General features: G+C 60.7%; 52 protein-coding genes and 1 pseudogene. 15 read left to right on the top strand and 38 right to left on the bottom strand.

Annotated features, from left to right (window positions below; all coding sequences use genetic code 11):
* The 10 genes from AU074_RS34950 to AU074_RS22490 form a co-directional block, all read right to left on the bottom strand.
* Positions 1–176 (bottom strand): transposase (locus tag AU074_RS34950; protein WP_143503556.1); only part of this gene is annotated, 176 nt, incomplete at its 3' end.
* Between the two features lie 837 nt (positions 177–1,013).
* Complete coding sequence (locus AU074_RS22450) at positions 1,014–1,778, bottom strand: ABC transporter ATP-binding protein (protein WP_063032874.1); 765 nt, start codon at positions 1,776–1,778, stop codon at positions 1,014–1,016.
* A gap of 13 nt (positions 1,779–1,791) precedes the next feature.
* Entirely contained in the window at positions 1,792–2,910 is a 1,119-nt protein-coding gene (locus AU074_RS22455; RefSeq protein WP_076016566.1) for a succinylglutamate desuccinylase/aspartoacylase family protein, read from the bottom strand.
* A gap of 9 nt (positions 2,911–2,919) precedes the next feature.
* Positions 2,920–3,630 carry an ABC transporter permease gene (locus AU074_RS22460; protein WP_076016567.1) on the bottom strand — a complete coding sequence of 237 codons (711 nt, stop codon included), beginning with the start codon at positions 3,628–3,630 and terminating at the stop codon, positions 2,920–2,922.
* Positions 3,627–4,355 carry an ABC transporter permease gene (locus tag AU074_RS22465; RefSeq protein ID WP_076016568.1) on the bottom strand — a complete coding sequence of 243 codons (729 nt, stop codon included), beginning with the start codon at positions 4,353–4,355 and terminating at the stop codon, positions 3,627–3,629. Before AU074_RS22465 ends, AU074_RS22460 begins: the two co-directional genes overlap by 4 nt.
* Positions 4,356–4,412: 57 nt before the next feature.
* Positions 4,413–5,192, bottom strand: a complete 780-nt coding sequence (locus AU074_RS22470) for a transporter substrate-binding domain-containing protein (protein ID WP_076016569.1) — start codon at positions 5,190–5,192, stop codon at positions 4,413–4,415.
* A gap of 424 nt (positions 5,193–5,616) precedes the next feature.
* Positions 5,617–7,251, bottom strand: a complete 1,635-nt coding sequence (locus tag AU074_RS22475; protein WP_076016570.1) for an ATP-dependent DNA ligase — start codon at positions 7,249–7,251, stop codon at positions 5,617–5,619.
* Complete coding sequence (locus AU074_RS22480) at positions 7,248–8,252, bottom strand: ligase-associated DNA damage response exonuclease (protein ID WP_076016571.1); 1,005 nt, start codon at positions 8,250–8,252, stop codon at positions 7,248–7,250. The genes AU074_RS22475 and AU074_RS22480 overlap by 4 nt, the downstream gene beginning before the upstream one ends.
* 199 nt (positions 8,253–8,451) lie before the next feature.
* Complete coding sequence (locus AU074_RS22485) at positions 8,452–10,893, bottom strand: penicillin acylase family protein (RefSeq protein ID WP_076016572.1); 2,442 nt, start codon at positions 10,891–10,893, stop codon at positions 8,452–8,454.
* Between the two features lie 234 nt (positions 10,894–11,127).
* Positions 11,128–11,772 carry a glutathione binding-like protein gene (locus AU074_RS22490; protein WP_076016573.1) on the bottom strand — a complete coding sequence of 215 codons (645 nt, stop codon included), beginning with the start codon at positions 11,770–11,772 and terminating at the stop codon, positions 11,128–11,130.
* Between the two features lie 96 nt (positions 11,773–11,868).
* Here AU074_RS22490 and AU074_RS22495 point away from each other — a divergent pair, with 96 nt between their 5' ends.
* Positions 11,869–12,420: a cysteine hydrolase family protein gene (locus AU074_RS22495; RefSeq protein ID WP_076016574.1), complete on the top strand. Its 552-nt coding sequence runs from the start codon at positions 11,869–11,871 to the stop codon at positions 12,418–12,420.
* Positions 12,421–12,576: 156 nt separating this feature from the next.
* On the opposite strand, the gene AU074_RS22500 is transcribed toward AU074_RS22495, so the two are convergent.
* The 5 genes from AU074_RS22500 to AU074_RS22520 all read right to left on the bottom strand — a co-directional run bounded on the left by AU074_RS22500 (position 12,577) and on the right by AU074_RS22520 (position 18,794).
* Positions 12,577–13,365, bottom strand: coding sequence for an ABC transporter ATP-binding protein (locus AU074_RS22500; protein WP_076016575.1), 789 nt, complete (start codon positions 13,363–13,365; stop codon positions 12,577–12,579).
* On the bottom strand, positions 13,362–14,420 hold the full coding sequence (locus AU074_RS22505; RefSeq protein WP_076016576.1) for an iron ABC transporter permease: 1,059 nt from the start codon (positions 14,418–14,420) through the stop codon (positions 13,362–13,364). Before AU074_RS22505 ends, AU074_RS22500 begins: the two co-directional genes overlap by 4 nt.
* Before the next feature lie 164 nt (positions 14,421–14,584).
* A complete protein-coding gene (locus tag AU074_RS22510) occupies positions 14,585–15,700 on the bottom strand; it encodes an ABC transporter substrate-binding protein (protein WP_076016577.1) in 1,116 nt (371 codons plus the stop codon).
* 28 nt (positions 15,701–15,728) lie between these two features.
* Entirely contained in the window at positions 15,729–16,409 is a 681-nt protein-coding gene (locus tag AU074_RS22515; RefSeq protein WP_076016578.1) for a Fe2+-dependent dioxygenase, read from the bottom strand.
* A gap of 3 nt (positions 16,410–16,412) precedes the next feature.
* Positions 16,413–18,794, bottom strand: a complete 2,382-nt coding sequence (locus tag AU074_RS22520) for a TonB-dependent siderophore receptor (protein ID WP_076016579.1) — start codon at positions 18,792–18,794, stop codon at positions 16,413–16,415.
* 196 nt (positions 18,795–18,990) lie between these two features.
* On the opposite strand from AU074_RS22520, the gene AU074_RS22525 reads away from it, so the two are divergent.
* Positions 18,991–19,701: a response regulator gene (locus AU074_RS22525; RefSeq protein WP_017479384.1), complete on the top strand. Its 711-nt coding sequence runs from the start codon at positions 18,991–18,993 to the stop codon at positions 19,699–19,701.
* Positions 19,698–21,089: an ATP-binding protein gene (locus tag AU074_RS22530; protein WP_076016580.1), complete on the top strand. Its 1,392-nt coding sequence runs from the start codon at positions 19,698–19,700 to the stop codon at positions 21,087–21,089. Before AU074_RS22525 ends, AU074_RS22530 begins: the two co-directional genes overlap by 4 nt.
* A gap of 140 nt (positions 21,090–21,229) precedes the next feature.
* On the opposite strand, the gene AU074_RS22535 is transcribed toward AU074_RS22530, so the two are convergent.
* The 4 genes from AU074_RS22535 to AU074_RS22550 form a co-directional block, all read right to left on the bottom strand.
* On the bottom strand, positions 21,230–21,430 hold the full coding sequence (locus tag AU074_RS22535; RefSeq protein WP_003213695.1) for an SEC-C metal-binding domain-containing protein: 201 nt from the start codon (positions 21,428–21,430) through the stop codon (positions 21,230–21,232).
* The gene (locus AU074_RS22540) at positions 21,427–21,927 is read right to left on the bottom strand and encodes an LEA type 2 family protein (protein WP_076016581.1); all 501 of its coding nucleotides are present in this window, start codon (positions 21,925–21,927) and stop codon (positions 21,427–21,429) included. Before AU074_RS22540 ends, AU074_RS22535 begins: the two co-directional genes overlap by 4 nt.
* Positions 21,928–21,988: 61 nt before the next feature.
* Positions 21,989–22,459, bottom strand: a complete 471-nt coding sequence (locus AU074_RS22545) for a YchJ family protein (protein WP_076016582.1) — start codon at positions 22,457–22,459, stop codon at positions 21,989–21,991.
* A 4-nt stretch (positions 22,460–22,463) separates the two neighbouring features.
* The gene (locus AU074_RS22550; protein WP_076016583.1) at positions 22,464–22,961 is read right to left on the bottom strand and encodes a DUF6231 family protein; all 498 of its coding nucleotides are present in this window, start codon (positions 22,959–22,961) and stop codon (positions 22,464–22,466) included.
* Between the two features lie 180 nt (positions 22,962–23,141).
* Here AU074_RS22550 and AU074_RS22555 point away from each other — a divergent pair, with 180 nt between their 5' ends.
* The 3 genes from AU074_RS22555 (at position 23,142) to AU074_RS22565 (ending at position 25,010) form a co-directional block, all read left to right on the top strand.
* Positions 23,142–23,837 carry an OmpA family protein gene (locus tag AU074_RS22555; RefSeq protein ID WP_076016584.1) on the top strand — a complete coding sequence of 232 codons (696 nt, stop codon included), beginning with the start codon at positions 23,142–23,144 and terminating at the stop codon, positions 23,835–23,837.
* Between the two features lie 128 nt (positions 23,838–23,965).
* The gene (locus tag AU074_RS22560) at positions 23,966–24,259 is read left to right on the top strand and encodes a DUF1145 domain-containing protein (RefSeq protein WP_076016585.1); all 294 of its coding nucleotides are present in this window, start codon (positions 23,966–23,968) and stop codon (positions 24,257–24,259) included.
* Positions 24,252–25,010, top strand: a complete 759-nt coding sequence (locus AU074_RS22565; RefSeq protein ID WP_076016586.1) for a collagen-like triple helix repeat-containing protein — start codon at positions 24,252–24,254, stop codon at positions 25,008–25,010. Before AU074_RS22560 ends, AU074_RS22565 begins: the two co-directional genes overlap by 8 nt.
* A 136-nt stretch (positions 25,011–25,146) precedes the next feature.
* On the opposite strand, the gene AU074_RS22570 is transcribed toward AU074_RS22565, so the two are convergent.
* A complete protein-coding gene (locus AU074_RS22570) occupies positions 25,147–25,611 on the bottom strand; it encodes a CopD family protein (RefSeq protein ID WP_076016587.1) in 465 nt (154 codons plus the stop codon).
* 99 nt (positions 25,612–25,710) lie between these two features.
* Here AU074_RS22570 and dinG point away from each other — a divergent pair, with 99 nt between their 5' ends.
* From dinG to AU074_RS22600, 6 genes are all read left to right on the top strand, one after another.
* A complete protein-coding gene (dinG, locus tag AU074_RS22575; protein WP_076016588.1) occupies positions 25,711–27,855 on the top strand; it encodes an ATP-dependent DNA helicase DinG in 2,145 nt (714 codons plus the stop codon).
* 95 nt (positions 27,856–27,950) lie between these two features.
* Positions 27,951–30,278, top strand: coding sequence for a beta-galactosidase (locus tag AU074_RS22580; RefSeq protein ID WP_076016589.1), 2,328 nt, complete (start codon positions 27,951–27,953; stop codon positions 30,276–30,278).
* Between the two features lie 92 nt (positions 30,279–30,370).
* Complete coding sequence (locus tag AU074_RS22585; RefSeq protein ID WP_076016590.1) at positions 30,371–31,516, top strand: serine hydrolase domain-containing protein; 1,146 nt, start codon at positions 30,371–30,373, stop codon at positions 31,514–31,516.
* Positions 31,517–31,658: 142 nt separating this feature from the next.
* A complete protein-coding gene (locus AU074_RS22590) occupies positions 31,659–32,819 on the top strand; it encodes an OmpA family protein (protein WP_076016591.1) in 1,161 nt (386 codons plus the stop codon).
* A 27-nt stretch (positions 32,820–32,846) separates the two neighbouring features.
* Positions 32,847–33,494 carry a pyridoxamine 5'-phosphate oxidase gene (pdxH, locus tag AU074_RS22595; RefSeq protein ID WP_076016592.1) on the top strand — a complete coding sequence of 216 codons (648 nt, stop codon included), beginning with the start codon at positions 32,847–32,849 and terminating at the stop codon, positions 33,492–33,494.
* A gap of 281 nt (positions 33,495–33,775) precedes the next feature.
* Positions 33,776–34,240 (top strand): glycine zipper 2TM domain-containing protein, encoded by a 465-nt coding sequence (locus AU074_RS22600; RefSeq protein ID WP_056857494.1) that lies wholly within the window; start codon positions 33,776–33,778, stop codon positions 34,238–34,240.
* A gap of 77 nt (positions 34,241–34,317) precedes the next feature.
* On the opposite strand, the gene AU074_RS22605 is transcribed toward AU074_RS22600, so the two are convergent.
* From AU074_RS22605 to nhaA, 4 genes are all read right to left on the bottom strand, one after another.
* The gene (locus tag AU074_RS22605) at positions 34,318–34,647 is read right to left on the bottom strand and encodes a hypothetical protein (RefSeq protein WP_076016593.1); all 330 of its coding nucleotides are present in this window, start codon (positions 34,645–34,647) and stop codon (positions 34,318–34,320) included.
* A 21-nt stretch (positions 34,648–34,668) separates the two neighbouring features.
* Positions 34,669–34,914, bottom strand: coding sequence for a pyocin S6 family toxin immunity protein (locus AU074_RS22610; protein WP_076016594.1), 246 nt, complete (start codon positions 34,912–34,914; stop codon positions 34,669–34,671).
* A 12-nt stretch (positions 34,915–34,926) separates the two neighbouring features.
* Entirely contained in the window at positions 34,927–36,132 is a 1,206-nt protein-coding gene (locus tag AU074_RS22615; protein WP_076016595.1) for an S-type pyocin domain-containing protein, read from the bottom strand.
* Between the two features lie 156 nt (positions 36,133–36,288).
* Positions 36,289–37,476 carry a Na+/H+ antiporter NhaA gene (gene nhaA, locus AU074_RS22620; RefSeq protein WP_076016609.1) on the bottom strand — a complete coding sequence of 396 codons (1,188 nt, stop codon included), beginning with the start codon at positions 37,474–37,476 and terminating at the stop codon, positions 36,289–36,291.
* A gap of 213 nt (positions 37,477–37,689) precedes the next feature.
* Between nhaA and AU074_RS22625 the strand changes: the two genes are divergently transcribed.
* On the top strand, positions 37,690–38,787 hold the full coding sequence (locus tag AU074_RS22625; RefSeq protein WP_173860404.1) for a PLP-dependent cysteine synthase family protein: 1,098 nt from the start codon (positions 37,690–37,692) through the stop codon (positions 38,785–38,787).
* Positions 38,788–38,921: 134 nt separating this feature from the next.
* Here the strand turns inward: AU074_RS22625 and AU074_RS22630 are convergent, their stop codons facing one another.
* The 3 genes from AU074_RS22630 to AU074_RS22640 form a co-directional block, all read right to left on the bottom strand.
* Entirely contained in the window at positions 38,922–40,535 is a 1,614-nt protein-coding gene (locus AU074_RS22630; RefSeq protein WP_076016597.1) for an NAD(P)/FAD-dependent oxidoreductase, read from the bottom strand.
* 107 nt (positions 40,536–40,642) lie between these two features.
* Complete coding sequence (locus AU074_RS22635) at positions 40,643–41,314, bottom strand: COG3650 family protein (RefSeq protein WP_076016598.1); 672 nt, start codon at positions 41,312–41,314, stop codon at positions 40,643–40,645.
* Between the two features lie 233 nt (positions 41,315–41,547).
* Positions 41,548–42,147, bottom strand: coding sequence for a short chain dehydrogenase (locus AU074_RS22640; protein ID WP_076016599.1), 600 nt, complete (start codon positions 42,145–42,147; stop codon positions 41,548–41,550).
* A gap of 104 nt (positions 42,148–42,251) precedes the next feature.
* On the opposite strand from AU074_RS22640, the gene AU074_RS22645 reads away from it, so the two are divergent.
* A complete protein-coding gene (locus AU074_RS22645) occupies positions 42,252–43,160 on the top strand; it encodes a LysR family transcriptional regulator (protein WP_017479366.1) in 909 nt (302 codons plus the stop codon).
* Here the strand turns inward: AU074_RS22645 and AU074_RS22650 are convergent.
* From AU074_RS22650 to AU074_RS22690, 10 genes are all read right to left on the bottom strand, one after another.
* The gene (locus AU074_RS22650) at positions 43,157–43,642 is read right to left on the bottom strand and encodes a DoxX family protein (RefSeq protein WP_076016600.1); all 486 of its coding nucleotides are present in this window, start codon (positions 43,640–43,642) and stop codon (positions 43,157–43,159) included. The two genes, AU074_RS22645 and AU074_RS22650, sit on opposite strands and share 4 nt — an antisense overlap.
* Entirely contained in the window at positions 43,639–44,415 is a 777-nt protein-coding gene (locus AU074_RS22655) for a DUF2063 domain-containing protein (protein WP_076016601.1), read from the bottom strand. Before AU074_RS22655 ends, AU074_RS22650 begins: the two co-directional genes overlap by 4 nt.
* The gene (locus tag AU074_RS22660) at positions 44,412–45,287 is read right to left on the bottom strand and encodes a DUF692 domain-containing protein (RefSeq protein WP_076016602.1); all 876 of its coding nucleotides are present in this window, start codon (positions 45,285–45,287) and stop codon (positions 44,412–44,414) included. The genes AU074_RS22655 and AU074_RS22660 overlap by 4 nt, the downstream gene beginning before the upstream one ends.
* A 26-nt stretch (positions 45,288–45,313) precedes the next feature.
* Positions 45,314–45,619, bottom strand: a complete 306-nt coding sequence (locus AU074_RS22665) for a DUF2282 domain-containing protein (protein WP_076016603.1) — start codon at positions 45,617–45,619, stop codon at positions 45,314–45,316.
* Between the two features lie 259 nt (positions 45,620–45,878).
* Positions 45,879–46,580: an ABC transporter ATP-binding protein gene (locus tag AU074_RS22670; RefSeq protein ID WP_017479361.1), complete on the bottom strand. Its 702-nt coding sequence runs from the start codon at positions 46,578–46,580 to the stop codon at positions 45,879–45,881.
* A gap of 1 nt (position 46,581) precedes the next feature.
* Entirely contained in the window at positions 46,582–47,349 is a 768-nt protein-coding gene (gene livG / locus AU074_RS22675; RefSeq protein ID WP_076016604.1) for a high-affinity branched-chain amino acid ABC transporter ATP-binding protein LivG, read from the bottom strand.
* Positions 47,346–48,599, bottom strand: coding sequence for a high-affinity branched-chain amino acid ABC transporter permease LivM (locus AU074_RS22680; RefSeq protein ID WP_076016605.1), 1,254 nt, complete (start codon positions 48,597–48,599; stop codon positions 47,346–47,348). The genes livG and AU074_RS22680 overlap by 4 nt, the downstream gene beginning before the upstream one ends.
* A complete protein-coding gene (gene livH, locus AU074_RS22685) occupies positions 48,596–49,519 on the bottom strand; it encodes a high-affinity branched-chain amino acid ABC transporter permease LivH (RefSeq protein WP_076016606.1) in 924 nt (307 codons plus the stop codon). The genes AU074_RS22680 and livH overlap by 4 nt, the downstream gene beginning before the upstream one ends.
* A complete protein-coding gene (locus AU074_RS33635) occupies positions 49,519–49,701 on the bottom strand; it encodes a hypothetical protein (RefSeq protein WP_143503643.1) in 183 nt (60 codons plus the stop codon). Before AU074_RS33635 ends, livH begins: the two co-directional genes overlap by 1 nt.
* Positions 49,702–49,746: 45 nt before the next feature.
* Entirely contained in the window at positions 49,747–50,874 is a 1,128-nt protein-coding gene (locus tag AU074_RS22690) for a branched-chain amino acid ABC transporter substrate-binding protein (RefSeq protein ID WP_076016607.1), read from the bottom strand.
* A gap of 340 nt (positions 50,875–51,214) precedes the next feature.
* Between AU074_RS22690 and AU074_RS22695 the strand changes: the two genes are divergently transcribed.
* Positions 51,215–51,517: a DUF2288 domain-containing protein gene (locus AU074_RS22695; RefSeq protein WP_076016608.1), complete on the top strand. Its 303-nt coding sequence runs from the start codon at positions 51,215–51,217 to the stop codon at positions 51,515–51,517.
* Positions 51,518–51,832: 315 nt separating this feature from the next.
* Here the strand turns inward: AU074_RS22695 and AU074_RS22700 are convergent.
* Positions 51,833–52,017, bottom strand: a pseudogene (locus AU074_RS22700) (IS256 family transposase); the annotation flags it as partial.

Below are 52,017 nucleotides of genomic sequence, written 5' to 3' on the forward strand. Positions count from 1 at the left end.
GTCTTGTTATTGCCTGGAACGACCAAACCTTTATCTCTAGCCATTTGTCTCCAATCTCGCAGTGACTGTGGGGTGACGCCGATTGCAACGGCGAGTTCTGCCACCGCTCGATTAAGGGGCGGCATCATTTGCAGAACCGCCCAATCCTTGAAGTCATTGTCATAACGTTTCGGCATTGCCAAACACCTTCGCCCCCTTGAATGATTGAGTCAAACATCAGAGGTGACAGATAGGCTGACACGGGGGGAACGCCCCAAAAGTAACCAAAAGGTCTTTGCCCCACCACTCGGTGCCTCGCCCAGGCTCGGCATGCCCGCACTCCGGCCCGATTCCGCGGGCCGCCGCGACGGGCCATCCATGGCCCGGCGCGGCTAAATCGGCTTCCCTGCCGATTTACCCGCTCCACCGTGCCTGCTTGCGGCCATCGTGGTTGACGGGGCCCGCAGGTCAAGATCAAAAGCAGATCAAAAGCAGAGCACAGCGGCCTACCGGCCGGCTTGAGTGTTAAAAGCAAAAGCAGAGCTGCTTTTCTGTAGGAGCGAGCTTGCTCGCGAAAAACCTGAGACCGCCGCGTTCATCCAGAATGCCAGCGTCATCGTTAACGACCTTCGCGAGCAAGCCCGCTCCCACATTTGGACCGTGCCCGCTTTAGCTTTTGATTCTGCTGTTGCTGTTGCTTCACCACACTCAAGCCGGCCGGTAGGCCGCTGTGCTGTTGATCTGCTTTTGATCTTGATCTTAGGCGCCCCGTTAAACCACGCTGGCCGAACGCAGGCTTTGGAGCGTGGGTAACCCGGCAGGACGCCGGGTTAGCCGCGCTGGGCCAAGGATGGCCCATCGCGGCGGCCCACGCTCCAAAGCCGGAGTGAGGGCACACCGAGCCTAAGCGAGGTGCCGAGTGGTGGGGCAAGAGCGTTTTGCTTACTTTTGCGCTGTTCAAAAGTGAGCCGCTGTAAGAGCGGAACCATAGGCGGCCGTTACCTAAATAACGGATATGCCCCCACCCCTACCGGCTACTTCAAATTCCCACTCAAAAACTGCTGCAACCGTTCGCTCTTCGGATTACCCAGCACATCCTCCGGCGCACCCTGTTCCTCCACCAACCCCTTGTGCAAAAACAGCACCTGGCTCGACACCTTGCGGGCAAAGCTCATCTCATGGGTCACCATGATCATCGTCCGGCCTTCCTCGGCCAACCCCTGGATCACCTTCAACACCTCACCCACCAACTCCGGATCCAGCGCCGAAGTCGGCTCGTCAAACAGCATCACCTCCGGCTCCATCGCCAACGCCCGGGCAATCGCCACCCGCTGTTGCTGGCCCCCCGACAAAAACGCCGGATACTGATCCGCCACCCGCGCCGGCAACCCAACCTTGTCCAGATACCGACGAGCACGGTCCTCGGCGTCCTTCTTGCTGCAGCCCAAGACCCGGCGCGGCGCCATGGTGATGTTCTCCAGCACACTCATATGGCTCCACAAGTTGAAATGCTGAAACACCATCGCCAACCGCGTACGCAGGCGCTGCAACTCCGCATCATCCGCCACGCGCATCCCATGGCGGTCACTGACCATACGAATCTGCTGACCATCCAGCGTCATCGCGCCATCATTCGGCTGTTCAAGAAAGTTGATGCAACGCAAAAAGGTGCTTTTGCCCGAGCCGCTGGCGCCGATCAAACTGATCACATCACCGGTCTTGGCCTTGAGCGAGACACCTTTGAGCACCTCATTGTCGCCATAGCTTTTATGCAGGCCTTCAACGGTCAATTTGTACATGGGGCGTGCATCCTCAAGGCGAAAGTAGGTAGCCGCTGCGATAGGCTTCAGTGCCCGCGACATGGGCGATGACCATCCCGGCAGTGGCCATGCGCCGCAGCGAACGGGCGTAAAGCAGGCCGGCATTGCGGCAATGCACCGGCGTTACGCGGTCAGAAATAGGGTCGATGATTTCGGCGATCAGTTGCCCGGCTTCCACGTATTCCCCAGGCAGGGCGCTGAACACCAGCAAACCGCCCACCGGTGTGGCCACCGGCTCGACGCCCGCCAGCGGTGTGGCGGGGTAGGGCAGCGCCGGCAACGCTGCAGGCTCGCCGCTGATCGCGCCGAAGTGAATCAGGTAATCGATGATCGCCTGGCAGTCGAGGCTGGCCAGTCCGTGGTTGACGTCGCCCTGGCCGCGCAACTCGACGGTGACGGAAAAGCTGCCCATCGGGATCGGGAAGCGCTCGCCAAAGCGTTGCTGCAATTGCCACCACACCAGCGTGAAACACTCATCGAACGACTGCCCACCGGAGTCGGTAGCCAACAGGCTGGCTTCGGAGCCGATATAGCGCGCCAACGGCTCCACCCGGGGCCACGCTTCGGGAGTGGTGTACAGGTGCGCCACGGCTTCGAAGTCGCAGTGCAAGTCCAGCACCATGTCGGCATCGCAGGCCAGGCGTTGCAGCACCAGGCGCTGGGATTCCAGTTGCGTGACGGGTGTTTGCGCTGCCAGGGCCATGGTAAGTGCGTCGCGAATCAGTTCGACGTTGTGCTGTGGATCATCCCCCAGCAGTTCTTCAACCTGATTGCCGACGTCGTCGCTCAGGTCGACAAACAGGCGATTGAAGTTCTGCCCGCTTTCCAGCTCGTAGCGGCCCAGGGGGATGTCCATCAAAACCTGTTCCAGGCCGGTCGGGTTGGCGATGGGCACCAGCACGATCTCGCTGCGCAGGCGGTCGGCCGCTGCCAGCTCCGCCAGGCGCACTTTCAAGTGCCAGGCCACCAGCATGCCCGGCAACTCGTCAGCGTGCAGCGACGACTGGATGTAGACCTTGCCTTCAGCCTGCTCCGGCCCGAAGTGGAAGCTGTGGATCTGCCGCGCCGTGCCCGGCACCGGTGCCACGAGTGGATGAATCTGATGACGCATGAAGGCTCCTTAGTGGCTGGGGCCGAGAAAGGCCAGCCAGCGACGCTCCGCCAGACGAAACAGACCGACCAGAGCAAAGGTCACGGTCAGGTAGATCAGCGCAGCGATACCGAATGATTGAAAGGTCATGTAGGTGGCCGAGTTGGCGTCCCGGGCGACTTTCAGGATATCCGGGATCGTCGCGGTGAAGGCCACCGTCGTCGAGTGCAGCATCAGGATCACTTCATTACTGTAGTACGGCAGCGAGCGGCGCAGGGCCGACGGCATGATCACGTAGGCATACAGTTTCCAGCCGCTCAGGCCGTAGGCTTTTGCCGCTTCGACTTCGCCGTGGGCCATGCTGCGGATCGCCCCGGCAAAAATCTCCGTGGTGTAGGCGCAGGTATTGAGGGCGAAGGCGAGGAGGGTGCAGTTCATCGCATCGCGAAAGAACGCATCCAGTACCGGCTGCGCGCGAACCGCCGCGATGCTGTAGATCCCGGTGTAGCAAATCAGCAGCTGGATATACAGCGGTGTGCCGCGAAACAGGTAGGTGTAGAACTGCACGGGCCAGCGTACCCAGCGATTGCGCGACACCCGGGCGATGGACAGCGGGATCGACACCAGGAAGCCGATGAAGATCGAGGCGCTGAGCAGCCACATGGTCATGGCCAGGCCGGTGATGTGCTGGCCGTCGCTATAAAGGAAGGGGCGCCAGTATTGTTGGATAAGTTCGATCATCGCACTGCCTCCCGGGAGCCTGCGGAGTAGCGCCGTTCCAGGTAGCGCAGGACGAAGTTGGACGCGCTGGTGATCAACAGGTAGATAAACGCGGCGATCACCAGGAAATAGAACAGCTGATAGGTGCTCTTGCCGGCATCCTGTGCGGCCTTGACCAGGTCGGCCAAACCGATGATCGACACCAGGGCCGTGGCCTTGAGCATCACGCACCAGTTGTTGTTAATGCCCGGCAGGGCGAAGCGCATCATCTGCGGGAAGGTCACGAAGCGAAACCGCTGGCCACGCGTGAGTCCGTAGGCCGTGGCGGCTTCCAGTTGGCCACGGGGCACGGCGAGGATCGCACCGCGGAAGGTCTCGGTGAAATACGCACCGTAGATAAAGCCCAGGGTGATCACCCCGGCGCTGAATGGGTCGATCTCGATGTAGTCCCATTCCATAAAGTCGGTAAAGCCGGTCAGCCACATTTGCAGGCTGTAGAAAATCAGCAGCATCAGCACCAGGTCGGGCACGCCGCGAATCAAGGTGGTGTAGATCTGTGCGGGAATCCGCACGAACGCCAGGCTGGACAGTTTGGCAGTGGCGCCGAGCAAGCCCAGCAACACGCTGACGGCCAGGGAAAACACCGACAACTTGACGGTCATCCAGGTGCCTTGCAGCAACAGCGGGCCGAAACCCTTCAAGCTAAAGGCACTGAGCCCCAGGGTTTGCAAAAGATCTTCGAACATAAATCAGGACCTATGGCGATAAAAAAGCGCCCCTCCAGAGGAAGGGCGCCCCAGGCATTATTTGCCGCTGTACAGGTTCAGATCGCCAAAGTGTTTCTTCTGGATGGTGGCGTAGGTGCCATCATCGTGTAACGCTTTGATACCTTTATCCAACAAGGCCTTGAGGTCTTTGTTACCTTTTTTGATACCGACCGCAGTTTTGGACGGCAGCAGTGGATCGTCGATGGCCTTGCTGACTTCATAACCAGCGCCGGCTGGCGACTTCAAAAAGCCCAGTTCGGCTTGCAGCATGTCCTGTACGGAAGCGTCCAGGCGGCCGGAAGTCAGGTCGGCGTACACCTGGTCCTGGTTGGCGTAGGCCTTGGTGGTTACACCGGCCTTGTCCAGTACGGCCTTGGCGTAGGCTTCCTGGATGGTGCCTTGCTCGTAGCCAACGCTTTTGCCCTTGAGGGACTCAGGCGTGGAGAAGTTCGCGCCCTTTTTGAACACCAGGGAAGTCGGGCCGGAGAACAGCTCGTTGGAGAAGTCGATTGCCTTTTCACGGGCTGTGGTGACCGTCATCGACGAAATCACGCCATCAAACTTGTTGGCATTGAGGCCTGGAATCATGCCGTCGAAATCACTTTCGACCCACTTGCACTTGACCTTCAGCTCGGCACAGATGGCATTGCCCAAGTCGATATCGAAGCCCACCAGGCTGCCATCAGCGGCTTTTGACTCAAACGGCGCGTAGGACGGATCGACACCAAAACGCAATTCCTTGTATTCCTTGGCCAGCGCGGAACCGGCGGCCATGCACAGAGCCAGTGCAGAAAGGGTCAGCAATGCTTTTTTCATTATGTAATCCCTGGAAACCAAGATAAGCGCTTGTGGCGCGGTTAGGACTGTTACTGAACGGTGTCAGACCTGACTCAAGTAGCAATTTCTGCACCATAGTTCCGAATGGTCGTTTTAAAAGGTGAGATTAAGGAGTTGTGTCGGTAGGAAATGCCCGAAAATGGGCATTGATAATTCCGCGCACTATTTTGAAGCGCATAAGGATTTTAAATCTGGGAGCAACTGTCTTGATGTGCTCGTTCCAACGCTCTGCGTGGGAATGCCGCCCCGGACGCTCTGCGTCCAACGGGCAACGCACGGTTCAAGTCTTGCGCAGTGGTGACGCGGAGCGTCACGGGATGCATTCCCACGTAGAACGTGGGAACGATCGCTCAAGCGGGCTTGCCCGCTCCCACATTGATCGGTGGTGTTCGTGAGAGGCGTGTCAGGTCAGTAAATCCTGCAAGGTCGCCAGGTTGTCGGCGTCCTCTACCGACTTGTCCTGGCGCCAGCGCAACATCCTCGGGAAACGCACGGCAATTCCGCTCTTGTGCCGCTTGGACAGGGCGATGCCCTCAAAGCCCAACTCAAACACCAGGCTGGGCGTCACGCTGCTCACCGGGCCGAATTTCTCCACGGTGGTCTTGCGGATGATTCCGTCGACCTTGCGCATTTCTTCATCGGTCAGCCCCGAATACGCCTTGGCGAATGGCACCAGCGTGCGTTCGCTGCCGGGCGGTCCGTCCCATACGGCGAAGGTGTAGTCGCTGTACAGGCTGGCGCGCCGGCCATGGCCGCGCTGGGCATAGATCAGCACGGCGTCGATACTGAACGGGTCGACTTTCCACTTCCACCACACGCCCATGTCCTTGGTGCGGCCCACGCCGTAGAGGCCATCCCGGGCCTTGAGCATCATGCCTTCCACGCCCAGGCTGCGGGAGGCTTCACGTTGTTCCGCCAAGGCCTGCCAGCTGTCGCCGGTCAGCAAAGGCGACGCCCGCAACGTGGGCTGGTCGCAGTCGCTGATCACCTGTTCCAGTTGTGCCCGACGCTCGGCCTGGGTGTGGTTGCGCCAGTCGTCGCCCTGGTGTTCCAGCAGGTCATAGGCCAGTACCGCGACGGGGGCGTCTTCGAGGATTTTCTTGCTCAGGGTTTTGCGGCCGATGCGCTGTTGCAGCAGGGCGAATGGTTGCACCGAGCCCTTCCATACCATGATTTCGCCGTCGATCACCGTGCCATCCGGCAGGCTGTTTTCCAGCTCATGAAGTTCCGGAAAGCGGTCGGTGACCAGTTCTTCGCCCCGGGACCAGATCCACAAGCGGCCTTCGCGCTTGACCAGCTGTGCGCGGATGCCGTCCCACTTCCATTCCACTTGCCAGTCAGCGGGGGCGCCGAGCAAGGCATCAAATTGCTCCACCGGTTGCGCCAGGCCATGGGCGAGAAAAAACGGATAAGGCTGCCCGCCGCGTTGCGCATGCTCGTCGGACGATTCGGCGGCAATCAGTTTCAAATAGCCTTCGGCGGTCGGACGGTTGGACAGGTCGGTGTAGCCCACCAGGCGCTGAGCCACGCGTTTACTGTCGAGCCCGGCCATGGCGGCCAGGGCGCGGGTGACGAGCAACTTCGATACGCCAACCCGGAAGCTGCCGGTGATCAGCTTGATGCACAGCATCAGGCTCGGTTGATCCAATTGTGCCCACAACGCAGGCAGGCGTTCGGCCAACTCTTCTGGCGGCAGGCCGCGCAAGGGCAGAAGCTTTTCTTCGAGCCACACAGCCAAACCGTCGTTGGAGGTGTGGGGCGATTCCGGTAACAGCAGGGAAATGGTTTCCGCCAGGTCGCCTACCGACTGATAACTCTCTTCGAACAACCACGGTTCAATACCGGCGGCTTCGGTGGCCATGTCCCGCAGCAACCGCGTGGGCACCAGTTGCCGCGGGCGGCCACCGGATAAAAAGTACACCGCCCATGCGGCATCTTCCGCTGGCGCTTGTAGGAAGTAAGCCTGCAAGGCCGCGAGTTTGGCATTGCTGGAAGTGGTTGCGTCGAGGTTGGCGTACAGCTCGGCGAAGGCTTTCATGACCCGGCTTCCTCTTCGTCATCGCCGTATTCGGTGGTGAACCCTTGCGCGTCGAGGCCCTTTTCCCGCAGGTGTCGGACCAATACGCCCACAGAACCGTGGGTGACCATCACGCGCTCAGCGCCGGTTTGCTCGATGGCCCACAACAGCCCGGGCCAATCGGCGTGGTCCGAGAGCACAAAGCCGCGATCCACTCCGCGCCGCCGCCGGGTACCGCGCAGGCGCATCCAGCCGCTGGCGAAAGCGTCGCTGTAGTCGCCGAAACGGCGTATCCAGGTGCTGCCGCCGGCCGAGGGCGGGGCGATGATCAGGGCCTGGCGCAACAAAGGGTCGGTCTTTTTGAAGTCACCGGCGTAGAGGGTTTCGGGGATATAGATGCCCGCTTCGCGGTACACCCGGTTCAGGGGTTCGACCGCGCCATGGCTGAGGATCGGGCCGATGCTGGCGTCGATGCCGTGGAGAATCCGCTGAGCCTTGCCGAAGGAATAACAGAACAGCACGCTGGCCTTGCCGGCCGCGATATTCGCCTGCCACCAGTCGTTGATCCCGGCAAAAATCTGCGCCTGGGGCTGCCAGCGGTAGATCGGCAGGCCGAAGGTCGATTCGGTGATAAAGGTATGGCAGCGCACCGGTTCAAACGGCGCGCAGGTGCCGTCGGGCTCGACTTTATAGTCGCCGGAGGCGACCCAGACTTCACCCTGGTATTCCAGGCGCACTTGGGCAGAGCCGAGCACGTGGCCGGCGGGATGGAAGCTCAAAGTAACGCCGTGATGGCGCAGGGTTTCGCCGTAGGCCAGGGTTTGCAGGTTGATGTCTTGGCCCAGACGCGAGCGCAGGATGCCTTCGCCGGGGGCGGCGGCCAGGTAGTGTTGATTGCCGGTGCGGGCGTGGTCGCCGTGGGCATGGGTAATGACCGAGCGTTCAACCGGGCGCCAGGGGTCGATGTAGAAATCCCCAGCGGGGCAGTAGAGGCCTTCGGGCCGGGCGATAACAAGGTCCATGGGCGTGCCGTGGAGGTGGGCTTGTTAGTTATGAGGCGGGGGCGGGTGGAGAAGTTCTATCGGAATGCATGCGATCAAATGTGGGAGCGGGCTTGCTCGCGAATGCGGTGTGTCAGTCAATATATCTGGTGACTGATCCACCGCATTCGCGAGCAAGCCCGCTCCCACATTTTGATCCAGTTGAGTCAGGGAAACCGGGTTACTTGCCCGGTACCAACGTCAACCGCGTCTTCCCATACACCCCGTCAAAGTTCTGCGGCTGCATCGGGAAGCTCAGGTATTGCGCCTTCAGCCACGGGTTGATGCCATTGGCATAGTTCGGGCTGGCCGGGTTGCCGGATTGGCCGATGCCGCTTTGGCCCATCATCGGTTCCACCTGGCCGAAGTCGACAATCATCCGCAGCGCCGGCACCTGGGTCGTGTCGAAACTCTGGCCCCAGCTATACGGTGCGCTGTTCAGCGTGTTGTGATCGCCGCCCGCTGCCAGTGGGCCGCGGATGTTCTGGCCGCTGGTGTTTTTCCAGGTGTAGCTGTGCAATTTGCCCCACTGCCAGGCCTTGTGATCGGCGCCCAGTGCGCTATCGCCTGCGGTGATTGCGACGGCCAGGCTGCGGGCCAGGATCACCGGTTTGTCGGTTTTCTGCCCGGTGCGCGCATCATTCCAGAACGGGCTGTCTTCGCGCCCCAGCAAGTGGTCGGCCACCGCCGAGTACGACAGGTTGGCGTTGCCGATAAAGGCTTTCCAGGTGGCGCTGTTTTCCGGACCGAGTTCGTCGAGGAAAATCTGCTTGGCGCTTTCCTGCAGGAACAGTTCATAGATCGCTGCGTCGGCAGAGGTGGAGACGAGACGGCCATCGAACGCCATAAGGCGGCCCAGGGCTTCCCGCGCCTTGGTCTGGTCTGCCGCCGGCAATCCATCGATCGCCTGTTTCAGCGGCTGGGCCATGCCCGGCGCCTGGAACATGCTCTTGAGCTTGGCGGCAAACGTGGTGGTCTGGTCGTACTGCATGGCGATCATGCTGCGGCTGTCATGCTTGCCACTGCCGGCCAGTTGCGCGATACGTTCGGCACGTTCCGGCGCGGCCCAGGAGTTGGATAACTGCATGCCGTAGCCGCGCGGAATGGTGCGCTGGTTGGCGGTGCCGATCCAGCCTTGGGCCGGGTCCTGATCATAAGGGTGCAGCATCGCGTCGGCGTAGCCATCCCAGTCGAAACGCCCGTCCCAGCCCGGCGACGGCACCAGGCCTTCGCCTTCACGGCGGTTCGGGAAGCGCCCGGTCACTTGCCAGCCGATGCTGCTGGCATCGGCGAATACCATGTTCAAGGCAATTGCGCGAATTTCCCGGGTGGCGTCAGACGCTTTACCGGCGGTTTGCGCGCGGGACAGGTCGAAGAACGCGTCCAGGCTCTTGTCGTCCTTGAAATCGGCGGTCTGCAAGGCCAGGCCGTAGCCGCTGCTCAGCGACTGGGCACTATTGAGCAGTGGCCCGTGGCGGGTTTCATACACGGCTTCACGAATCGGCCGCTGGCCCTTGGCGAAGTAGGTTTCGTTGCGCACGATGGCCGGCAGCCATTTGCCGTTGTTCTCGTAGTACAGCGCGTTGCCCTGGCGCTTGACCTTCTCCAGGAACACATCCTGGGTGTCGCCCGAGACCTGGCTCATGCTCCACGCCACCTTGCCGTTGAAGCCGGAAAGCAGGGTTGGCAAACCGGCGATGGACACACCGGCGGCCTGGTATTTCGGCGAGCGGATCTGCACGTAGTTCCACAGCGACGGCGCCTGCATTGAGGTCGACAGGTCATTGGCCAAAAGGCTTTTGTTGCTGCGGCTGCGCTGCGGGCCGATCGCCCAGTTGCTGGAGCTGGAAGTGCCCAAGGTGTTCAAGGTGCCGAGGTGTTCGCTGAGATTGGTCAACGCGGCGAGGCCCGGGATCTGGCTCAGGTTGATGCCCTTGAGCTTGTCGGACTCGGCCACCGGCAACGGTTCATCCGGGTAGCTTGGGGTCAGCCAGGCGAGTTTGTCGGCGCCGACTTTCTGCGCCAGCACCAACGAGGACAACTCTTCCTGCAAGTTGGTCGACTCGCTGAAATTCAGCAGGCAGAACAGCAGCGCCGAATCTTCCGGCTTCCAGTATTCAGGCTTGTAGCCGGTCTGGGCCAGGTCTGGCGGCAGCTTGTCGCGGTAGCGGAACAGGTAGGCGTTGACCCCGCGCGCATACACCTCAAAGAAGCGCTTGAGGCGCGGCGACGAGGCGTTATACAGCTCGCCGGCGCTCTTGCGCAGGTTGACCGCCCGCATGAATCGGTCGACATCCAGCACTTGCGGCCCGGACATTTCCGCCAGGCGGCCCTGGGCCAACAGGCGCAGGGTGACCATCTGGGTGATGCGGTCGCTGGCGTGCACATAGCCCAGGGTGAACAGCGCATCGTGGAAGGTGCTGCTTTCAATCAGCGGGATGCCCTGGCTGTTGCGGCGCACGGAAACGTTCTGCGCCAGGCCCTTGATGGGCTGCACGCCGGAAACCGGAGGCAGGGTGTCTTGGGTGCTTTGTAACTGGCAACCGGCCAGGCCCAAGGCACTGGCAATTGCCGCGGCAACGCCGAACCGGGGAAGAAAATGTGAGAGGGCTGGCGAGGCCATGGCAAAGCTCCTGCGGGGGGTAGCGTCAGTAAAGGCGCTACGTTAGTGAGCGCGGCGAAACGACGCAAGCGGGAGGCGATGCTTATTTCAGGATTTGCGTAAGGTTTTTAGTCGGGCACAAATCAGTGTGGGAGCGGGCTTGCTCGCGAATGCGGTGTATCAGCTAATAGAGTTGTGGCTGATCCACCGCATTCGCGAGCAAGCCCGCTCCCACATTTTTGATCCCGTTGACCTTCAGGATTTCGGCGGATTGACCTTCTGCACCAGCTCATAAGCACGCACCGTCGCCGGGCGTTGCTTGATGTGGTTGAACCAGCGTTCTACATGTGGGAAGTCTTCCAGCTTCTGGCTCTGCCACTTGTGGGAAACGATCCACGGGTAGATCGCCATGTCGGCAATGCTGTACTCATCGCCGGCCACGAACGTGCGGTCGGCCAGGCGCCGGTCCAGCACGCCATACAGACGGGCCGTCTCATCCACATAGCGTTTGATCGCGTAGGAAATCTTCTCCGGGGCGAACTGGCTGAAGTGGTGATTCTGCCCGGCCATCGGTCCCAGGCCGCCCATCTGCCAGAACAACCACTGCAAGGCTTCCTGACGACCGCGCAGGTCCTGGGGAATGAACTTGCCGGTTTTTTCCGCGAGGTACAGCAGGATTGCGCCGGATTCGAACAGGGAAATCGGCGCGCCGCCGTCGGTCGGGTTCTGATCGACGATGGCCGGGATGCGGTTATTGGGGGCGATTTTCAGGAAGTCAGGCTTGAACTGCTCGCCCTGACCAATATTGATCGGGTGCACCTCGTAAGGCAGACCGGCTTCTTCCAGGAACAACGACACTTTGTGACCGTTGGGGGTGGTCCAGTAATACAGGTCGATCATGAAGCTCTCCAAGGGTGGTGATGCTTGAGCGAATGCCTGTAGGTATAGGTGATGTTAGGGTGACGAAAATTCAATGAAACATTTGGGTCTATCGATATGGAAATTCGTGCGGGCGCAGCGTTGGTTTTGATTGATCAGCAAAAAGGCATTCATCATCCCAAGCTGGGGCGGCGCAACAATCCGCACGCCGAGGAGCGTATGCAGGCGTTGCTGGGGTATTGGCGGCGCGAAGATTGGCCGGTGATTCATGTGCAGCATTTGTCCCATTCGCCGGAGTCGGTGTTCTGGCCGGAGCAGGCGGGGGTGGAATTTCAGGAGGCGTTTGTGCCCCAGGCGGACGAGCAACTGATCCAGAAGCGGGTGCCGGATGCGTTTTGTGGGACGGGGCTGGAAGCGAGTTTGCGTGACGCCGGGATTCGGCAAGTGGTGCTGGTGGGCGTGGCCACCCATAACTCGGTGGAGGCCACGGCCCGCAGTGCCGGCAACCTGGGGTTTGAGACGTGGGTTATCGAAGATGCCTGCTACACCTTCGACAAGGCGGACTTCTTTGGACAGATGCATTCGGCGGAGGCGGTGCATGCCATGTCGTTGGGCAACCTCCACGGCGAGTACGCCACCGTCATTTCTTCCAGACAACTGCTGGAGTGATCTTTGTGGCGAGGGAGCTTGCTCCCGCTGGACCGGGCTGGCGCTCCAGTGCGAAGCGCTCCCAAATGCCTCACCCAGGTCCGCCTGAAGACCGCGTGCTCAGGTTTTGGGGCTGCTGCGCAGCCCAACGGGAGCAAGCTCCCTCGCCACATAAGGCTAAGCCACTGCTCCATCTACTAACACCTGCAACGTCTGCTGCGAACACCGCTCGATGCGGACCTGCACGCCATAGACTTCGGCAAACAGCGCCGCATCCAGCACTTCGTCCGCTGGGCCACAGGCATGTAACCGGCCTTGTCGCAGCACCGCGATATGGTCGGCATAACGCGCGGCGAGGTTGATGTCGTGCAGCACCACCACGGCGATCAGGTTGTGTTCACGGACCAGGCCGCGCACGCAGTCCATGACTTTTAACTGGTAGTTCAAATCCAGCGCACTGGTGGGCTCATCCAGCAGCATCACCTGTGGTCGGCGCGCTATCAGTTGCGCGAGGCTGACCAGTTGCCGCTGACCGCCGGATAACGTGCTCAATAGCTGATCCGCCAGATGAGCGATACCAATCCGCTGCAACGCATCAAAGGCCTCGCGCATGCATGTGTCGCTTGAAAGCGGGATGCCATCGACATTCGCCACTCGCAACGCCGCGATTACGCTTTCCATCACGCTCAGGCTCAACCCCGGTGGCAGGTTTTGCGGCATGTAGGTCACGCGTCGGGCACGCTCGCCGACGGACATTTTCGTCAGGTCCAGGTCACCCAATCTGACAACGCCCTGCATCTTTTCCAGCCCGGCCACCGCTCGCAGCAACGTTGACTTGCCCGCACCGTTCGGTCCGATCAACGCGGTCAAACTGCCGTAGGCCAGGGGCGGCAAACTCAGGTCATGCACAATCTGGCGCCGGCCATAACTGACGTGGGCGTTCTGAATCGACAATCCCGTACTCATAACTGCCTCCCGCGCTTGAACACCAGCAACACGAAAATCGGCACGCCCACCAGTGCGGTGACGATGCCCACCGGCACGATCACGCCGGGCATGATCAGCTTGCTGGCGATGGACGACAGTGACAGCAGCAAAGCACCGACAAGCGCGCTGGCCGGCAGCAGGAAGCGTTGGTCTTCACCCACCAGGATCCGCGCGATATGCGGACCTACCAGCCCGATAAATCCGATGGTTCCCACAAACGCCACGGCGGTGGCCGACAGCAGGCTGATGCGCAGCAACGAGAAAAACCGCAGGCGTTTCACGTCCACACCAAAGCTCTGCGCGCGGTCTTCCCCCATGCGCAGCAAGGTCAGGCGCGGGGCAGCAGCGAAGGAGAAGGGCATGACCACCGCGACCACCAACGCGAGGATGCCGAGCTTGTCCCAGTTGGCCCGGGTCACGCTGCCCAGGGTCCAGAACACCAGTTGTTGCAGCACGTCCTCGGTGGCGACCAGTTGCAACAGCGCGACCACCGCGTTGCAACTGAACACCAGGGCAATCCCGAACAGCACCAGGCTTTCCACCCCGGCACCGCGCAGGCGTGACATGGCTTGCAGCAAAAAGACCGAGGCGGCGGCAAACACAAACGCCGAGATGGAAATCGCCGTATTGGCCGACACCCACAGCGTTGTCACTGGAAACACAATCACCAGGGACGCGCCCAACGCCGCCGCCGAGGAAACCCCCAGGGTAAACGGACTGGCCAACGGGTTGTTGAGGATCGCCTGCATCTCGGCGCCCGCCAGCGAGAGTGCGCAACCGACCAATACCGCCATCAATGCGTAGGGCAGGCGCACGTTCCAGATAATCACCTGGTCGGTAGCGCTCAGGTGGGCCGGGTGCAACAAGCCATCGAGCAAGGCGCCAAGGCCCATGCCCGACGGGCCGCTGGCCAGGTCCACGAGGATCGCGCAAATCAGCGCGCCACCCAGCAGGGCCAGCAGCCAGAAGCGGCGGGCCAGCAGGCGGCGATAGCCTTGGCTGGCGGCGGCGAGGTCGAGGGTTTGAGTGGTCATTGGATTACACAATCTCGAAAACGATGGAGATCAAAATGTGGGAGCGGCGGTGCGACGATTCGACTTGCTCGCGAATGCGATGTATCAGTCGACATATTCGCTGACGGGTACACCGCATTCGCGAGCAAGCCCGCTCCCACACTTACCGTGTTCCTACAGGAGGATTACTTGGGCTTGCCATCAATCCAGTAGGCACCCTGCAACGGCATGCCGAGGAACTGCTGGTTCATCGCTTCCATGGTCGCCTTCGGGTCCAGCTTCGCGAACAACTCCGGATGCACCCACTTGGCCAGCGCTTCAATCGCCAGCAGGTTGTACGGCGAGTTGTAGAAGTCATGCCACAAGCCGTGGGAATTGCCCTCACGAATCGCCCGAAGGTTCACAAACTCCGGGCGGGCCAGCACGGCGTCAAACGCGCCGCGCGCGTCTTCGTCGCTCACGCCAGCACCCAGAATCAACCCCGGCTTGTGATTGCCGGTGGCCACATACACATCCGGGTCAGCCTTCAGCGCGTACTCGACACTGATGTCCCCCAGCGCACCCGGCACTACGTCGGCGGCGATGTTGCGGCCGCCCACCAGCTTGATCACTTTGCCCATGCCGCTCTTGCCGGTGGTGTGGCCGGGTGCCTGCCAGGCGCCGGCCAGCAATTCCAGGAACACGCTCGGACGCGGGCTGGCCGGCAAGGTGGCGACGGCGTCGGTGATCACCTTGATGTGCTGGTCATAAAAGTCGAGGAACGCCTTGGCCTGGGTTTCCCGTCCGAGAGCCTGGCCCAAGGCGGTCATGCTGGCGTAAGTGCCTTGCACCGGGTTGATACGGAAGTCGACGAACAACACCGGAATGCCCGCCTTGGCCAACACGTCCGCCACCGGGCTGTGTTCGGTCGGGCCGTGGCCGGAAATGCTGAACACGGCGAGGTCCGGTTTCAGCGAGAGGATTTCCTCGGCGCTGACGCTTTGTTCCGACGCCTGACCAATCAGCGGGATGTCCTTCACCGTCGGAAATTTCGCCACATAGGCGTTGTAGGTGTGGGCGTCCAGCAGCTTCAAATCATTCTGCCAGCCGACAATCCGCTGGAACGGTGCGTCCTTGTCCAGCAGAGCAAACGCCGAAATCAGCCGGCCTTCGCCGAGCACCACGCGCTGCACGTGGTCTGGCACCTCGACCTTGCGGCCCAGCACGTCGGTGACTTCATGGGCTGCGGCGGTTTCGGCGTGGCCAAGGATCAGCACGGCAAACAGCGCGCCCAGCTTGAGGAGGTTGCGGGGTTTCAGCATGGCGAGAACTCCAGGTGAAGGCGGCGCATCAGACATCGCTCCAGCGCCGCAAAAGGTTGTGATAGGCGCCGCTCAGTTGCAGCAGCGCGTGGTCGTCGGCGTGTTGCGCGGTGAGACGTTGAATCGCCACGTCCATGTCCAGCAGCAGCTGGCGCTGGCTGTCTTCGCGCACCAGGCTTTCGATCCAGAAGAAACTGGCGATGCGTTCGCCTCGAGTGACCGGGTTGATCTTGTGCAGGCTGCTGCCGGGATAAATCAGCAAGTGCCCGGCGGGCAGCTTCACCGCGTGTTCACCGAAGGTGTCGCGGATCACCAGTTCGCCGCCGTCGTAGCTGGCCGGGTCGGCCAGGAACAAGGTGGCGGAGATGTCGGTGCGCACCCGTTCGCGCACACCCTTGAGGCCGCGAATCGCATTGTCGATATGCCAGTCGAAGGCTTCGCCGCCGCTGTAGCGGTTGAACAGGGGCGGGTAGATTTTCTTCGGCAGGGCGGCGGACATGAACAGCGCGTTGTCCGACAGCCGCGACAGAATCTGCTCACCCAGGCGAATCGCGACCGGGGCGTCTTCCGCCAGTTGCCGGTTGTTTTTCGCCCTGGCCGACCGCTTCCCGGCGGTGACCTTGCCATCGACCCATGGTTGATCGAGCAAGGTGGCAACGGCCACCTCGACTTCTTCGGCACTCAACAGGGCCGGGATTTCAATCATCACGGCTTAAAACTCATAGTCGACGCTGGCGGTGAGCGTGCGCCCGGCGCCCGGGATGCCGTAGAGCTGGAAGCCATCCAGGGACGCGCCAATCTGGCTGTAATAGAACTTGTTGAACACGTTGTTGAGGTTGAGGTTGACCGTGGTCTGCTTGCTCACCTTGTATTGCGCGGCCACGTTGTTGAGCCAGTAGCCGGGGGCCTTTTCGTGGTCGCGGGTGTAGATCGCGTACACGCCGGACAGGCCGTTGGCGTAGCTGCTGTTATTGTTCAAACCGCCGACGTATTTGTTGTCGCTGTAGCGGCGGCGTCCTACGTATTGCGCGCCGTAGCTCAGGCTCAGGTCGTCGGTAACGGCGTAGGTGGTCCACAGGTTGGCGGTCAGGTCGGGAACGTTCTTGGCTTCCTCACCTTTGTTGGCGCCTTTGGTCTGGGTGCTTTTGAGCGCCGAGAACCCGCTGTACACCGTCCAGCGCGGGTTGATATTGCCTTGCAGGCCCAGCTCCACACCGTCTACGCGCTTAGCGGGGAGGGCGCGTACCGGGGCGGTTTCGCCGTCCTGGTACTCCCAGGAGTTGTCCAGTTCGGTGCGGAAGATCGCGGCGGTGACGTTCAGCAGGTCGTGGGCAATGTCCCACTTGGTGCCGATTTCGTAGGTTTTCGACTTGGCCGGGGTGTAGTTGCTGGTGTTGGCTGCGCCGTAGATCTGGTTGTTGGTCGAGGCGCCCAAGGCCGACGGTTGTGCCGCTTCACTGTAGGAAGCGTAGATGCTGCCGTTGGGCAACGGCTTGTACACCGCGCCGACGCGTCCGCTCACTGCGCCGTCGGTACTGCTGATGGTGGCTTGGCCGCGCTGGCTGGTTTCGGCTTGCCAATGGTCATAGCGTAGCGAACCGAGGACTTGCCACTGTTCGTTCAGGGTGAGGGTGTCACCGAGGTAAATACCGGCGTTGTCGATGACCGAGCGCGGGTCGCCCACGCCCTTGACGGTGGTGGTGCTGGCGAAGCTGTGGTTGGGGTCATTCATGTCGAAGAACAGATCGCCCGCCGGCACTTCGGCGTTGCGTTTCAGGCCGCCGTAGGTCTCGTGATAGAACTCAAGCCCACTGACAACAGCGTGCTCCAGGCCGCCGGTATTGAGCTTGAAGCTGAAGTCGGTCTGGTTGTCGAGGATGGTGTAGCGCTTGGACAAACCGAAGTCGCTGCCCCGCAGAATGCCGAAGGCGGTGTTGCCGCTGTTGGCGTATCCCGGGTAGGCATTTACTGTGCTGCCGGGCACCTGGCTGATCGGTCCTGCGCCGGTGTAGCCCAAGGTCGCACAGCGCGTGCCGGTGCAGGTTTTCTGGCCATTGGCGTTGGCAGCAAAGAAACGTGCGGGCGAGAGCACGGCGAAGTTGTCGGTGCGCTCCCACTTGGTCTGGTTTTTCAGGGTCGCTTCGTTCCAGTCGAAGTCATGTTCGAAGCGCGCGGTCAGCGAGGTGGTTTTGGTCTGCTGGGTGTACAGGTGTGAGTCGCCGTACCAGTTAGAGCGCTTGACTCCCGGCATGCGGTCGCCGTCGGTGCCGCGCTGGATCGGCACGCCGCCGTCCGGGGTGTTGTCGTCCTTTTGATAGAAGGTGTCGATGAACAGGCGCGTGTCGGTGCCCAGGCCGAAGCCGAGGGAGGTGGCGAGGCCCCAGCGGTCGTAGTCCACGTCGTCACGCTCGGCCACCTGGTTGTAGTGTTTCATCAGGTTGATGCGCAGGGCGGTGGTGTCGTTGAGTTGTTTGTTGAAGTCGCCGGTGAGGCGGCGGTAGCTGTCGGTGCCGATGCCGGCCGAGAGCTTGTTGGCGTCCCCAAGGTGCGCTTCTTTGCTCACCAGGTTGACGCTGCCGCCTACAGCGGAAACGCCGGATTCGATCGAACCGGTGCCCTTGAATACTTCCGCCTGTTGTAGGTTGAAGGTGTCGGTACGGGTGGATTGGCCGGCATCGCGCACGCCGTCGACGGTCAGGCTTTGCTCAGAGGAAAACCCGCGAATCGAAAACAGGTCGCCCCAGCCCAGGTTGCCTTCGCCGGACATGAACGTGATGCCCGGCACGTTGCGCAACACTTCCTGCAAGGTTTGTGCGTTCTGCTCCTTGAGCACTTGCTGGGGGACGATGGTCACGCTTTGCGGCGCGTCCAGCAGCGGCTGGCTGATTTTTGCCGAGGTCACCCGGTCGACCTTGAAGGCTGAGGTGGCTTCGCCATCGATCTTGATTTCCGGCAGGCTCAGCACCGAATCATTGGACGCCGCTACCGGCGCATCGGCCCAGGCGGTGGGAGAAACGCTGCCGGCGGCAAGCAGGCCGAACATCGGCGCAAGGGTAGATTGCAGCGACAGGGCGCGAGGGGTAGGCAATGGCATTCGGAGTGACCTAGGCTAAATTACAATTAATCTCATTTAGATTCGGTAGTCTAAAGACCGATACCGGCCGCCACGCCGTGGCTTTGTAATGGGTATGCGCGATTACCGCTTCCCACAACATTCCATTACATTTGCGTGTACTCCTGGCTGACGTTTCGGCTATCTCCTGCCTTTTGAGTTTCGGACGAGTTGCCCCATGGCCAAGCAAGACCATCTGCTGATCGTTGATGACGACCCGCAAATCCGCCAGTTGTTGTGCGATTACCTGAGTGATGCCGGCTTCCAGGTGTCCACTGCCGGCGACGGCAAGGAAATGCGCCGCCGCCTCGCGCTGAATGTCATCGACCTGATCGTGCTCGACGTGATGCTGCCCGGCGAAGACGGCCTGAGCCTGTGCCGCGAACTGCGAGTCAGCTCCAACACGCCGGTGATCATGCTCACCGCCAAGGGCACGCTGATTGACCGGATCGTCGGCCTGGAAATCGGCGCCGATGATTACCTGCCCAAGCCATTCGACCCACGGGAGCTGCTGGTGCGGATCAAGGTGGTGCTGCGTCGGGTGCAGAGTTTTCCAGACCGGGCGCGGCTGGACGAGGCGCCAAGCATCAGCTTCGCTGGCTGGCAACTGGACACCCGGGCGCGGCAATTGCTCTCGCCGGAAGGCGTGGTGGTCAGCCTCGGCAACTCCGATTACCGCGTGCTGCGCCTGTTGTTGCAGCATCCCAACCGGCCGCTGAGCCGCGACTTTTTGCTCAACCATGTGTTCGACAAAGACAGCACGCCGTTCGACCGCTCGATTGATGTGTGCGTCAGCCGCCTGCGTTCGCAATTGCCGGCCGGGTTGATCAAGACCGTGCGCAACGAGGGCTACATGCTCACCGCCGACGACGTGGCACTGCAATCGTGAAACTGCTGCCGCGTTCGCTGTTTGGCCGGCTGGTGCTGATTCTGGTCAGTGGCATGCTCGCGGCCCAGGCCCTGACCAGCAGCATCTGGTACGACATGCGCCACGGCCAGGTCCTGGAAATCCCCAGTCGGCTGATCGCCACGCGGCTGGCGGACGTGGTACGGCTGGTGCACAGCGATCCGGCGCAGGCTGATGGGCTGATCAAGCTGCTCGATACGCCGCGCTTTCACCTGACCCTGAGTGATCACGCCAGTGAGGTGACAAGCAGCATCAGCGACAGCGACCAGGCCACCGAGCGCTTGCTGAATACAGTGCTGTCGGAGAAAACCGGCTACACGCAGACCCTGCATCTGTTGAGTCTCAAGTTGCTGGATGCCGAGGGCCAACACGCCGGGCTGTCGACCTTGCTCGGTTCCAAGCCAGTGGTGGGGCAGTTCCTGATTGACCTGCGTTTGCCGGACGGGCGCTGGCTGCAGGTGCAGGCCACCGAGGAGCAGGGCTGGACCAGCACCTCGCCGATGGACCTGTTGTTCGACTACGTGATGCGCATTTATCTGCTGCGGGTGCTGGTGCTGGTGATCATTGCCTTGGTGGCGGTTCGTTTAGCGATTCGCCCGCTTAACGCCCTGGCCAAGGCTGCCGAAGCGTTGGGCCGGGACATTCAGCGGCCACCGCTGGCCGTCGATGGGCCCACCGAAGTACGCCGCGCCGCCCAGGCGTTCAACGCCATGCAACAGCGGCTGATCGCCAATATCGCCGAACGTACGCGCTTCCTTGCGGCGATTTCCCACGACCTGCGGTCACCCATCACACGCCTGCGGTTACGTACGGAAATGCTCGACGACAACCGCACCAAGGAGCGTTTTCGCAGCGACCTGGAAGAAATGGAGCACATGGTTTCCAGCACACTGGATTTTGTCAGCAGCGGCGAAATCAACGAGAAGCGCCAGAACATCGACATCAACGCCTTGCTGCAGAGCTTGCAGGCGGATCTGCAGGATGTGGGTGAGACGGTCGCGATAGAAGGGCGGGCCAAGCAGCCACTGCCGGGGTATGCCCGCAGTCTCAAGCGGTGCGTGCAAAACCTGCTGGAGAACGCGGTGCGGTATGGCAGCGAGGTGGTGGTGCGGGTTGAGGACAGGGCGGACAGCTTGAAGATCGTCATCAGCGACCGTGGGCCGGGGATTCCCCAAGAACAGCTGGAACAGGTGATGGAGCCGTTTTACCGGGTGGAAGGCTCACGTAATGTGGAAACCGGCGGGTACGGGCTTGGGTTGAGCATCGCGCATACGATTGCCAGTGCCCATGACGGGCGGTTGAGCTTGAGCAATCGGGAACGCGGGGGATTGGAGGTGGTGTTGCAGTTTCAGCGCAAATCCCAGCCTTGAAGTGCAGGCTAAATGTGGGAGCGGGCTTGCTCGCGAAAGCGGTGTATCAGTAACAGATAGGTTGACTGACACTGCGCTTTCGCGAGCAAGCCCGCTCCCACATTTGGATGTGCAGTGTTTCGAGAATCTGGTTTCTTAACTCAAGCCCCGTGGCACTTCTTGAACTTCTTCTCGCTGCCGCACGGGCAAGGATCGTTACGACCCACGTCCTTCAAAGTATTGCGCACCGGCTCCTGGTGAGCGTGGCCGCAGTTCGGGCCGTGGACATGGCCGTGGTCGTGATCATGGTGATCGTGATCGTGGTTGCAGTCAGGGCCATGGACATGGGGTTGCTGAGTCATCGATGTCGCTCCGGAATAAAATCGCCGGGGATTATCTCGCCATTGCGCATCACCTGCACGTCGTTCCCGATAAATAAACCGGTTTTCAACTCGCCTTCAAGGCGATAGGGCACGGGGTCGCGCGGATTTTTCAGCATGTCGACCACATCGCGGATTTGTGGCCACAGATTAGTGCGCACCGATACCCGGAAAAAAGCGTGGCTGTGGGGCGGTACGGTCAGCCACTCGTTGGACTCGCCTTCGGTCAGCACCATCGTGCCGAGGCTGACCTTGTAAACCAGGCCGCGCACGGTCAGGTCGTTGTCATCGCGGTTATCCACACGGAAATACAGCTTGAACTTCTGTTCCAGCAACTTGACTCGCACGGGGTCGACCTTGACCAGCCGCACCTCGGGGGCGGGCGCGTCGTCGGCGAACCACGACGCGCAGCCGGATAGCCCTAGCATCAATGCCAGCAGAAGGCTGTAAGTCCTGAATACCCGTGCCTGAGAAACCATGCCGTTACTCCGTGTGAAGAGTCAGCATAGCAAGCGAGAGCCTGCCGGGTATCAATGAATGTCAGAGGTAGCTGGCACAGCACTTCTTGAATTTTTGCCCGCTGCCGCATAAGCAGGCGTCATTGCGCCCAGCCTTAACGTCCACTGTCGGGTCGATAAAGTACCAGTGCTCATTGTTCTGTACGAAAGAGGAACGCTCCCGGTGGCTGTGTTCGCCAGTGCTGTCATGCCAGCGGGCGGTAAAGGTCACGAAGGCATGTTCCGGCTGGCCGCCAAACACCTCGGAGCTTTCCACCGCAAGGCCCAGCCAGGTGCTTTGGGCGCTCCAGGCGCCGATGGCGGCCGTGTCCAGCCCGGCTTGTTGCGCAGGCACGGTGGTTGCCACCAGATAGTCCACCAGGCCCAGCACGTAGGCGCTGTAGCGCGAACGCATCAACGCTTCGGCGCAGGGGGCCGGGTGGCCGGCGTGATAATGACCGCAGCAGGCATCCAGCAGGTTGCCACTGCCGCAGGGGCAAATGGATGTACTCATCGGGTTACCACCAATACTTTCCAAAGTTTTGCGGGTTGGCCCAGAAGCGGGCGTTCAGCCAATCCGGCACCTGTTTATAGTCAAGCAGATCATAGGTAAACAGCGTCAAAACCTGATCGTCGCGCTGGAAGCGTTCGCTGGCTTGCAGGGCCAGGGAGAAAAAGTCGGTGTCTTTCCAGTGGCAGGCGGCCAGGTCCACCAGCACCGCAATTCGGCTGGCATTGAGGTTGCGAATGCCCCCCAGCAGGGTCAGGCCCGCAGGTTTTGACAGGTGCTCCAGGCAATCGACCACCAGCGCCAGGTCAAAACGCTGGGCCGCAAGCTCAGCGGGCAAGGGGCCGGGCTCGGCGAAGGACACCACGGTATCCGGGTGTGCTTGTTTAAAAGCGTCCAGCGCCGGGAACTGGCTGGCGCCCAATAACAGCAGGCGTTTTGGCGCGTGAAGATCAAGCAGCGCGGCGAGCGCTTGCTGGGGTGTACGGGAAGAAATACCGGCAGTCATCGAAGATCCTCACATCAGGACCGTAGAGACTAGCCTGCCTGAGCGTGCGGGCCTAGAGCGGGCGGCGAGAATAAACCGCCCGGCCCAATGAATACTGGGGTGTGGCACGCTGGCGCAGATGAAAAGAGCCGTCTTTACTCCACTCGTCGGCCCCCGCCGATCCCCTCAGGAGAAAGTCAGATGAGCATCATGCGGACAGCTCTACCCTTGGTTCTGCTAACCGGAGTATTGACAGGTTGCGCAGGCTTGCAAAAAACCGACTGGCCCACCTGTGCCGCGGTCGGCGGCGTGACCGGCGCTGCTATTGGTGCAACCCAAAGCTCTTCCTATGCAGGCTACGGCGCGTTGTTGATCGGCGGCATGGCCGGCGCCTATTGCTGGGTGCATGGCGATGGTGATGAAGACGGCGACGGCGTGCCGGACAGCCGTGACAAGTGCCCTGGCACGCCAAAAGGCGTACAGGTCGACGCCAATGGCTGCCCTCCGGTGCCGGTAGCGGTGGTTCAAGAGGAAGTGGTGGTGGTCAAGGAAGAAACCATCGTGATTCGTGATGTGCACTTTGAGTTCGACTCCGCCAGGCTGACGGCCGCCGACAAAACCAAACTCGACACCATTGTCACCCGCCTGAAACAAGAAGCCCCAAGTGCGCAACTGCGCGTCAGCGGGCATACCGACAGCGTCGGTAAAGATGCCTACAACCAGAAACTCTCTGAACGACGCGCTCATTCGGTAACCGACTACCTGGTCAGTTCCGGAATACCGCGCAGCAGCTTTGTCTCGGTGACCGGCGCCGGCGAAAGCCATCCGGTGGCCGATAACAAAACCGCTGACGGCCGCGCGCTAAACCGCCGCGTGGAAATTCAGATCAACCGCTGACCAACCCTCACGGCCCCTGTGGGATCCACAGGGGCCCCTTCATCAATTTTTTAATCCTTCACTGGCACAACGCCTGTAGAAGTCGTTACTGTGCGCCCAAAGAATAATGTGCAAGGGGAGCGTGCGGGATGAAGGTGTTTTGGGGGCTGGGGAAGTTTTTGACGTTGCTGTTCTGGGTCGTGGTGGTGGTCAATCTGTTCACGCCGCTGATCAATCCGTTCCACGTGTTGGTCAATCTGGCCGGCAGCTTATTGTTGTTGACCCATATTCTGGAACTGCTGTTATTCAACGGCAGTGTGAAAACCCGTGCCCATCCCTGGCGTGACCGCTTGCAGATCCTGCTGGTGGGTATGTTCCATGTGCAGAGCTTTTCGACGCCGACACCGACTAATGATGTAAACAAGGAGGCCAATCATGCGTAAGGTTTTTCTGTTGGCCCTGCTGGTCAGCCCCATTGCCCTGGCCCAGAGCGTCAGCGTGGAGACCAACTCGTTGATGCGCCTGCCCAACAGCAGCGGCGTTTTGCAGTTGGAGCGACTGGATGTAGCGGATTACGGCACCTTGCTGATTCCCGCCAATATCACCCAGGTGACGGTGGACGAATTGCACCTGGGTCGCGACGCGCGCATCGCCATCGTGCCCGGCAGCACCGCCCTGCAATTGCAGGTGCGCCAGGCGCAGCTGGAGCATGGCAGCCAGATCACCTCGCGCGGTGCTCCCGGTACCCATGAACGTCCGGCCAAGGCGGGGCGTGATTTGGTCTTGCGGATTAACTCGCTGACGGCTGATGAACTGTCGGTGGATGCCCGCGGTGGTGCAGGTGCCCAGGGTTATGCCGGGCTGGACGGTGCCAACGGCGAAGACCCGGGCTGCACCTGGGGCTCGGCCGGTCGCGGTTCCAATGGCGATAACGGCGGCGACGGTCTGCCGGGCGCGTCGGGGGCGCAGGTTCGTGTGGAGTTGCCGCAGGACTTCCCCGCCGAGAAGATCAAAGTCTGGGTGGACGGCGGTGCCGGCGGTTTGGCAGGCACGGCGGGCAAACCGGGTAAAGGCGGGCAGTCCAAGGGTTGCCTGGTGTACCGCGCGGACGGTGGCGAGAAAGGTCGGGCCGGGTTGGAAGGGCAGCCGGGTCCAGCGGGGCCTGCGGGTGCTGTGACCGTCCAAAGGCTTTAACGCTTTACCTGTGGCGAGGGAGCTTGCTCCCGCTGGGCTGCGTAGCGGCCCCAAAAAAACGGGAGCGCTGCGCACCTCCAGCGGGAGCAAGCTCCCTCGCCACAGCAAGCTCCCTAGCCACAGGAAATACGGCTCCTCAGAACATCGGCCGTGCCGAAGCAATCGCCACCAGCACCAACCCCACAATCAAGTTAATCCCCACCAATTTACGAATCTGCCCCAACGCCGCAGCCCCGGCCGGCCAATCCTCAGCCGCCACCGCCGTGCGCAGCTCCGGCAACTTCAGTGCCTGGATCCGGATAAACAGCGCGGTCATCACCACATACAACCCCATCATGACCTGCACATAACGCGGCGCGGTCTCAAACCCGCTGAAGCGCAGTTGCAGCAGGCCGACACCGCTGATCGGCAAGACCAGCACCGCGACCCACACCCACACAAAAAAACGTTGAAACACATTTACCCAGAGTTTCAGCCGGGCAGGCCCGTCCAGCGCAGCCATGGCGGCGGGGCGCAGGATCATCCAGGCGAAAAACATACCGCCGACCCATATCAGGGCGGCCAGTACATGCAGGGTATAAGCAAGGCTAAACACGGTCATTGGGGTACTCCGTTCTGCGCGGGATTAATTAGCGGGGTATGATAGCGGCCGATCCGAACCACTGAAAATTTATCCAGCGTTTTTTGCGCCCGACTATCCATGATCAGCACTGAACTCAAAACCACGATCCAGGGCGCCTACTCGCGTTTTCTCGAAGCCAAGAGCTTGAAACCGCGGTACGGCCAGCGCCTGATGATCGCCGAAGTTGCCAAGGTCCTCGGGGATATCGACACCGACGACGAAGGCCGGCGCAGTGGCGACCCGGCAGTGGTCGCTGTCGAAGCCGGTACGGGTACCGGCAAAACCGTGGCCTATTGCATTGCGGCGATTCCCACCGCCAAGGCCGCCGGTAAGCGCTTGGTGATTGCCACCGCCACCGTCGCCCTGCAAGAGCAGATTGTCTACAAAGACCTGCCCGACCTGATGCGCAACAGCGGCCTGAATTTCACCTTCGCCCTGGCCAAAGGCCGTGGGCGCTACATGTGCCTGTCCAAGCTCGACGTATTGTTGCAGGAAGGCCACGCGCAAACCGCTACGGCCTCGCTGTTCGAAGAAGAAGGCTTCAAGATCGAAGTCGATGAAGTCAGTCAGAAGCTGTTTACCAGCATGATCGAGAAACTCGCCGGCAATAAATGGGATGGCGATCGCGACAGCTGGCCGAATGCCCTGGAGGACGCCGACTGGGCGCGCCTGACCACCGACCACAGCCAGTGCACCAACCGTCATTGCCCCAACTTCGGCCAGTGCGCCTTCTACAAGGCCCGCGAAGGCATGGGCAAGGTCGACGTTATTGTCACCAACCATGACATGGTCCTCGCCGACCTGGCCCTGGGCGGCGGCGCCGTATTGCCCGACCCGCGTGACACGCTCTACGTGTTCGACGAAGGCCATCACCTGCCCGACAAGGCCATCGGCCACTTTGCCCACTACACGCGCCTGCGTTCCACCGCCGACTGGCTGGAAACCACCGCCAAGAACCTCACCAAGTTGCTCGCCCAGCATCCGTTGCCCGGCGACCTGGGCAAACTGATCGAGCAAGTCCCGGAGCTGGCGCGGGAGATCAAGACCCAGCAGCAATTCATGTTCAGCGCCTGCGAGCAGGTGGCAGACTTCAAGCCCGGCGAAGACGTGGAAGGCCGTGAACGGCCGCGCCATCGCTTCGTCGGCGGGCTGATCCCCGAGCACATGCGGGAAATGGGCATCGAGCTGAAGAAGGGCTTTTCACGCCTGACCGACCTGTTCACCCGCCTCACCGATTTGCTCAAGGAAGGCATGGATGGCGAGGTCAACATCGGCATCGCCAGCAACCAGGCCGAAGAATGGTACCCGCTGTTTGGTAGCCTGCTGTCCCGCGCCCAGGGCAACTGGGAGTTGTGGACCGCGTTTACCGTCGAAGACCCGGAAGACAACCCGCCTATGGCCCGTTGGCTGACCTTGTCGGAAAGCGGTGCGTTGTTTGATATCGAGGTCAATGCCAGCCCGATCCTGGCCGCAGAAATGCTCCGACGTAACCTGTGGAATGTGGCCTACGGCACCTTGGTCACCTCGGCTACGCTGACGGCCCTGGGCACCTTCGACCGCTTCCGCATGCGCGCCGGCTTGCCGAAAAAGGCCGTCACCGCCGTGGTGCCGAGCCCGTTCCATCACGCCGACGCCGGTGTGTTGCGGGTGCCGGACCTCAAGGCCGACCCACGGGATGCGCCGGCCCATACGGCGGCGATCATTCGTGACCTGCCGTCGTTGGTGGAAGGTTCACGGGGCACGCTGGTGCTGTTCTCGTCCCGCAAACAGATGCAGGACGTGTTCGACGGCCTCGACCGTGACTGGCGCAAGCAGGTATTTATCCAGGGCAACCTGTCGAAGCAGGAAACCCTGAACAAGCACAAGGCGCGGGTGGATGGCGGCGATTCCAGCGTGCTGTTCGGCCTGGCGAGTTTCGCCGAGGGTGTGGATTTGCCCGGCGCCTACTGCGAGCACGTGGTGATCGCCAAGATCCCGTTCTCGGTGCCGGATGATCCGGTGGAGGCTGCGCTGGCCGAATGGATCGAGGCCCGGGGCGGAAATCCGTTCATGGAAATCTCGGTGCCGGACGCCTCCTTGAAGCTGGTCCAGGCCTGCGGGCGCCTGCTGCGTACCGAAGAAGATCGCGGCACCATCACTTTGCTTGACCGGCGTCTGGTTACCCAGCGCTACGGGAAAGCTATCCTGAATGCTTTGCCGCCGTTTCGGCGGGAAATTTCTTAAGACCCTGTGGGCGAATTCGCCCACTTCGTGGTCTATCTCACCATTGCTTCACGTCATCAGGCCAGTCACCGGCCGTTTGGGAGAACCTTGTTCACATGATTCGCACGCTGCCCGCTGTTTTTGCCTTGTTGTTTGCCGCGCCATTGCTGGCTGCGCCTGCCGGGCAACAAACCCTGTTCAACTTTGTACGGCCCGCCGATGTGGTCAAGGTGGCGACCCAGGACGCCAGCCTGCCGCAATACAACGCCGAACAAACCCCTGAAGGCGAAGTGCTGCGCCGTATCACCTTCAACCCGGCGGCCGAACCGAGCCTGGTGCTCAGCCCGCAGACCGGTGCCTGGGACTGGTCGCAATCCGGCGCCATGAGCCTGCGCATTCAAAGCGCGATGGACTGGGCGCTGACCCTGTACGTCAAGGTGCAGAGCAATGACGGCCGGACGCTGTTCAGCCGTATCGACCTGCCGGCAGGCCCGGCGCAGACGCTGCTGATTCCGCTGCAAGCCAACTCGCCGCTGAGCCAGGGCATGAAAGCCGGCCCGCCGATGCCGATCACCGTCGATGGCCAGCGTGTATTGCTGGCCAGCAGCGAAGGGGAGATCGACCGCAGCCAGATCGTGTCGGTGACCCTGTCGATGATCAAGCCCAATGTCGCTCAAAGCATCCTGCTGGAGCGCTTTGGCGTGCAAGACGTCGAGCCGGTGCTCAAAGCCACCTACAGTGATCTGGTGGACACTTACGGGCAGTCCACCCGCGCCAGGTGGCCGGAGAAAGTCAGCAGCGACGAGCAGCTGAGGGCCGCTGCGGTCAAGGAGCAGCAACAGCTCAAGGGCTGGCTGGCCGAGCGCGACAAGGCGTCCCTGGACAAGTACGGCGGCTGGAACAAGGGCCCGGCCTTTGACGCCAGCGGCTTCTTCCGCACCGAGAAGCGCGACGGGCGCTGGTACCTGGTGACACCGGAAGGCCATCCGTTCTATTCCCTGGGCGTCAACACCGTAGCGCCGGACAACAGCCAGACCTACGTTGCGGGCCGCGAATGGATGTTTGCCGCGCTGCCCAAGGCCGGCGAACCTTTCGACAAATACTATGGAAGCAGCGACAGCCGCAGCGGCAATGGCGCGGATCAGGGGCGCAGCTTTAATGTCGGCCGCTGGTACGACTTCTATGGCGCCAACCTGCAACGTACCTATGGCCAGCCTTGCGTGCCGCCGGCACCTTGTGTTCCGGAAGGTTTCGACCAGAAACGCTGGGTCAGCCACACCCTCGACCGTCTTAAAGCCTGGGGTTTCAACACCGTCGGCAACTGGAGCGCGCCGCAGTTGGCCACCGCCGACCGCGTGCCTTACACCTTGCCCCTGTCGATCGTCGGCGATTACGCGAGCATCAGCACCGGAACCGATTGGTGGGGCGGCATGCCCGACCCGTTCGACCCGCGCTTCGCCATGGCCACCGAGCGTGCGGTGGCGATTGCCGCCCGTGACCATCGTGACGACCCGTGGCTGATCGGCTTCTTTGCCGACAACGAACTGGCCTGGGCCGGTCCCGGTGATGATCCCAAATCCCGTTACGCCTTGGCCTACGGCACCTTGCGCATGACCACCGACGTGCCGGCCAAGCGCGCGTTTCTCAAGCAATTGCGCGACAAATACCGCAACCAGGACGGCCTGTCCAAGGCCTGGGGCATCGAACTGCCCGCCTGGGAGCTGATGGAAGACCCTGGTTTCGTGCCGCCCATGCCGAACCCAGAGCACCCGGAAATCGAGGCGGACTTCAAATACTTCCAGAAGACCTTCGCCGATGCTTACTTCAAGACCATCTCCGATGCGCTGAAATGGCACGCGCCCAACCAGCTGTTGCTGGGTGGCCGTTATGCGGTCAGCACCCCGGAATCGGTGGCGTCCTGCGCGCAGTATTGCGATGTGCTGAGTTTCAACATGTACACCCTCAAGCCGCAGGATGGTTACGACTTCGCGGCCCTGCGGGCGTTGGACAAGCCGGTGCTGATCACCGAGTTCAACTTCGGCTCGGCGGACCGTGGCCCGTTCTGGGGGGGCGTGACGCAGTTGGCCAGGGAAGAGGATCGCGGGACTGCCTACGCCAACTTCCTCAAGCAGGCCATGGCCGAGCCGTCGATTGTTGGCGTGCATTGGTTCCAGTATCTGGACCAGCCGGTCACCGGTCGTCTTCTGGACGGCGAAAACGGCCACTTCGGCCTGGTAGGCATCACCGATGTGCCGTTCCAGGGCTTTGTCGAGAGTGTGCGTAAAAGTAACCTGGCGGCGGTCGACCAACTGGGCAAAGAGGCCGAGAGGGCCAAGGCGGCTGCCGCGGTTCACACCGGAGAAGGCGGTAAGCCGGGGCATGACGGCAATGCCGCAGGGCCGGGCGCAGGGCATTCCGGCGGGCATTCCGGCAAGGGCCATTGATGGCGCCAGATCGACGAGTGCGGGTTCACAAATCACTCAATGACTGGAACAATGTCGTCCACTTTTTGTAGTACTTTTCCGAGGGGGCTTAGGTGCAGATTCAGGGTCATTACGAGCTTCAATTCGAAGCGGTGCGTGAAGCCTTCGCCGCACTGTTCGACGACCCTCAGGAGCGTGGCGCCGCGCTGTGCATCCAGATTGGCGGCGAAACCGTCGTCGACCTGTGGGCCGGTACCGCCGACAAGGACGGTGCCGAGGCCTGGCACAGCGACACCATCGCCAACCTGTTCTCCTGCACCAAGACCTTTACCGCCGTCACGGCGCTGCAACTGGTGGCCGAAGGCAAGCTGCAGCTAGATGCGCCGGTCGCCAAATACTGGCCGGAATTTGCTGCCGCCGGCAAAGAAGCCATCACCCTGCGCCATCTGCTTTGCCACCAGGCCGGGTTGCCGGCCCTGCGTGAAACGCTACCCGCCGAAGCGCTGTACGACTGGCAAATGATGGTCGACGCCCTCGCGGCCGAAGCGCCGTGGTGGAAGCTCGGGGAAGGCCATGGCTATGCGGCGATCACCTACGGCTGGCTGGTGGGCGAACTGCTCCGTCGCGCCGACGGTCGTGGGCCCGGCGAGTCCATTGTGGCTCGGGTTGCACGGCCATTGGGCCTGGACTTTCATGTGGGTCTGGCAGACAAAGAATTCCATCGGGTTGCCCATATAGCCCGAGGCAAGGGCAATGTAGGCGATGAGGCGGCACAGCGTTTACTTCAAGTAACGATGCGCGAGCCAATGGCGATGACTACCCGTGCATTTACCAATCCACCGTCTATTCTGACCAGCACTAATAAACCCGAATGGCGGCGTATGCAGCAGCCAGCGGCAAATGGTCACGGTAATGCACGAAGTCTGGCGGGTTTTTATAGTGGGCTGCTTGACGGTAGTTTGCTGGAAGCCGACATGCTTGAAGAGTTGACCCGTGAACACAGTATCGGCCCGGATAAAACCTTATTGACACAAACCCGGTTTGGGCTGGGTTGCATGTTGGATCAACCGCAAGTGCCGAACGCTACGTTCGGCCTTGGCCCACGGGCCTTTGGGCATCCGGGGGCAGGTGGCTCGGTAGGGTTTGCCGACCCGGAACATGATGTAGCCTTTGGTTTTGTGACCAATACATTGGGGCCTTATGTACTTATGGACCCGCGGGCGCAAAAGTTGGTAAGAATATTGGCCGGTTGTCTGTAAATAGCTTGCTGTCTTGCGTTTTTTTGTTACAAAGGCACATACAAAAAGACGCTAGGCAAAATGTTGTAACTTTAATGTTCCAAAAGCGTCTGTTTAACGGGTCATTCAGGCCCCTGATTTTTTCTCATTTTGTGGATATCTCATGTTATCGAACAAGTCCTTGGCACTGGCGCTATGCCTCACTATTACTGGCTGTGCACAAACCCCACAAAATGATGCCGAAGGTGGGCATTGGTGGTCATTTGGCTCTGATAAGGCTGCTACCAAGGACGCAGTGAGCCAAACCGACACCAAGCCGGATGCCAAGCCGGCCGTTGCTGCCAAGGCGCCTGCGCCGGTTGCACCTGCCGCTGCAGCACCTGCACCGGTTGCCAAGGCGGATACCGGCTCCAGCTGGTGGCCGTTCTCGTCGAAAACCGACGATGCCAAGGCTGACCTGAAAGCCGACCTCAAGGCTGCAACGCCTGCCTCCGGCGCACCCACTGCTGCACCGGCTGCGGCACCTGCCGTTGCCAAGACAGATACCGATACCAAATGGTGGTGGCCGTTCGAAAGCAAGCCAAAGCCATTGGCCAAGGTCGACGTTGCCAACATTCCAATGCCTGATCCAAAAATCACCCAGGCCTGGCTGGACGACTACGAGCCGCGCCTGCGCCTCGCGATCAAGGACAGCAACCTGCAACTGGAACGTCGCGACAACGTATTGGTCGTGATTGCCCCGGTTGACGGCTCCTACAACCCGAAACGTCCGGCGATGTTGTTGCCGGTGACCCTGGGTCCATTCACCCGCGTTGCCAAGGCTGTTGAAGGCGATCCGAAGACCGCCGTACTGGTCCTGGGCCACGTCGATACCTCGGGTGCCGAGCCGGTGAGCCAGGCCCTGACCAAAGAGCGCGCGCAGTCCATCGCCTCGATCTTCAGCCTCAGTGGCCTGAAGCAGGACCGCCTGATGCTGCGTGGCATGGGCGACCTGATGCCACGTGCCGCCAACGACAGCACCCAGGGCCGTGCCCTGAACCGTCGTATGGAAATCATGTTCACCCAGCGCACCACCATGCTGGCCTTGCTGAGCAAGTACAACTCGGGTAACCCGCCAAAGGCTGAAATGGTTTCTGTGCAGGACGTTCCTGCTCCCGCCGCTGCTCCGGTCAAAAAAGCTGCTGCTCCGGCGAAAAAAACCGTCGCCAAGAAGGCTGCCGCCAAGCCGGCTGCCAAAAAGGCCCCGGCGAAGCCTGCCGCTAAAAAGCCAGCACCTGCCAAAGCCGCTGCTCCAGCCGCTACCAACGACCAGGCAAAAAACTGATTATTTGAGCAAGAAGGATAAAGCCGCATGACCCAGGCACTGGCCGATATGCGCCGTGACTACACACGGGACGGTTTGAGCGAGGCCCAGGCCCCGGACGAACCGTTTGGCTTGTTCCACCAGTGGTTCGCCGACGCGGTGAAAACCGAGCAGCCGCCGGTGGAGGCCAATGCCATGACCCTGGCAACGGTCGACCAGGACGGTCGCCCGCACTGCCGGATCCTGCTGCTCAAGGGCCTGGACACACAGGGCTTTACCTTCTTCACCAATTATCAGAGTGCCAAGGGCGAACAGCTCGCGGCGCGGCCGTTTGCTGCCATGACCTTCTTCTGGCCGACCCTGGAGCGCCAGGTGCGCATCGAAGGTCGGGTGGTGAAGGTCACTCCCGAGGAGTCGGACGCTTACTTCCAGGTCCGCCCTCTGGGCAGCCGCCTGGGAGCCTGGGCTTCACCGCAAAGCCGGGTCATCAGGGACCGCGAAGAGTTGCAGGACCTGCTCAAGGCCACCGAACAACGCTTCAGCGATACCCAGCCTGACTGCCCCGAGCACTGGGGTGGTTATCGCCTGCTGCCGGAGCGCATCGAGTTCTGGCAAGGCCGCGCGAGTCGTTTGCACGACCGCCTGAACTACCGCTTGCAGGGTGCCGACTGGGCCCGTGAGCGGCTGGCGCCCTGAGCCCGCCTTTCGTCACCTCGCCTGAATGTAGCGCTGCACGCCGAAGTCTCTAGTCAGAGGCCTTGGATGGGTAGCGCTGCGCCGCGTTATGCCGCCGTTGGCTACAATGATGAAAGCGTCCATGAAGATCCTGAGGGAGGTGGGATTGCTACCGTTCGTCGAGTTTTTCGGTACAGCTTCTCTGTACTAAGGCTGAATGAAAACAATTTTCTGCCCGGCATGCCGTGACAGGCGGCAAGCCACAGCGGTTTAATGGATACCTGTCCTTTGGAGTTGATGCTATGCGTAAGTCCGTTTTACTAGTTGCCTGCTTTACCACCCTGTCGCTGCTGCTGGGTGGCTGCGCCTCGAGTCTGACCGGCGACTCGTACTCCCGTGACGAAGCCCGTCGTGTACAGACTGTTCGCATGGGCACCATCGAATCCCTGCGTCCGGTGAAAATCGAAGGCACCAAGACCCCAATCGGCGGCGCTGCGGGTGCAGTCATCGGCGGCGTTGGCGGCAGCGCCATCGGCGGCGGCCGTGGCAGCATCGTGACCGCCGTTATCGGCGCAGTCGCCGGCGGCCTGCTGGGCTCGGCCACCGAAGAAGGCCTGACCCGCACCCAGGGTGTTGAAATCACCGTCCGTGAAGATGATGGCAGCATGCGCGCCTACGTCCAGGCGGTTGAAGAGAACGAAATCTTCCGCATCGGTGACCGCGTTCGCATCATGACCGTGAACGGAACCAGCCGCGTTACTCGCTAAGGGTAAGGTTGTAGGAAAAGAAAAACCCCAACCGGGTGACCGGTTGGGGTTTTTTGTTGAGCGTATGTTTTGCGGGATCAGGTGAACATCTGGATATCGTCAAGGGTGTCTTGTACGGCACCACTCAGAAACGGTGATTTTGTTTTTGCTTGTTGCAGTGCTGGCGAAATTTTCGCCATGTCCAGCTGACCGAAGCGCCTCGCGATGTGGCCTATCGCAATGATGGCAGCCGACGCGATGTCCTCGTCGTCATTACTCATATACCGGAGGCAGATTTCTTGTGCCCACGTAGAGTCTGTCTCGTTAAGGCCGATGGATATTAGTGCTTCTGTGACCTTGCTTAGGTCTTTGGTGGTGAGGAAGCTGATAGCTTCATCGTGACTCAAAGACGGGTCGTGATAAATCAAGGCATACCTCTGGTTGTACCGTTATGCGCGTATCCCGATGAAGTATTCCAAGTCATCGGGGAGGTTGATGTTAAGCAACACCGCCAATTGCGTTATCTGACTTTTTGTCAGCTCCAGCTCACCTGGAGCCAGGTTTTCCAGAGGCTTTGACTCTGTGAGTTGGGCAGCAGCCTGATTGAGTTCGGCTCCTTCTATATCGAATTCGAATTGCAACGAATCATCTTGTTTTTCGTCAGGGTAGAAGCCGGTAATTGATAAATGGGTCATGAATCGTTCTCGCTATTGTCGAGTGGTCGTTCTGCCTGGCTTTGCTGGGCCAGTCTGCTCGCCCGTTATATGGTTGAACTCTCCTAGGTGAATCGCAAATCTGTCAAACTTTTCCACGGCGTTGCTTTTATAGTCCCATTCGTAGATTTTCCCTTTCCTATCGACCCACCTTGCTCTCTTTTTTCCTCCACCTTGAACGGATGATTTAGGTTTAACCCTTACTGCGTCGGGAAAGGCCGGAAGTGTTTTAGGGGCCTCATAGTAGTCATGGTCCCCTGGTCTGACGCTGACCACCACGTAGAGTGGCCGAACCCCCGAATCCGCTGGAAATACCAGAATGAAATCCCTGTATTGCGGCGGGTAAATCGGGTCAACGATGATGTTGGCGGCCTTCTCGGTCGGTGGGTACACCCAGATTTGCGGTGCCTGCGGCGCAGCTTCCAGCGCAGGAATACCGAGGGTGTCAGCGGGGTCGACAGCAGGCGTCCAGATCAGCTCGACGCCGTCGCCCAAGTCCGCGACCTGCTGTGTGCCGCGCAGGCCAAACTGCACGACATCAACCATTTCCCAGTCGCGATTTTTCCCGGTGTAGAAGGCGTATCCCTTGAGCGTGCCGTCAGCAAGTTGCTCGATATGCAGGCGTGCCCGGGTGCGTGCCCGTGGCATTGAGCGCAGTTGACGGTCGCTGTAAAGCGCACTATCGCCCAGGCTGGAGGGCCAGACGAGGGCTGCAACCCCAAGCATCAGTCCGGCCCCAGCTGTTCCAACACTCGCTGCGATGCTGGAGGCGCCACTAACCGCTGAGCCACCCAGTGCCAATGTCCCTAGCCCAGCCGGGAGTGCGCTGCCGCTTATTTTTTTGAGTGACAGCAGCCCCTCACTGTCCGTTTCACGGCCACCCAGCAGCACGTGCTCGCCATAGTCTCCTATGGGGTCAAGCGGTATATAGCCGGACGGATTGTTGTAGTCGATGAGGGCGTCCGGCAGATTGCAGGACTTTGCGAATACGCAGCCGACCATGGGCAATGGCGTTGGCGGCGGCTCCACTTTGCGTCTGGCCTCGTAGGCCTCCTGTTGGGCAAGCATGGCTTCGTAGGCTCGCTGCCTGGCATCACGCTCAGCCAGCTCGCGCTCGTTCATGTTCTCGAGCCGTCGGTAACCGCCCGTGCCGGTCCCGTAGCATCGCCAGACTTGGGGTATATCCTTGTTGTTTGCCATCGTGCCCTCCTGGCGTGTTGCCTAACGACGCCCGGCGTTGGAGCCGAGAGCACGACGTTATGGCAAGCAGCGGAGGGTGGATGTAGGACGGTTCTGTGAGATGGCGCCGAATGGGCCTAGAGGAGGTTGGAGCCGGCAAGCCGGCTCCAAAAGTGATTACACCTGAACGAGTGCCTGCTTGCGACTGGCCATCGCCGTCACTGCATACCCGATCAACGCCGCCAATATCGACCCTGTCAGGATGCCCATCCGGTCCATCCCGGCGTATTCACTGCTGCCTGGCACAAACGCCAGCGAGCCGACGAACAGGCTCATGGTGAAGCCGATGCCACACAGGATTGCCACGCCCAACACCTGACCCCAGTTGGCGCCAGCGGGTAGCGCGGCGAGGCCGGTTTTTACCATGACCCAGGTGAAACCCAGCACGCCAATGGTCTTGCCCAGCAGCAGGCCGGCGGCGATGCCCATCGGTACGTGGTGGGTGAAGCTTTCCAGATTGACGCCGGCCAGCGAAACCCCGGCGTTGGCAAAGGCAAACAGCGGCAGGATCGCGTAAGCCACCCAGGGATGCAGTGCATGTTCCAGGGTCAGCAGCGGCGAAGGTTCGGCGTTTTTGGTGCGCAACGGGATGCAGAACGCCAGGGTCACGCCGGCCAGGGTGGCGTGTACACCACTCTTGAGCACGCAGACCCACAGGATCAGCCCGACAATCATGTAGGGGCCCAGCTTGACCACACCGAGCCGGTTCATCGCAATCAACGCGATCAGGCATGCCGCTGCACCGGCCAACGAGGCCCCGGACAGATCGGTGGAGTAAAAGATGGCAATGACGATGATCGCGCCAAGGTCGTCGATGATGGCCAGGGTCATCAGGAACAACTTCAGCGACACCGGCAGTCGCTTGCCCACCAAGGCCAGTACGCCCAGGGCGAAGGCAATGTCGGTGGCCATGGGGATCGCCCAGCCACCGAGGGCGGCGGGGTTGTCCTTGTTCAGCGCCCAGTAGATCAGCGCCGGCACGACCATACCGCCGATGGCTGCTGCGCCGGGCAGCACCACTTGGGAAGGTTTGGACAGTTGGCCGTCGAGCAGCTCGCGTTTTACCTCAAGGCCGATCAGCAGGAAGAACAGGGCCATCAGGCCGTCATTGATCCACAGCAGCGCCGGCTTGGCGATTTTCAGCGCGCCAATTTGCGCGACTACCGGGACGTCGAGAAAACTCGCGTAAAAGTGTGACAGCGGTGAGTTGTTGATGATCAGCGCCAAAGCCGCAGCAGCGATCAGGAGCAGACCGCTGGCGGCTTCCAGCTGGAAGAAACGGGTGAAAGTGCTACGCAGAGGCAAGGGATGCTCTCCCATCAAAGTTCAGTAGGTGGGTACCCTAACCCGTACCGTTAGTTGTTAAAACAAAAGTTATATTCTTATTTGTTATAAGGGATCGGTCTCATCACTCGAGCGTCAAACTCAGAAAAGTGTGTGTCCAATTGAGTCATGACTGTATCTGTGTGGAGTGTAGGAAACATCCTAAGATCAAGTCTGAAATCCTTAGAGAAACCGATCATGAGCGACAACCGCCAATGGGCCCGCGAAGCCATTCGTATTATTGAAGCGGACTTCCAACGCAGCGCCGACACCCACCTTATCCCCTTGCCGTTGCCGGGTTTGCCGGGCATCGAACTGTATTTCAAGGATGAGTCCAGCCATCCCACCGGCAGCCTGAAACACCGGTTGGCGCGTTCGTTGTTTCTCTATGCGTTGTGCAATGGCTGGCTCAAACCTGGCGCTCCGGTGATCGAGGCGTCCAGCGGCTCCACGGCGATTTCCGAGGCGTACTTCGCCCGGCTGTTGGGCTTGCCGTTTATTGCGGTGATGCCGGCCACCACCTCCCAGGAAAAGATTGCGCAGATCGCGTTCTACGGTGGAAAGAGCCATCTGGTACAGGATCCGACGCAGATCTACGCCGAATCCGAGCGTCTGGCGCAGGAAAGCGGCGGCCACTTTATGGACCAGTTCACCTACGCCGAACGCGCCACCGACTGGCGCGCCAACAACAACATTGCCGAATCGATCTTTCAGCAACTGCGCTTTGAGCGTTACCCGGAGCCGAGCTGGCTGATTTCCAGCCCTGGTACGGGTGGTACCACGGCGACGTTGGGACGTTATGTGCGTTATCGCCAGCACTGCACCCGGGTGTTGTGCGCGGATGCGGAGCGTTCGGTGTTTTTCGATTACTACCTGAGCGGCGATGCCAGCCTGCGTCTGGAGTGTGGTTCACGCATTGAAGGTATTGGTCGGCCACGGGTAGAGGCGTCGTTCTTGCCCAAGGTGATTGATGCGATGGTCAAGGTGCCGGACGCGCTGTCCCTGGCGGCCATGCATTACCTGGCGCAGCGTTTGGGGCGGCGAGTGGGCGGGTCCAGCGGCACCAACCTGATCGGCGCGTTGATCGCGGCACAGCAGATGAAAGCGGCGGGAGAGTCGGGCTCGATTGTGGCGATCTTGTGCGACGGTGGGGAGCGCTATGCCACGACCTATTACGATCAGGCCTGGTTGGCAGGGCAGGGGTATGAGCTTGAGGGTTTGATTGCGGCCGTTGCGGCGAGTGTCGAGCGGGGAGAGGCGCTGCCAGATAGCGTGTTGCGCGCCAATATTTAAACACCGCATAACCATTGTGGGAGCGGGCTTGCTCGCGAATGCGGTGTGTCAGCCAATACATCATTCGGCTGATCCACCGTTTTCGCGAGCAAGCCCGCTCCCACATTTGATCTGCTGCGTTTTCAGCGCAGTGGTTAAGCTTCGATACCCAACATATCCCGCGCCAACGCTTCGGCAATCCGAATCCCGTCGACACCTGCCGACAAAATCCCACCGGCATAACCGGCACCTTCGCCCGCCGGGAACAGGCCTTTTACGTTCAGGCTCTGCATCGAGTCGTTACGGGTAATCCGCAGCGGCGATGAAGTGCGGGTCTCGATCCCGGTCAGCACCGCGTCGTGCAGCGAGTAGCCCTTGATCTGTTTCTCGAACGCAGGCAGCGCTTCGCGGATCGCTTCGATGGCAAAGTCCGGTAACGCCAGGGCCAGGTCGCCCATGGCCACCCCTGGCTTGTAGGACGGTTCCACGGTACCGACGGCGGTGGACGGCTTGCCGGCAATAAAATCACCGACCAGCTGCGCCGGCGCTTCGTAGTTGCTGCCACCGAGGATGAACGCGTGGGATTCCAGGCGCTCCTGCAACTCGATCCCGGCCAGCGGGCCGCCCGGGTAATCGACTTCCGGGGTGATGCCCACCACGATCCCGGAGTTGGCGTTGCGCTCGTTGCGCGAGTATTGGCTCATGCCGTTGGTCACTACGCGGTTCGGCTCGGATGTCGCCGCGACCACGGTGCCGCCCGGGCACATGCAGAAGCTGTAGACCGAGCGACCGTTCTTCGCGTGGTGCACCAGTTTGTAATCGGCAGCGCCAAGTTTCGGGTGCCCGGCGTACTTGCCCAGGCGCGCAGCGTCGATCAGCGATTGCGGGTGTTCGATACGGAAACCCACCGAGAACGGCTTGGCTTCCATGTACACGCCGCGGCCATGCAGCATGCGGAAGGTGTCACGGGCGCTGTGGCCGAGGGCCAGGATCACGTGTTTCGACAGGATCTGTTCGCCGCCATCCACCACCACGCCATTCAACTGGCCGTCTTCGATCAGCACGTCGGTCACCCGCTGCTCGAAGCGCACTTCACCGCCCAGGGCGATGATCTGCTGGCGCATGTTTTCCACCACGCCGGTCAGGCGGAAGGTACCGATGTGCGGCTTGCTGACGTAGAGGATTTCGTCCGGCGCACCGGCTTTGACGAACTCGTGCAGCACTTTGCGACCGTGAAATTTCGGGTCCTTGATCTGGCTGTAGAGCTTGCCGTCGGAGAAGGTCCCGGCGCCGCCTTCACCAAACTGCACGTTGGATTCGGGGTTCAGCACGTTTTTGCGCCACAGGCCCCAGGTGTCCTTGGTGCGCTGGCGTACTTCGCGGCCGCGTTCGAGGATGATCGGCTTGAAACCCATCTGCGCCAGCAACAGCCCGGCGAAGATCCCGCACGGGCCAAAACCGACGACGATCGGCCGCTCGGTCAGGCCTTCCGGCGCATGGCCCACGACCTTGTAGCTGATGTCTGGTGCCGGGTTGACGTTGCGGTCGTCGGCGAACTTGAGCAGCAGGGCCGCCTCGCCTTTGACTTCCAGGTCGATGGTGTAGATGAAGCACAGCTCCGACGATTTCTTGCGGGCGTCGTAGCTGCGTTTGAACAGGGTGAAATCGAGCAGGTCATCACTGGCGATGCCCAGGCGCTGCACAATGGCAGGCCGCAGGTCTTCTTCGGGATGGTCGATGGGCAGCTTGAGTTCGGTGATTCGTAACATGACAGGAATCCGGTAGGCGGCGGGCAAAGAGGCCGGCTGTTTTGCAAACCGGCGATTATAAGCCCCAACAGCGGTTTCCCGTCATGTTAAAACAGCGCAGCGGATAATCAGTCGTCCCGCGAGCCGCCGAACGACGCGCAACCGCGCTGCACCTGGCCGTTGACCCGAAGCTCGGCGGACATGTGCTGCAGGCTGCCGCTGACGCTGTCGACGCAGCGTTGCGGGGCCACCCAGAGTTCGATGTGCTGGTTGTTGGCTTCGGTCATCAGGTTGAACCGTCCGTCGCCCGATTGTTCTTCCACATACGGCACGGCCAATGGTGGCTGGCCTTCACGCTCCAGCACCATGCCCTTGGCGGTAACGTTCATCGCCCAGGCCGGTTTGTGGCCGTTGGCCCGCAGGATCATACGTTTGAAATTCGGGTCATCGCAGGCCGAGGTCGAGCGCTCGACGCGGTACACCTGTTGCAGGTCTACGGTACCCTGGGTGCCGCTGGCAACGCCGGAAAACTTGCCGCGCAAGTCGGCAAACAACGCGCCTTGCTGGCCGGCCAGGGAGGCGGCTTCCTGCAGGATGCTGGTGCCGCCGGTGTCGTTGACCACGTAGTTGCGTTTGTCGTTGCAGGGCTGGAACAGCAGTTTGTCACCCTGCGCGGTCAGCTCGCCCTGCATGCGGGTGAGCCCGGCGAGAGAGGGTTTGGCCGGCTCGTTCTCGAACATCTGGCAGGCGGCGAACAGGGGCAACAGGGCAAACAAAGCTAGGGTACGGGCGGCACGCATTATCGGGTCTCCTGATAAGTGCCGCCACGTTACGCAGGCTGGCGATGCATCACAAGCCCGGGACACAGGTTGAATTGACTGTGGCGAGGGGGCTTGTCCCCCGTTGGGCTGCGTAGCAGCCCCGTAAAATCACTGCGTTCCTTCAGGAAGAACAAGGTCCGTAGATTTTGGGGCTGCTGCGCAGCCCAACGGGGGACAAGCCCCCTCGCCACGACAAGCTGGTCCGTACTACTTTAGCCAACGATAAACGTCTGCCCCGTTTGCAAACCTTCCACGCTTTTCGCGTAGGCCAGCGCCACGTCTGCACCCGGAGCCGGTTTGTAACCACGGAAGTACGGCGCGTAGCTGCCCATGGCTTCCAGCAGCACGGTCGGACTCACCGAGTTGATACGCAGGCCGCGCGGCAGTTCGATCGCTGCAGCTTTCACGAATGCATCCAGCGCGCCGTTGACCAGGGCCGCCGAAGCACCGGTGCGAATCGGATCGCGGTTGAGAATGCCGCTGGTGAAGGTGAACGACGCACCGTCATTGGCGAACTCGCGGCCAATCAGCAACAGGTTCACCTGGCCCATCAGCTTGTCTTGCAGGCCCAGGTCAAAATCGGTTGCGCTCATTTCGCCCAGGGGCACGAAGTTGACGCTGCCGGCGGCGCAGATCAGTGCGTCGAACTTGCCGGTCTGTTCGAACAGTTTGCGGATCGAGGCGCTGTCGCTGATGTCGACCTGGAAGTCGCCACTCTTGCGACCGATGCTGATCACTTCATGCCGCTGGGACAGTTCTGCCTTGACCGCCGAACCCACGGTGCCGCTTGCGCCAATCAACAGGATTTTCATCGTGCCTTCCTCCAGATGTGTAGGTGAGGTTTCAGTCTAGAGTGATTTTTTGCGCGGATAAGTGCACTAATAGGCAACCTTTGGTTTTCAAATGGAAACAATCCATGAGCGAAATGGATGACCTGGCGGCGTTTGCGGTGTTGATCGAAGCTGGCAGCTTTACCCTGGCGGCCCAGCAGTTGGGCTGCAGCAAGGGTCAACTGTCCAAGCGCATCAGCCAGTTGGAGGCACAGTTTTCGGTGGTGTTGTTGCATCGCACCACGCGCCGTTTGAGCCTGACGGCGGCGGGGGCGGCGCTGTTGCCGCAGGCCCAGGCGTTGGTGGTGCAGGTGGAGCGGGCACGTCAGGCACTGGCCAGGCTCAAGGACGATTTGGTCGGCCCGGTGCGTATGACGGTTCCGGTTTCCCTGGGTGAAACCTTCTTTGATGGTTTATTGCTGGAGTTTTCCCGGGAGTACCCGCAGGTGCAGATCGAACTGGAGCTCAACAACCAGTATCGAGACCTGGCGCGGGACGGTTTTGACCTGGCGGTACGCTCCGAAGTCGCCAACGACGAGCGACTGGTGGCCAAGCCGTTACTGGCCTGGCACGAGATGACCTGCGCCAGCCCGGCTTATCTGGAACAGCACGGCGAGCCGCTGACACCGGCGGAACTGGTGGGCCACAACTGCTTGCTGAACAGCCACTACAGCGGCCGTGAAGAGTGGCTGTATCACCAGCAACATGAGCTGCTACGGGTTCGCGTATCCGGGACCTTTGCTTCCAACCATTACAACTTGCTGAAGAAGGCGGCGCTGGTGGGCGCAGGCATCGCGCGTTTGCCTTCCTACGTGTTGCACACTGAATTGGCTGACGGGCGCCTGCGTTGGCTCCTGCGGGATTATCAGACCCGCAGCATGCCGATGTACCTCGTCCATCCGTATCAGGGCGGCCTGCCGCGCCGCACTCAGGTCCTGGCGGATTATCTGGTGGGCTGGTTCAAGCGCAGCGGCGAGGCCCTGGACCGCCTTTAGCGCAAGCGTCGCGCAATCAGGTGATCAATGGAGAAGCAGCCTGGCCCCTTGGCCATCAACAGCAACAGCAGCGCGATCCAGGTGCCGTGGGTTGGGTAAGCGTCCGGGTAGACGAACAGCTGGATGGTCAGGGTCATGCCCAGCAACGCCAGCGCCGAGAACCGTGTGGCAAACCCCACCAGGATCAGCACGGGGAAGAAATGTTCGGCGAACGCGGCCATATGCGCTGCGACTTCCGCTGACAGCAGTGGCACGTGGTATTCGCTGCGAAACAGCGGCAGGGTGGACGGCGCCAAGTGCGGCCAGCCCAGTTGGAACGTGCCGCCGATCAGGTCTACGGCGAAGCCTTCGACCTTGGTCTGGCCGGATTTCCAGAACACTGCTGCAATAGAGAAGCGTGCGACGAAGGCGATCAGGCTGTAGGGGATTTTCTCGAAGAGCTGGATGATCCGTTGGATCAGCCCGGGAGCGGCGGCGTTCATGGCGATACCTTGGGTTCTGTGTGCAAGTGGGTGATGGCGCCGTGGCCGACCAGCAGGGCCAGGCAGTGGTGCAGGTCAAATTCGGCGGCCGCATCGAGGGCGTAGGCCACGGCCATTTCCAGCGGCCAACCGTTGTTCAGGCTGTTGATAAACGCCGCTGCGCCGCTGTCGATGTGAAATACCTGCACGTGCAGGCCGTTGCGCAGTACCAGCGCGCTTTGAGCATGGAAGGGGTCTAGAGTGGCGAGGGATTCGCCCGTCTGGTGCGCAGCCCATAACGCCACCACGGCGTAGGCCGAGTTCAGGGTGGCCAGGGATGGATGCAGTTGCAGGCGCAGTTCGCCCAGGTCTGACGGTTGTTGCAGGGTGGAGATGACCTCCTGCTGATCCAGTGGTGTTGCGTCTGCCGCGTGGTAGGCTCTGACCCGCAGCCGCTCCAGGCGCGCCACGTCAGCCAGGTAGGGCACGCTGGCGGCGGGGGCGAAGCCCTGGATAAAGTCAGCCAGGTCGCCGCCGTACTCATTGATCAGCGGACTGGTCGGTGGGAAATCCTGGACATACAAGCCAGCCATCGCCCGAAAAAATTCATCGCCCACCAGTTGCAGGGTGACCGGGTAGCCGGCGGCCAGGGCGTTGATCAGCGAGCTGTGGACATTGTTGCGGTACACCGCAAAACGACTGGCCGGATCGGCGCCGTTACGGCTGAACACCCCTTGCGGGCAGCTTTCGTCGGGCGACAGCAGGGCGCTGGCAAATACATCCTGGCCGCTCATGCGCGCACCTCCAGCAGAAACCGTTCGGCCTCGCGGGCCTCGGCGTGCAGCACGCTGAACGCCGGCACCTGGTTGTCGCGCTCGATCAGCGTGGCGACCGGCCCGGTGCGCGCAAGGACCTGTTGGTAGAGCTGCCATACCGCGTTGTCGATCGGCGCGCCGTGATCATCAATCAGCAAGCGATCACCGAGGCTGTCGGTGTCTTCGGCAAACCCTGCCAGATGAATCTCGCCCACGGCGTGCAGCGGCAAGGCATCGATGTACTTCAGCGGATCTTGCTGATGGTTGATGCATGACACATACACATTGTTGACGTCCAGCAGCAGCCCGCAGCCGGTGCGGCGGATCGCTTCGCTGATGAAGTCGGTCTCTTCCAGGGTGGAACGCTGGAACTGCAGGTAGGTCGACGGGTTCTCCAGCAGCATTGGCCGTTGCAGGCGGGTTTGCACCTGGTCGATGTGTTCGCACACCCGCTTCAGGGTTTGATCGTCATACGCCAGCGGCAGCAAATCATTGAGAAACACCGGGCCGTGGCTGGACCAGGCCAGGTGTTCGGAAAACGAGTGGGGTTGATAGCGTTCGATCAGCGCGGCCAAGCGCATCAAGTGCTCATCGTTCAGCGGACCTTCGCCGCCGATGGACAGGCCTACACCGTGCAGCGACAGCGGGTATCGTTCGCGGATCAAGCCCAGGTAGTGATGGAAAGGTCCGCCGGCCACCATGTAGTTTTCGGCGTGGACTTCGAAAAAACCGATGTCGGGGGCAGTCTCGAGGACTTCGCTGAAGTGCTCGCTCTTGAGCCCCAGCCCGGCCCGATAGGGGAGGCCGGGCGCCTGAGCCTGGGAGATGGAATAGGTGCATGCAAGCGTCATCGTCAGTACTCAGGCTGCGCAGGGATTCAGGACTTGGCGGTGAAGGCGGCTTCCTGGCCGAAGCCGGTTGGCGAGGTGGCGCTTGGGGTTTTCAGGCAGGTGCCGGCCGGGACCAGTTTCCAGGCGTTGGCTTGGTCCTTGACCTTCGAGGTGCCGGCGCAGGAAGTGCCGGCGCCTGCAGCGCAATCGTTTTTGCCGGCTTCGGCCACACCGAAGCATTTTTGCATGTCATCGGCGGCGTGGGCGGTGGAGGTCAGGGCGGACAGACTCAGGGCCGAACCCAGGGCCAGGACGAGGGTGGCAGCGGACAGCGAACGGGTTTTGGTAGTCATGGTGTATCTCCAGCAGTGGGTTGAGTTGGCAAGCGTAGTTGCCTGCTTACACCACTAGAGATAAGGGGAAGGGATTCGTTACAAACCTGGGGAAAATAATTTCAGATTTCGCCAAAGCCTTTGGTCACACAAAACAAATGTGGGAGCGGGCTTGCTCGCGAAGGCAGTGAGTCAGTCACCCAATAAGTTGGCTGATCCACCGCCTTCGCGAGCAAGCCCGCTCCCACAAAAGCCCGCTCATACATTAGCCAGATGGGCATCAACCGCCCAAGTAAGCCTCACGCACTTTCGGATCGGTCAGCAATTGTTCGCCGCTGCCCTGCATCACCACCCGGCCGTTTTCCAGCACATAGGCGCGGTCGGCGATCTTCAGTGCCTGGTTGGCGTTCTGCTCCACGAGGAACACCGTTACACCGTCCTTACGCAGTTGTTCGATGATGTCGAAGATCTGCTGGATGATGATCGGCGCCAGGCCCAGGGACGGTTCGTCCAGCAGCAACAACTTGGGCTTGCTCATCAGCGCACGGCCGATGGCGAGCATTTGCTGTTCGCCGCCGGACATGGTGCCGCCGCGCTGGCTGAAGCGTTCCTTGAGCCGCGGGAACAGGTGCAGCACCTTGTCCATCTGCTCCTGGTAATCGCCCTTGTCGGTAAAGAACCCGCCCATGGCGAGGTTCTCTTCCACGGTCAGGCGGGCAAACACCCGGCGACCTTCCGGAACCACGGCAATGCTCTTGCGCATGATCTCGGAGGAGGCCTGGCCCACCAGTTCCTCACCCATGTAGCGGATGCTGCCGCTATGAGCCTGGGGCGAACCGCACAAGGTCATCAGCAGCGTGGATTTACCGGCACCGTTGGCCCCGATCAGGGTGACGATCTCGCCCTGGCGCACTTCGACGTTGACGTTGTGGAGCGCCTGGATCTTGCCGTAGAAAGTGGAAACGTTTTCGAATTGCAGCATTTTACGCTTCCCCCAAATAGGCTTTGATCACGGCCGGGTTGTCGCGGATCTGCTCCGGCGTTCCGTCGGCCAGTGGCGTGCCCTGGTTGATCACGACGATATGGTCGGAAATGCTCATGACCAGTTTCATGTCGTGTTCGATCAGCAGCACGGTGGCGTTGTTTTCTTCACGCAACACACTGATCAGCGCCTTGAGGTCTTCGGTTTCCTTTGGGTTCAGGCCGGCGGCCGGTTCGTCGAGCATCAGGATCCGCGGACGGGTCATCATGCAGCGAGCGATTTCCAGGCGACGTTGCTGACCGTAGGCCAGGGTACCGGCAGGGCGGTTGGCAAACTCGGTGAGGTTGACCTTGTCCAGCCAGTACGCGGCGTATTCCATGGCCTCGCGTTCGCTCTTGCGGAACGACGGGGTCTTGAACAGGCCGGCAAAGAAGTTGGTGTTCAGGTGACGATGCTGGGCGATCAACAGGTTCTCGACCGCTGTCATGTCCTTGAACAACCGCACGTTCTGGAAGGTACGCACCACGCCCTTGCGGGCGATTTCGTGGCCGGCCAGGCCCTGGATCGGCTGGCCATCCAGCAGGATGCTGCCGCCGCTTGGCTTGTAGAAGCCGGTCAGGCAATTGAACACCGTGGTCTTGCCGGCGCCGTTGGGGCCGATCAGGGCCACGACCTGCTTCTCTTGTACGGTCAGGGCCACGCCGTTGACCGCGAGCAAACCGCCGAAGCGCATGCTCAAATTTTCGACTTTCAGGATCTCGCGGCTCATTTGCGCAGCTCCATGTGTGGACGTTGCATGGGCAGCAGGCCTTGAGGACGCCAGATCATCATCAGCACCATCATGGCGCCGAACATCAACATGCGGTATTCGCTGAACTCACGCATCATTTCCGGCAGCAGGATCATCACGATCGCCGCGAGGATCACACCCAGCTGCGAGCCCATGCCGCCCAGCACCACGATGGCAAGGATGATTGCCGACTCGATGAAGGTGAACGACTCCGGGGTCACCAAACCTTGGCGAGCGGCGAAGAAGCTGCCTGCGAAACCGGCGAAGGTTGCCCCGAGGGTGAATGCCGAAAGTTTGATGACGGTCGGGTTCATGCCTAATGCACGGCAGGCGATTTCATCTTCGCGCAGCGCTTCCCACGCACGGCCGATTGGCATGCGCAGCAGACGGTTGATCACGAACAATGCGGCCAGTGCCAGCAACAGCGCCACCAGGTACAGGAACACCACTTTGCTCACCGGGTTGTAATCCAGCCCGAAGTACTCGTGGAAAGTCTGCATGCCTTCGGCTGCGGTGCGGTCGAACGTCAGCCCGAAGAACGTTGGCTTGGGAATGCTGCTGATGCCATTGGGCCCGCCGGTGATATCGGTGAGGTTACGCAGGAACAGACGGATGATTTCACCGAAACCCAGGGTCACGATCGCCAGATAGTCACCGCGCAAGCGCAGTACCGGGAAGCCCAGCAGGAAGCCAAATGTGGCCGCCGCCATGCCGGCCAGTGGCAGGCAGATCCAGAAGCCCCAGCCCAGGTAATGCGAGAGCAGCGCGTAGGTGTAGGCACCCACCGCATAGAAGCCCACATAGCCCAGGTCGAGCAAGCCGGCCAGACCCACCACAATGTTCAGGCCCAGGCCCAGCAGCACGTAGATCAGGATCAGCGTTGCGATATCCACCGCACCCCGGGAACCGAAGAACGGCCAGATCAACGCGGCCACGATCAGGCCGATGATGATGTAGCGCTGGGTGCGCGGCAGGGTCAGGAACTGGCTGACCTTGGGCGAAACCAACGGCCCACGGTTGGACTTGAGGAGTGCCCCGACCTGCTGGGTGAACAGCACGCGCAGGAACATCAGCACCGAGCACAGGGCAATGATGGTCAATGTCACCGGGCCGGTGCCATGCACTTCGAGGTTGATCCCGACAATGCTCAGTTTGAGCCCGAGTACCGGAAAGGCCACGGCCCACACCAGCAAGGCGCTGAAAAACGCCGATTTAAGATATCTGCTCATACTTTCTCAACCTCCGGACGGCCCAGAATGCCGGTCGGCCGGAACAACAGCACCAGAACCAATAGACCGAATGCCACCACGTCCTTGTACTGGTCACCGAACACATCGGCGCCAAAGGCTTCCGCCACCCCCAGCACCAGCCCGCCGAGCATCGCACCCGGAATGCTGCCGATGCCGCCCAATACCGCTGCGGTGAAAGCCTTGAGGCCCACCAGGAAACCGGCGTTGGGGTTGATCACGCCATACTGCATGCTCAGCAATACAGCGGCGACAGCCGCCAGTGCGGCACCGATGACGAAGGTCAGGGCGATGATGTTGTTGGTGTTGATGCCCAACAGGTTGGCCATCTTGATGTCTTCGGCGCAGGCCCGGCAGGCGCGCCCCAGACGGGAGCGGGAGATGAACAGGGTCAGGCCGAGCATTGCCACCAGGGTGACGACGAAGACCAGGACCTGCATGTAGGAAATCAGCACTTCTTGTGCGCCACCTGGGCCGAAGGAGAAGCTCCCCGGGATCAGGTTGGGAATGGATTTGTCCTTGGAATCCTGGGACAGCAATACGGTGTTCTGCAGGAAAATCGACATGCCGATCGCAGAGATCAGCGGGATCAAGCGGTTGCTGCCACGCAAGGGGCGGTACGCCACGCGTTCGATACTGTAGCCATAGGCACTGGTTACGACGATGGACGCCAGGAACGCAGCGGTCATCAACAGCGGCAGGGAGTGGATACCCATCATGGCCAGCCCGGCAAGGGCGATGAAGGCCACGTAGGAACCAATCATGTACACCTCGCCATGGGCGAAGTTAATCATTCCAATGATGCCGTAAACCATTGTGTAGCCAATGGCTATCAAGGCATAGGTGCTGCCAACGGTCATGCCGTTAACCAGCGTTTGGAAAAAATGATAGATCTCAGGCATTACAGCGCTCCTAAAAACCCGATACGCATTTCACTGGTGGAGTCAATTTCCGGCTCGGTGCCCTGTTCTGTGATCAGGTTGCACAAAGCGTTTGCCAGCGAACCGCTGGTGACGGTTTTAAGATTTTCAGGTGAACCCACTCCCGGATCGCGGGTGTCAGGCCCATAAACCTCGTAAAACAAAGCCCACTGCTTGCACAGTGGGCTTGTTGACCAGTAACGTCTGGCTTACTGAGGGGAAACTTCGGTTTTTGGTTTGCCGAAGTGCCATTCGTAGACCACGAACTTGAAGTCCTTCAGGTCGCCCTTGGCGTCGAAGCTCAGGTCGCCGGTCGGGGTCTTGAAGGTACCGGCGTGAATGGCAGCAGCCACTTTGGCGGTGTCTTCGCTTTTCGCGGCAGCGATACCGCCGGCGATCACTTCAACAGCCGAGTAGGCCGGGAACACGAACGGACCGGTTGGGTCCTGCTTGTTCTTGGCGAACTCTTCAACGATTGCCTTGTTGGCAGGATCGGTGTCGAACGACTTCGGCAGGGTGACCAGCAGGCCTTCGGAAGCGCCCTGGGCGATTTGCGAGATGGAGTCGTTGCCGACGCCTTCCGGGCCCATGAACTTGGCGTTCACGCCTTTTTCCTTGGCTTGGCGCAGGATCAGGCCCAGCTCAGGGTGGTAGCCGCCGTAGTAGACGAAGTCGACGTTGGCTTGCTTGAGCTTCTGAATCAGCGAGCCGAAGTCTTTGTCGCCAGCGTTGATGCCTTCGAAGAGGGCAACTTTCACGCCTTTCTTCTCGAGGGTCTGCTTGACGGCGGTGGCGATGCCCTCACCGTACTGCTGCTTGTCGTGGATAACGGCTACGACTTTCGGCTTCACGTGGTCGGCGATGTAGTTGCCGGCGGCAGGGCCCTGGGCGCTGTCCAGGCCGATGGTACGGAAGATCAGCTTGTAGCCACGGGAAGTGATTTCCGGGCTGGTGGCTGCCGGGGTGATCATGATCACGCCTTCGTCTTCGTAGATGTCGGATGCTGGCTGAGTGGAGCTGGAGCAAAGGTGACCGACCACGAACTTGACGCCGTCGTTGACCACTTTGTTGGCTACGGCCACGGCTTGTTTTGGATCGCAAGCGTCGTCGTATTCTTTGGCTTCGAGCATTTTGCCATCGACGCCGCCCTTGGCGTTGATGTCGGCGATAGCCTGTTTGGCGCCCATGAACTGCATGTCGCCGTATTGGGTCACAGGGCCGGTTTTAGGGCCGGCAATACCGATCTTGATGGTGTCAGCTGCGAACGAATGGCTGGCAACCCCGGCCAGGACCATAGCGGCAAACAGTTTGGAAATCTGCTTAGTAGCCTTATTCATAGTGCTCCACTCTTACTGTTGTATTTTTTATAGTTCTAGCGGCCTTGTGAGCTGCAGAACCGGATCAGATATCTCGGATATCCCCCGGCAGCGGCCTGGCAACTGTACCGGTACAGTGTAGAGCGCCGGTTGATCGCTTGAAAAGCTGGCTGCTAGGGGCAAAACCCGGGTGTGTCGCTTAAATGAAAGAAAAAGACAGAATTGCGGCGGGGTGATGCCAGAGTTTCGGGCAATCCTTGGCTTTCCTGACACTTTCGTTCGGTGCCTCATTTGCAACTGGGTTTTTCTGCCTGGTGCTCGACGGTATGATTGCGCCGATTTTTTCTTCAGGTGAACTCCCATGACGCAAGAACCTAGCACCCTCTATGCCAAGCTGCTTGGTGAAACCGCCGAAATTTCCTGGAAGGAGCTTGAGCCGTTCTTTGCCAAGGGTGCCCTATTGTGGGTCGACGCCGGGCTGGATTTGATCGCGGCCGCTGAGGGTATGGCTGAGGATAACCGTGAGAAAGTCGCTGCCTGGCTGGCTGCGGGGAGTCTTGGCGAGGTGTCTGCGACGCGGGCATTGGACCTGGTTGAGCGGGATCCTAGCTTGTGGGCGGTGGTGGTTTCGCCGTGGATTCTGATCCAGGAAAGGGCGGGGTAGGAAATCGCTGCGCGAAAATGGTGCGTGATTTTTCAGGGTTTGAGTGTGTAGCGGGGTAACTGCATTTGCGGTGATGGCACGTTGCCGTAGAGAAAGGTCACAGGCGGGGGTTACGTGCGCGTCATGGGAACAGTTTTGTTTGCGGCGGAATGCGGGGGGAATTGTTTCTGGGTGTGAGTTTTTGGAGTACATATCCGTTATTTAGGTAACGGCCGCTTAGGGTTCCGCTCTTACAGCGGGTCACTTTTGGCAAACGAGAGTGTCAGATTTTTTGTGTTCGGGCCGGTTACGGCCTGCCGTCAGGCAGGCCTAGCTTTACCAGGTCGGCCTGATAAATCGATCTCCGTACAGAATCGCAAATTGATTCATCGCGCTCTTCCAATCATGAGCTGCACTGCCCCAATTCGCGGTGATATTTCGCAATGCCAGCCAGATTAGCTTTGTCGCGGACTCATCCGTTGGGAAGTGGCCTCGCGTCTTGATGATCTTGCGCAACTGGG

The organism is Pseudomonas sp. ATCC PTA-122608, assembly GCF_001952855.1.
GTDB lineage: Bacteria > Pseudomonadota > Gammaproteobacteria > Pseudomonadales > Pseudomonadaceae > Aquipseudomonas.

What these genes read in the sequence shown, in the direction of transcription:
- AU074_RS22450 (WP_063032874.1), bottom strand. Translation starts at nt 1,778, where the DNA reads ATGTACAAATTGACCGTTGAAGGCCTGCATAAAAGCTATGGCGACAAT.
- AU074_RS22455 (WP_076016566.1), bottom strand. Translation starts at nt 2,910, where the DNA reads ATGCGTCATCAGATTCATCCACTCGTGGCACCGGTGCCGGGCACGGCG.
- AU074_RS22460 (WP_076016567.1), bottom strand. Translation starts at nt 3,630, where the DNA reads ATGATCGAACTTATCCAACAATACTGGCGCCCCTTCCTTTATAGCGAC.
- AU074_RS22465 (WP_076016568.1), bottom strand. Translation starts at nt 4,355, where the DNA reads ATGTTCGAAGATCTTTTGCAAACCCTGGGGCTCAGTGCCTTTAGCTTG.
- AU074_RS22470 (WP_076016569.1), bottom strand. Translation starts at nt 5,192, where the DNA reads ATGAAAAAAGCATTGCTGACCCTTTCTGCACTGGCTCTGTGCATGGCC.
- AU074_RS22475 (WP_076016570.1), bottom strand. Translation starts at nt 7,251, where the DNA reads ATGAAAGCCTTCGCCGAGCTGTACGCCAACCTCGACGCAACCACTTCC.
- AU074_RS22480 (WP_076016571.1), bottom strand. Translation starts at nt 8,252, where the DNA reads ATGGACCTTGTTATCGCCCGGCCCGAAGGCCTCTACTGCCCCGCTGGG.
- AU074_RS22485 (WP_076016572.1), bottom strand. Translation starts at nt 10,893, where the DNA reads ATGGCCTCGCCAGCCCTCTCACATTTTCTTCCCCGGTTCGGCGTTGCC.
- AU074_RS22490 (WP_076016573.1), bottom strand. Translation starts at nt 11,772, where the DNA reads ATGATCGACCTGTATTACTGGACCACCCCCAACGGTCACAAAGTGTCG.
- AU074_RS22495 (WP_076016574.1), top strand. Translation starts at nt 11,869, where the DNA reads ATGGAAATTCGTGCGGGCGCAGCGTTGGTTTTGATTGATCAGCAAAAA.
- AU074_RS22500 (WP_076016575.1), bottom strand. Translation starts at nt 13,365, where the DNA reads ATGAGTACGGGATTGTCGATTCAGAACGCCCACGTCAGTTATGGCCGG.
- AU074_RS22505 (WP_076016576.1), bottom strand. Translation starts at nt 14,420, where the DNA reads ATGACCACTCAAACCCTCGACCTCGCCGCCGCCAGCCAAGGCTATCGC.
- AU074_RS22510 (WP_076016577.1), bottom strand. Translation starts at nt 15,700, where the DNA reads ATGCTGAAACCCCGCAACCTCCTCAAGCTGGGCGCGCTGTTTGCCGTG.
- AU074_RS22520 (WP_076016579.1), bottom strand. Translation starts at nt 18,794, where the DNA reads ATGCCATTGCCTACCCCTCGCGCCCTGTCGCTGCAATCTACCCTTGCG.
- AU074_RS22525 (WP_017479384.1), top strand. Translation starts at nt 18,991, where the DNA reads ATGGCCAAGCAAGACCATCTGCTGATCGTTGATGACGACCCGCAAATC.
- AU074_RS22535 (WP_003213695.1), bottom strand. Translation starts at nt 21,430, where the DNA reads ATGACTCAGCAACCCCATGTCCATGGCCCTGACTGCAACCACGATCAC.
- AU074_RS22540 (WP_076016581.1), bottom strand. Translation starts at nt 21,927, where the DNA reads ATGGTTTCTCAGGCACGGGTATTCAGGACTTACAGCCTTCTGCTGGCA.
- AU074_RS22545 (WP_076016582.1), bottom strand. Translation starts at nt 22,459, where the DNA reads ATGAGTACATCCATTTGCCCCTGCGGCAGTGGCAACCTGCTGGATGCC.
- AU074_RS22550 (WP_076016583.1), bottom strand. Translation starts at nt 22,961, where the DNA reads ATGACTGCCGGTATTTCTTCCCGTACACCCCAGCAAGCGCTCGCCGCG.
- AU074_RS22555 (WP_076016584.1), top strand. Translation starts at nt 23,142, where the DNA reads ATGAGCATCATGCGGACAGCTCTACCCTTGGTTCTGCTAACCGGAGTA.
- AU074_RS22560 (WP_076016585.1), top strand. Translation starts at nt 23,966, where the DNA reads ATGAAGGTGTTTTGGGGGCTGGGGAAGTTTTTGACGTTGCTGTTCTGG.
- AU074_RS22565 (WP_076016586.1), top strand. Translation starts at nt 24,252, where the DNA reads ATGCGTAAGGTTTTTCTGTTGGCCCTGCTGGTCAGCCCCATTGCCCTG.
- AU074_RS22570 (WP_076016587.1), bottom strand. Translation starts at nt 25,611, where the DNA reads ATGACCGTGTTTAGCCTTGCTTATACCCTGCATGTACTGGCCGCCCTG.
- dinG (WP_076016588.1), top strand. Translation starts at nt 25,711, where the DNA reads ATGATCAGCACTGAACTCAAAACCACGATCCAGGGCGCCTACTCGCGT.
- AU074_RS22580 (WP_076016589.1), top strand. Translation starts at nt 27,951, where the DNA reads ATGATTCGCACGCTGCCCGCTGTTTTTGCCTTGTTGTTTGCCGCGCCA.
- AU074_RS22590 (WP_076016591.1), top strand. Translation starts at nt 31,659, where the DNA reads ATGTTATCGAACAAGTCCTTGGCACTGGCGCTATGCCTCACTATTACT.
- pdxH (WP_076016592.1), top strand. Translation starts at nt 32,847, where the DNA reads ATGACCCAGGCACTGGCCGATATGCGCCGTGACTACACACGGGACGGT.
- AU074_RS22600 (WP_056857494.1), top strand. Translation starts at nt 33,776, where the DNA reads ATGCGTAAGTCCGTTTTACTAGTTGCCTGCTTTACCACCCTGTCGCTG.
- AU074_RS22610 (WP_076016594.1), bottom strand. Translation starts at nt 34,914, where the DNA reads ATGACCCATTTATCAATTACCGGCTTCTACCCTGACGAAAAACAAGAT.
- AU074_RS22615 (WP_076016595.1), bottom strand. Translation starts at nt 36,132, where the DNA reads ATGGCAAACAACAAGGATATACCCCAAGTCTGGCGATGCTACGGGACC.
- AU074_RS22630 (WP_076016597.1), bottom strand. Translation starts at nt 40,535, where the DNA reads ATGTTACGAATCACCGAACTCAAGCTGCCCATCGACCATCCCGAAGAA.
- AU074_RS22635 (WP_076016598.1), bottom strand. Translation starts at nt 41,314, where the DNA reads ATGCGTGCCGCCCGTACCCTAGCTTTGTTTGCCCTGTTGCCCCTGTTC.
- AU074_RS22640 (WP_076016599.1), bottom strand. Translation starts at nt 42,147, where the DNA reads ATGAAAATCCTGTTGATTGGCGCAAGCGGCACCGTGGGTTCGGCGGTC.
- AU074_RS22645 (WP_017479366.1), top strand. Translation starts at nt 42,252, where the DNA reads ATGAGCGAAATGGATGACCTGGCGGCGTTTGCGGTGTTGATCGAAGCT.
- AU074_RS22650 (WP_076016600.1), bottom strand. Translation starts at nt 43,642, where the DNA reads ATGAACGCCGCCGCTCCCGGGCTGATCCAACGGATCATCCAGCTCTTC.
- AU074_RS22655 (WP_076016601.1), bottom strand. Translation starts at nt 44,415, where the DNA reads ATGAGCGGCCAGGATGTATTTGCCAGCGCCCTGCTGTCGCCCGACGAA.
- AU074_RS22660 (WP_076016602.1), bottom strand. Translation starts at nt 45,287, where the DNA reads ATGACGCTTGCATGCACCTATTCCATCTCCCAGGCTCAGGCGCCCGGC.
- AU074_RS22665 (WP_076016603.1), bottom strand. Translation starts at nt 45,619, where the DNA reads ATGACTACCAAAACCCGTTCGCTGTCCGCTGCCACCCTCGTCCTGGCC.
- AU074_RS22670 (WP_017479361.1), bottom strand. Translation starts at nt 46,580, where the DNA reads ATGCTGCAATTCGAAAACGTTTCCACTTTCTACGGCAAGATCCAGGCG.
- livG (WP_076016604.1), bottom strand. Translation starts at nt 47,349, where the DNA reads ATGAGCCGCGAGATCCTGAAAGTCGAAAATTTGAGCATGCGCTTCGGC.
- AU074_RS22680 (WP_076016605.1), bottom strand. Translation starts at nt 48,599, where the DNA reads ATGAGCAGATATCTTAAATCGGCGTTTTTCAGCGCCTTGCTGGTGTGG.
- livH (WP_076016606.1), bottom strand. Translation starts at nt 49,519, where the DNA reads ATGCCTGAGATCTATCATTTTTTCCAAACGCTGGTTAACGGCATGACC.
- AU074_RS22690 (WP_076016607.1), bottom strand. Translation starts at nt 50,874, where the DNA reads ATGAATAAGGCTACTAAGCAGATTTCCAAACTGTTTGCCGCTATGGTC.
- AU074_RS22695 (WP_076016608.1), top strand. Translation starts at nt 51,215, where the DNA reads ATGACGCAAGAACCTAGCACCCTCTATGCCAAGCTGCTTGGTGAAACC.